Source organism: Geodermatophilus sp. SYSU D00684, assembly GCF_054050455.1.
This window is the reverse complement of the sequence record NZ_JBJGZI010000002.1, coordinates 1-57,262: the sequence shown is the minus strand read 5'-3', so window position 1 is coordinate 57,262 and position 57,262 is coordinate 1. Positions and strand designations below refer to the sequence as shown.

The 57,262-nt window shown below is 75.2% G+C and carries 50 protein-coding genes and 2 tRNA genes (1 of these 52 cut by a window edge); 31 read left to right on the top strand and 21 right to left on the bottom strand.

The annotated features are described in order from the left end of the window. Positions 1–826, bottom strand: the 5' end (the start) of a protein-coding gene (locus ACI79L_RS01660) for a prolyl oligopeptidase family serine peptidase (RefSeq protein WP_456935095.1). The gene continues 1,262 nt to the left of window position 1, outside the view; the window shows 826 of its 2,088 coding nt (coding positions 1–826); its start codon is at positions 824–826; its stop codon lies off the left edge, out of view. Between the two features lie 228 nt (positions 827–1,054). Between ACI79L_RS01660 and ACI79L_RS01655 the strand changes: the two genes are divergently transcribed. Then, positions 1,055–1,582, top strand: coding sequence for an HNH endonuclease (locus ACI79L_RS01655; protein WP_456926990.1), 528 nt, complete (start codon positions 1,055–1,057; stop codon positions 1,580–1,582). Beyond that, positions 1,579–2,442, top strand: coding sequence for an SCO6745 family protein (locus tag ACI79L_RS01650; protein WP_456935094.1), 864 nt, complete (start codon positions 1,579–1,581; stop codon positions 2,440–2,442). The genes ACI79L_RS01655 and ACI79L_RS01650 overlap by 4 nt, the downstream gene beginning before the upstream one ends. A gap of 36 nt (positions 2,443–2,478) precedes the next feature. Here the strand turns inward: ACI79L_RS01650 and kynU are convergent, their stop codons facing one another. After that, the gene (kynU, locus tag ACI79L_RS01645) at positions 2,479–3,732 is read right to left on the bottom strand and encodes a kynureninase (protein WP_456935093.1); all 1,254 of its coding nucleotides are present in this window, start codon (positions 3,730–3,732) and stop codon (positions 2,479–2,481) included. A gap of 38 nt (positions 3,733–3,770) precedes the next feature. Between kynU and ACI79L_RS01640 the strand changes: the two genes are divergently transcribed. Genes ACI79L_RS01640 through ACI79L_RS01630 form a run of 3 tightly spaced genes read left to right on the top strand, consistent with a single transcriptional unit; the run spans position 3,771 to position 6,124 of the window. Then, a complete protein-coding gene (locus tag ACI79L_RS01640) occupies positions 3,771–5,210 on the top strand; it encodes an amidase (RefSeq protein ID WP_456935092.1) in 1,440 nt (479 codons plus the stop codon). 29 nt (positions 5,211–5,239) lie between these two features. Beyond that, positions 5,240–5,623: an aa3-type cytochrome oxidase subunit CtaJ gene (gene ctaJ, locus ACI79L_RS01635; RefSeq protein ID WP_456935091.1), complete on the top strand. Its 384-nt coding sequence runs from the start codon at positions 5,240–5,242 to the stop codon at positions 5,621–5,623. 48 nt (positions 5,624–5,671) lie between these two features. Beyond that, positions 5,672–6,124 carry a DUF5130 family protein gene (locus ACI79L_RS01630; protein WP_456926983.1) on the top strand — a complete coding sequence of 151 codons (453 nt, stop codon included), beginning with the start codon at positions 5,672–5,674 and terminating at the stop codon, positions 6,122–6,124. A gap of 122 nt (positions 6,125–6,246) precedes the next feature. On the opposite strand, the gene pepN is transcribed toward ACI79L_RS01630, so the two are convergent. After that, the gene (gene pepN / locus ACI79L_RS01625; protein WP_456935090.1) at positions 6,247–8,799 is read right to left on the bottom strand and encodes an aminopeptidase N; all 2,553 of its coding nucleotides are present in this window, start codon (positions 8,797–8,799) and stop codon (positions 6,247–6,249) included. Between the two features lie 137 nt (positions 8,800–8,936). Here pepN and ACI79L_RS01620 point away from each other — a divergent pair, with 137 nt between their 5' ends. Then, positions 8,937–9,599, top strand: a complete 663-nt coding sequence (locus ACI79L_RS01620; protein ID WP_456935089.1) for a mycothiol-dependent nitroreductase Rv2466c family protein — start codon at positions 8,937–8,939, stop codon at positions 9,597–9,599. Between the two features lie 67 nt (positions 9,600–9,666). Here the strand turns inward: ACI79L_RS01620 and ACI79L_RS01615 are convergent, their stop codons facing one another. Further along, positions 9,667–10,155, bottom strand: coding sequence for an ester cyclase (locus ACI79L_RS01615; protein WP_456935088.1), 489 nt, complete (start codon positions 10,153–10,155; stop codon positions 9,667–9,669). 143 nt (positions 10,156–10,298) lie between these two features. Between ACI79L_RS01615 and ACI79L_RS01610 the strand changes: the two genes are divergently transcribed. Further along, positions 10,299–11,054, top strand: coding sequence for an SDR family oxidoreductase (locus tag ACI79L_RS01610; RefSeq protein WP_456935087.1), 756 nt, complete (start codon positions 10,299–10,301; stop codon positions 11,052–11,054). A 20-nt stretch (positions 11,055–11,074) separates the two neighbouring features. Here ACI79L_RS01610 and ACI79L_RS01605 read toward each other — a convergent pair whose 3' ends face one another. Both ACI79L_RS01605 and ACI79L_RS01600 read right to left on the bottom strand, forming a co-directional pair. Further along, complete coding sequence (locus ACI79L_RS01605; protein ID WP_456935086.1) at positions 11,075–11,836, bottom strand: MBL fold metallo-hydrolase; 762 nt, start codon at positions 11,834–11,836, stop codon at positions 11,075–11,077. Further along, complete coding sequence (locus ACI79L_RS01600) at positions 11,833–12,501, bottom strand: DUF429 domain-containing protein (protein WP_456935085.1); 669 nt, start codon at positions 12,499–12,501, stop codon at positions 11,833–11,835. Before ACI79L_RS01600 ends, ACI79L_RS01605 begins: the two co-directional genes overlap by 4 nt. 25 nt (positions 12,502–12,526) lie before the next feature. Between ACI79L_RS01600 and ACI79L_RS01595 the strand changes: the two genes are divergently transcribed. Continuing rightward, positions 12,527–13,018 (top strand): ribose-5-phosphate isomerase, encoded by a 492-nt coding sequence (locus tag ACI79L_RS01595; RefSeq protein WP_456935084.1) that lies wholly within the window; start codon positions 12,527–12,529, stop codon positions 13,016–13,018. Positions 13,019–13,132: 114 nt separating this feature from the next. On the opposite strand, the gene ACI79L_RS01590 is transcribed toward ACI79L_RS01595, so the two are convergent. The 3 genes from ACI79L_RS01590 to ACI79L_RS01580 are packed head-to-tail and all read right to left on the bottom strand — an operon-like array spanning position 13,133 to position 16,377. Beyond that, the gene (locus ACI79L_RS01590; RefSeq protein WP_456935083.1) at positions 13,133–14,374 is read right to left on the bottom strand and encodes a GNAT family N-acetyltransferase; all 1,242 of its coding nucleotides are present in this window, start codon (positions 14,372–14,374) and stop codon (positions 13,133–13,135) included. 42 nt (positions 14,375–14,416) lie between these two features. Further along, positions 14,417–15,088: a response regulator gene (locus tag ACI79L_RS01585; RefSeq protein ID WP_456935082.1), complete on the bottom strand. Its 672-nt coding sequence runs from the start codon at positions 15,086–15,088 to the stop codon at positions 14,417–14,419. Further along, on the bottom strand, positions 15,079–16,377 hold the full coding sequence (locus ACI79L_RS01580; protein WP_456935081.1) for a sensor histidine kinase: 1,299 nt from the start codon (positions 16,375–16,377) through the stop codon (positions 15,079–15,081). The genes ACI79L_RS01585 and ACI79L_RS01580 overlap by 10 nt, the downstream gene beginning before the upstream one ends. A 225-nt stretch (positions 16,378–16,602) precedes the next feature. On the opposite strand from ACI79L_RS01580, the gene ACI79L_RS01575 reads away from it, so the two are divergent. The 3 genes from ACI79L_RS01575 to ACI79L_RS01565 all read left to right on the top strand — a co-directional run bounded on the left by ACI79L_RS01575 (position 16,603) and on the right by ACI79L_RS01565 (position 21,270). Next, positions 16,603–18,240 (top strand): hypothetical protein, encoded by a 1,638-nt coding sequence (locus ACI79L_RS01575; RefSeq protein WP_456935080.1) that lies wholly within the window; start codon positions 16,603–16,605, stop codon positions 18,238–18,240. 92 nt (positions 18,241–18,332) lie between these two features. Continuing rightward, positions 18,333–20,108, top strand: coding sequence for a bifunctional metallophosphatase/5'-nucleotidase (locus ACI79L_RS01570; protein ID WP_456935079.1), 1,776 nt, complete (start codon positions 18,333–18,335; stop codon positions 20,106–20,108). Positions 20,109–20,268: 160 nt separating this feature from the next. Beyond that, on the top strand, positions 20,269–21,270 hold the full coding sequence (locus ACI79L_RS01565) for a sigma-70 family RNA polymerase sigma factor (protein WP_456935078.1): 1,002 nt from the start codon (positions 20,269–20,271) through the stop codon (positions 21,268–21,270). Positions 21,271–21,313: 43 nt separating this feature from the next. On the opposite strand, the gene ACI79L_RS01560 is transcribed toward ACI79L_RS01565, so the two are convergent. Then, positions 21,314–22,207, bottom strand: a complete 894-nt coding sequence (locus ACI79L_RS01560; protein ID WP_456935077.1) for a YhjD/YihY/BrkB family envelope integrity protein — start codon at positions 22,205–22,207, stop codon at positions 21,314–21,316. Between the two features lie 8 nt (positions 22,208–22,215). Beyond that, positions 22,216–23,838: an MFS transporter gene (locus ACI79L_RS01555; RefSeq protein ID WP_456935076.1), complete on the bottom strand. Its 1,623-nt coding sequence runs from the start codon at positions 23,836–23,838 to the stop codon at positions 22,216–22,218. A 115-nt stretch (positions 23,839–23,953) separates the two neighbouring features. Between ACI79L_RS01555 and ACI79L_RS01550 the strand changes: the two genes are divergently transcribed. Beyond that, on the top strand, positions 23,954–24,778 hold the full coding sequence (locus ACI79L_RS01550; RefSeq protein ID WP_456935075.1) for a M55 family metallopeptidase: 825 nt from the start codon (positions 23,954–23,956) through the stop codon (positions 24,776–24,778). Between the two features lie 13 nt (positions 24,779–24,791). Here ACI79L_RS01550 and ACI79L_RS01545 read toward each other — a convergent pair whose 3' ends face one another. After that, positions 24,792–25,358, bottom strand: coding sequence for a hypothetical protein (locus ACI79L_RS01545; protein WP_456935074.1), 567 nt, complete (start codon positions 25,356–25,358; stop codon positions 24,792–24,794). 184 nt (positions 25,359–25,542) lie between these two features. On the opposite strand from ACI79L_RS01545, the gene ACI79L_RS01540 reads away from it, so the two are divergent. Continuing rightward, entirely contained in the window at positions 25,543–27,003 is a 1,461-nt protein-coding gene (locus ACI79L_RS01540; RefSeq protein ID WP_456935073.1) for a serine hydrolase domain-containing protein, read from the top strand. Between the two features lie 14 nt (positions 27,004–27,017). On the opposite strand, the gene ACI79L_RS01535 is transcribed toward ACI79L_RS01540, so the two are convergent. The 5 genes from ACI79L_RS01535 to ACI79L_RS01515 all read right to left on the bottom strand — a co-directional run bounded on the left by ACI79L_RS01535 (position 27,018) and on the right by ACI79L_RS01515 (position 31,220). Then, the gene (locus ACI79L_RS01535) at positions 27,018–27,206 is read right to left on the bottom strand and encodes a hypothetical protein (RefSeq protein ID WP_456935072.1); all 189 of its coding nucleotides are present in this window, start codon (positions 27,204–27,206) and stop codon (positions 27,018–27,020) included. Positions 27,207–27,824: 618 nt separating this feature from the next. After that, the gene (locus ACI79L_RS01530; protein WP_456935071.1) at positions 27,825–28,430 is read right to left on the bottom strand and encodes a dihydrofolate reductase family protein; all 606 of its coding nucleotides are present in this window, start codon (positions 28,428–28,430) and stop codon (positions 27,825–27,827) included. A 657-nt stretch (positions 28,431–29,087) separates the two neighbouring features. Next, positions 29,088–29,690 (bottom strand): hypothetical protein, encoded by a 603-nt coding sequence (locus ACI79L_RS01525; RefSeq protein WP_456935070.1) that lies wholly within the window; start codon positions 29,688–29,690, stop codon positions 29,088–29,090. A 667-nt stretch (positions 29,691–30,357) separates the two neighbouring features. Beyond that, positions 30,358–30,431, bottom strand: a tRNA-Gly gene (locus ACI79L_RS01520). Between the two features lie 255 nt (positions 30,432–30,686). After that, a complete protein-coding gene (locus ACI79L_RS01515; RefSeq protein WP_456935069.1) occupies positions 30,687–31,220 on the bottom strand; it encodes a DUF4395 family protein in 534 nt (177 codons plus the stop codon). A 713-nt stretch (positions 31,221–31,933) separates the two neighbouring features. Here ACI79L_RS01515 and ACI79L_RS01510 point away from each other — a divergent pair. The 7 genes from ACI79L_RS01510 to ACI79L_RS01480 all read left to right on the top strand — a co-directional run bounded on the left by ACI79L_RS01510 (position 31,934) and on the right by ACI79L_RS01480 (position 39,302). Next, positions 31,934–33,385, top strand: a complete 1,452-nt coding sequence (locus ACI79L_RS01510) for an amidase (RefSeq protein WP_456935068.1) — start codon at positions 31,934–31,936, stop codon at positions 33,383–33,385. Between the two features lie 14 nt (positions 33,386–33,399). Further along, positions 33,400–33,473: transfer RNA gene (locus ACI79L_RS01505), tRNA-Pro, on the top strand. An 86-nt stretch (positions 33,474–33,559) separates the two neighbouring features. Next, positions 33,560–35,074: a trigger factor gene (tig, locus tag ACI79L_RS01500; RefSeq protein WP_456935067.1), complete on the top strand. Its 1,515-nt coding sequence runs from the start codon at positions 33,560–33,562 to the stop codon at positions 35,072–35,074. Between the two features lie 251 nt (positions 35,075–35,325). Beyond that, positions 35,326–35,961, top strand: coding sequence for an ATP-dependent Clp protease proteolytic subunit (locus ACI79L_RS01495; RefSeq protein WP_456935066.1), 636 nt, complete (start codon positions 35,326–35,328; stop codon positions 35,959–35,961). 20 nt (positions 35,962–35,981) lie between these two features. Next, positions 35,982–36,611, top strand: a complete 630-nt coding sequence (locus tag ACI79L_RS01490) for an ATP-dependent Clp protease proteolytic subunit (protein ID WP_387985431.1) — start codon at positions 35,982–35,984, stop codon at positions 36,609–36,611. A 306-nt stretch (positions 36,612–36,917) separates the two neighbouring features. Next, positions 36,918–38,192 carry an ATP-dependent Clp protease ATP-binding subunit ClpX gene (gene clpX / locus ACI79L_RS01485; protein WP_456935065.1) on the top strand — a complete coding sequence of 425 codons (1,275 nt, stop codon included), beginning with the start codon at positions 36,918–36,920 and terminating at the stop codon, positions 38,190–38,192. Positions 38,193–39,041: 849 nt separating this feature from the next. Beyond that, a complete protein-coding gene (locus tag ACI79L_RS01480; RefSeq protein ID WP_456935064.1) occupies positions 39,042–39,302 on the top strand; it encodes a DUF559 domain-containing protein in 261 nt (86 codons plus the stop codon). Positions 39,303–39,344: 42 nt separating this feature from the next. On the opposite strand, the gene valS is transcribed toward ACI79L_RS01480, so the two are convergent. Continuing rightward, the gene (valS, locus tag ACI79L_RS01475) at positions 39,345–41,930 is read right to left on the bottom strand and encodes a valine--tRNA ligase (RefSeq protein ID WP_456935063.1); all 2,586 of its coding nucleotides are present in this window, start codon (positions 41,928–41,930) and stop codon (positions 39,345–39,347) included. A gap of 41 nt (positions 41,931–41,971) precedes the next feature. On the opposite strand from valS, the gene folC reads away from it, so the two are divergent. Both folC and ACI79L_RS01465 read left to right on the top strand, forming a co-directional pair. Next, entirely contained in the window at positions 41,972–43,324 is a 1,353-nt protein-coding gene (gene folC, locus ACI79L_RS01470) for a bifunctional tetrahydrofolate synthase/dihydrofolate synthase (protein ID WP_456935062.1), read from the top strand. Positions 43,325–43,397: 73 nt separating this feature from the next. After that, entirely contained in the window at positions 43,398–43,790 is a 393-nt protein-coding gene (locus tag ACI79L_RS01465) for a DUF4233 domain-containing protein (RefSeq protein WP_456935061.1), read from the top strand. On the opposite strand, the gene ACI79L_RS01460 is transcribed toward ACI79L_RS01465, so the two are convergent. After that, positions 43,791–44,324, bottom strand: coding sequence for a Clp protease N-terminal domain-containing protein (locus ACI79L_RS01460; protein WP_456935060.1), 534 nt, complete (start codon positions 44,322–44,324; stop codon positions 43,791–43,793). Between the two features lies 1 nt (position 44,325). Further along, positions 44,326–44,565: a helix-turn-helix domain-containing protein gene (locus ACI79L_RS01455; RefSeq protein ID WP_456935059.1), complete on the bottom strand. Its 240-nt coding sequence runs from the start codon at positions 44,563–44,565 to the stop codon at positions 44,326–44,328. Positions 44,566–44,640: 75 nt separating this feature from the next. Here ACI79L_RS01455 and ndk point away from each other — a divergent pair, with 75 nt between their 5' ends. From ndk to ACI79L_RS01435, 4 genes are read left to right on the top strand one after another with little or no spacing between them, the layout of a single operon-like run. Continuing rightward, positions 44,641–45,054: a nucleoside-diphosphate kinase gene (gene ndk / locus ACI79L_RS01450; RefSeq protein ID WP_456935058.1), complete on the top strand. Its 414-nt coding sequence runs from the start codon at positions 44,641–44,643 to the stop codon at positions 45,052–45,054. A gap of 43 nt (positions 45,055–45,097) precedes the next feature. Beyond that, positions 45,098–46,051, top strand: a complete 954-nt coding sequence (locus ACI79L_RS01445) for an ABC transporter ATP-binding protein (protein WP_456935057.1) — start codon at positions 45,098–45,100, stop codon at positions 46,049–46,051. A gap of 1 nt (position 46,052) precedes the next feature. After that, positions 46,053–46,856, top strand: coding sequence for an ABC transporter permease (locus tag ACI79L_RS01440; RefSeq protein ID WP_456935056.1), 804 nt, complete (start codon positions 46,053–46,055; stop codon positions 46,854–46,856). Then, a complete protein-coding gene (locus ACI79L_RS01435) occupies positions 46,853–47,686 on the top strand; it encodes an ABC transporter permease (RefSeq protein ID WP_456935055.1) in 834 nt (277 codons plus the stop codon). The genes ACI79L_RS01440 and ACI79L_RS01435 overlap by 4 nt, the downstream gene beginning before the upstream one ends. Here the strand turns inward: ACI79L_RS01435 and ACI79L_RS01430 are convergent. Beyond that, positions 47,683–50,034, bottom strand: coding sequence for a putative bifunctional diguanylate cyclase/phosphodiesterase (locus ACI79L_RS01430; protein WP_456935054.1), 2,352 nt, complete (start codon positions 50,032–50,034; stop codon positions 47,683–47,685). The genes ACI79L_RS01435 and ACI79L_RS01430 overlap by 4 nt on opposite strands. 115 nt (positions 50,035–50,149) lie before the next feature. Between ACI79L_RS01430 and ACI79L_RS01425 the strand changes: the two genes are divergently transcribed. The 5 genes from ACI79L_RS01425 to rpmA all read left to right on the top strand — a co-directional run bounded on the left by ACI79L_RS01425 (position 50,150) and on the right by rpmA (position 57,144). Next, positions 50,150–52,078: a TIGR03960 family B12-binding radical SAM protein gene (locus ACI79L_RS01425; RefSeq protein WP_456935053.1), complete on the top strand. Its 1,929-nt coding sequence runs from the start codon at positions 50,150–50,152 to the stop codon at positions 52,076–52,078. Positions 52,079–52,080: 2 nt separating this feature from the next. Continuing rightward, entirely contained in the window at positions 52,081–52,848 is a 768-nt protein-coding gene (locus tag ACI79L_RS01420) for a TIGR03936 family radical SAM-associated protein (protein ID WP_456935052.1), read from the top strand. Positions 52,849–53,125: 277 nt separating this feature from the next. Next, entirely contained in the window at positions 53,126–56,377 is a 3,252-nt protein-coding gene (locus ACI79L_RS01415) for an Rne/Rng family ribonuclease (RefSeq protein ID WP_456935051.1), read from the top strand. Between the two features lie 190 nt (positions 56,378–56,567). Next, positions 56,568–56,879, top strand: coding sequence for a 50S ribosomal protein L21 (gene rplU, locus ACI79L_RS01410; protein WP_110007164.1), 312 nt, complete (start codon positions 56,568–56,570; stop codon positions 56,877–56,879). Between the two features lie 7 nt (positions 56,880–56,886). After that, on the top strand, positions 56,887–57,144 hold the full coding sequence (gene rpmA / locus ACI79L_RS01405) for a 50S ribosomal protein L27 (protein WP_387985394.1): 258 nt from the start codon (positions 56,887–56,889) through the stop codon (positions 57,142–57,144). Positions 57,145–57,262: the final 118 nt, after the last annotated feature.

The following is a 57,262-nucleotide window of genomic DNA, read 5'->3' as shown; positions in this document are numbered from 1 at the left end:
CGGTCTGCGCGTCGACGCCGACCTGGAGCTCCCGCAGGGCGCCGTCGCCGGCCAGGTCGGCCAGCCAGACGTCGTCGCGCGGGGCGGTGCCGGCCGACGCGGAGACGACCAGCCAGCGGCCGTCGCGGCTGGTGCGCACGCCGTAGTAATTGGTCGGGTCGAGACCCTCGCCGTGGACCAGGACGTCGCCGTCGGGGTCGGCGCCGACCCGGTGGCGCCACACGCGGCGGTGGAACTGCTCCTCGCCGGCGGGCACCTGGCCGGGGGCGAGCCGGCGGACGTAGAAGAGCTCCTCGCCGCCGGGCAGCCAGGCGACGGGGGAGTAGCGGCACCGGTCGACCGGCCCGTCCAGCTGCTCGCCGGTGGCGACGTCGAGGACGTGCAGCCGTGACTCCTCGTCGCCGCCGGTGGACAGCTGGTAGGCCAGCCGGTCGCCCTCCCACGACGGCGCCCAGGCGTCGAGCGTCGTCGTCCCCGAGGGGTCGACCGCCATCGGGTCGACCAGCACGCGGACGCTGCCGTCGGCCTCGCGCACCCGCAGGACGGCGTGCTCCTGGCCGGGGTCGCGGCGGGTGGAGAAGGCGCGCCCGCCGCGGTGCACCGGGACGCCGACCGCGCCGGCGTGCACCAGCCGCTCGAGCCGGGCGGCGAGGTCGGCCCGCAGGGGGAGGGCGCCGAGGACGTCGGCGGTGAGGCCGTCCTGGGCGGCGGTCCACGCCTGCGTCCGCGGGTCGTCGGGGTCCTCGAGCCAGCGGTAGGGGTCGGCCACGCGGTGACCGTGCAGGTCCTCGACCAGGTCGAGTCTCTCGGCGTCGGGGTAGCGCACCCGCACCACCGTAACGGCGCGGCCGACAGGAGCCCGGCACCTCCCGGGACCGGTTCCCCCGCGCGCCGGAGGCCCAGGTCAGGGCAGGATGGGCACAGCCCTGTGCGGCCGCCCCGGTACGGCGGTCCGGGGCGTCGGAGGTGATCCGTGTCGCGTTCCGCGTCCGGGTCGTCGCCGGCGGGCCACCCAGGTCCGCGGCGCGACCCCGTTCCCGTCCCCCGGCTGCCCGTGCCCTCGTCCGGCACGACGTCGGCCACGCTGCTGCTCAACGCCACCTACGAACCCCTGTGCGTGGTCTCCAGCCGCCGCGCGATCGTCCTGGTCCTGGCCGAGAAAGCGGTCCCGGTGGACGACTCCGCGGAGGTGGTCCACGCCGAGCGGGTGGCCCTCGCCGTCCCGGTGGTCGTGCGGCTCACCCGCTTCGTGCGGGTGCCCTACCCCGCGCAGGTGCCCCTGTCCCGGCGGGCGGTGTTCACCCGCGACGGGCAGACCTGCGTCTACTGCGGCGGGTCGGCCACGAGCATCGACCACGTCGTCCCGCGCAGCCGCGGCGGCACGCACACGTGGGACAACGTGGTGGCCGCCTGCCGGAAGTGCAACCACACCAAGGCCGACCGGTCGCTTGCCGAGATGGGCTGGCAGCTGCCGCACCCGCCGCGGACCCCGAGCGGCGCGGCCTGGCGGCTGCTGGGCGCGCGCGCCGTGGACCCCCGCTGGCGGGAGTGGCTGGGGATGCCGGAGAGCGTCTCCGCATGACGTCGGCGGGCACCGCCCGGCGGCTGTGGGCGCTGGGCGAGCCGTACCACGCGGTCACCTACTTCGCCGACGAGGCGCGGTCCGCGGCGGAGGAGGCCGGGCTGTCCGGCTTCTGGGCCGCCTACTTCGCGCTGCGCGCCGCGCCGCTCGGCCCGGTGGGACCGGCGGTGGTGACGGCGGTCTTCTACAACTTCGCGCCGTCGTTCGTCGCCCGCCGGGTGCCCGGCGTCTGGTCGGCGGTGTCGCCGCAGCAGGCGCTGCGGGTCCGGCTGTCCGCCGTCGACGCCGTCGTGCGCCGGGTGCTGGGGGAGTGGGCGTCCTCGGCCGATGCCGCGGAGGCCGCGGAGCTCGCGCGCATCGCCGCCGAGGCGGTCGACCTGCCGGGCCGGCCGCTGGCGGCGGCGAACGCGGCGGTGGCCGAGCCGGACGAGCCGCACCTGGCGCTGTGGCAGGCGCTCACCACCCTGCGGGAGTACCGCGGCGACGGGCACAACGCGGCGCTGCTCGGCCGCGAGGTGTCCGGTGCCGGCGCGCACGTGCTGGTGGCCGCGGCCGGTCGGGTCGACCGCGCGTGGCTGCAGAAGGCCCGCGGCTGGGACGACGACGCGTGGGCGGCCGCCGCCGAGGAGCTCACCCGGCGCGGCTGGCTGGACGGTGACGAGCTGTCCGCGGAGGGCCTGGCGATGGTGACCGCGATCGAGGCCGACACCGACCGCCTCGCGCTCGGCCCGTGGCGGCTGCTCGGCGACACGCGCTGCGACCGGCTCGCCGAGCTCCTCGTGCCGCTGCGCCGCGCCGTCGTCACCGCCGGTCTCTTCCCCGACCGCAACCCGATCGGCGTCCCACCCGACATCGAGTGAGCACTGCGGCGGAAATGGCCATTTCTGCCGCAGTGCTCAGGTGACGCGGGCGCGCTCCTCGGGGTAGGCGGCCCAGGCGCCGTCCTCGAGCAGGGCGCGGAACCGGTCGGCGGCGTCCCAGACGTCGACGAACCGCGTGTACAGCGGCGCGACGCCCAGGCGCACGCGGTCGGGCGTGCGGAAGTCCGGCACCACCCCGCGGTCGACCAGCGCCCGGGTCAGCTGCCAGGCGTGCGGGTGGGCGAGCGTGACGTGCGACCCGCGCCGCGCCGGGTCGCGCGGACTGGCCAGCGCCACGCCGTGCGGCGCCAGGTGCGCGTCGGCGAGGTCGACCAGCAGCCCGGTCAGCGCCCGCCCCTTCGCCGCCAGCCGGTCGATGCCGGCCTCGGCCACCAGCCGCGCGCCCACCTCGACCGCCGCGGCGGCGAGCACCGGCGGCGTCCCCGTGGCGAACCGCCCGACGTCGGGCACCGGGTCGTAGGCCGGTCCCATCGCGAACTGGTCGCGCTGGCCGAACCAGCCCCAGATCGGCTGGCGCAGCGTCTCCTGCAGCTCCCGCCGCACGAAGAGGAACGCCGGCGCGCCGGGCCCGCCGTTCAGGTACTTGTACGTGCACCCGACGGCGAGGTCGACACCGCTCGCGGTGAGGTCCAGCTCCACCGCGCCCACCGCGTGCGAGAGGTCCCAGACGACCAGGGCCCCGGCGTCGCGGGCCGCCGCCGTCACCGCCGCGACGTCGGCCAGCGCGCCCGAGCGGTAGGCGACCGCGGACAGCACCACGACGGCGACCCGCCCGTCCAGCGCGACCGCGAGCACCGCCGGGTCCAGGCCCTCGTCGACGTCGGCGGGCACCTCGCGCACGGTCATCCCGCGCGCGGCGGCGACCCCGGCGACGACGTACCGGTCGGTGGGGAAGTCGTCGGCGCAGCAGACCAGCACGTCCCGACCCGGGCGGGCGTCGGCCGCGGCGACCAGGAGCTTGTAGAGGTCGACGGTGGTCGAGTCGCTGAGCAGCACCTCACCGGGCCGGGCGCCGAGGACGCCGGTGCCGACCACGTCGCCGACCCGCGTGCCGACGTCGATCCAGGTCGCCCACGAGCCGACCAGCCCGCGGCCCCACTCCTGCTCGGCCACCCGCGCCAGCGCCGCCGGGGTGTCCACGGGCATCCGGCCCAGCGAGTTGCCGTCCAGGTAGAGCAGGCCGTCGTCGACGCCGGCGAAGCGGGCACGGAACCCGGCCAGCGGGTCGGCGTCGTCGAGGGCCTCGGCGTGCGCGCGGGAGAGGGGCACGGCGACGTGTCTACCGGGCGGGGCTAGCGTCGCCGCCCGTGACCGGAACGCAGGTGCACGAGCTCACCGCGCTGGAGCAGGCGGCCGCCGTCCGGGACCGGACGCTCAGCCCCGTCGAGCTGGTGGAGGCCGCCCTCGCACGCATCGAGGCCCTCGACGCCGGCCTGGGCGCCTTCGTCACCGTCACGCCCGAGCGGGCGCTGGCGGCGGCGGCCGAGGCCGAGGCCCGGGTGCTGCGCAGCGGCGACCTGCCGCCCCTGCTCGGCGTGCCGACGGCGATCAAGGACCTCAACAACACCGCCGGCGTGCGCACCACCTTCGGCTCCGCGGTGTTCGCCGACTTCGTGCCCGAGGTCGACGACGCCGTCGTCACCAAGCTCGCCGCCGCCGGGACGATCAGCCTGGGCAAGACCAACACCCCGGAGTTCGGCTACCCCTGCTACACCGACAACGACGTCGCCGGCCCCGCCCGCTGCCCGTGGGACCCCACCCGGCTGGCCGGCGGGTCCAGCGGCGGCGCGGCGGTGGCCGTGGCCGCCGGGATGGTGCCCTTCGCCCACGGCAGCGACGGCGGCGGCTCCATCCGCATCCCGGCCAGCATCAACGGGCTGTTCGGCATCAAGCCCACCCGCGGCCGGATCAGCAACGGGCCGCTGGGCAGCGACGTCACCGGGCTGGGCACCAACGGGCCGCTGGCCCGCACCGTCCGCGACGCCGCCGCGATGCTCGACGCGATGGCCGGCCCGGTCACCGGTGACTTCGCCTGGGCGCCGCCGCTGCCGCCGGGGGAGACGTTCCTCGCGGCCGCGGACCGGCCGCCGGGGCGGCTGCGGATCGGCCGGGCGCTGGAGTCGGCGATGCCCGGCGCGGTGCTGCAGCCCGAGGTCGCCGCGGCCCTCGACGACGCCACCGCGCTGCTCACCGACCTCGGGCACGAGGTGGTCGACGTCCCGCCCGGCCTGCTCGCCCCGGAGGTGCTGGGCGCCTTCGAGAGGGTGTGGTCGCTGTCGGGGACCACGCTGCCGGTGCCGCCGGGCCGGGTGGGGGAGCTGCGACCGCTCACCCGGGAGCTGCGCGCCCGCGGGCTGGCCCTGTCGGCGCAGGCGGCGATGGAGGCGCTCAACGCGCTGCGGCTGTTCGCCCGCCGCTACGTCGAGGCGACCGACGGGTTCGACGTCCTCGTCGCCCCGGTGACGACGATGACGCCGCGCCCGCTGGGCTGGTTCGACGCCGACGGCGACGGCGCCGAGGACTTCGAGCGCAACAAGCGGTACGCGGCGTTCACCGCGCTCTACAACGTCACCGGCCAGCCCGCCGTCAGCGTGCCGCTGCACTGGACCGGCGACGGCCTGCCGGTCGGGACGATGCTCGTGGGGCGGCCCGCGGACGAGGCCACGCTGATCGCCCTCGCCGCCCAGCTGGAGCAGGCCCGGCCGTGGGCGCACCGCCACCCGCCGGGCTGGGACACGCGCGCATAGGTGATCACCGTGGGCGGTAGATTCCGGGCGTGACCGTCGTCGAGACCCTGCTCGTCTTCCTCGTGGCTCCGCTGGCGGTGTTCGTCCTCCTGTGGGCGCTGACCTACCTGCCGGGCGGGCGCAAGCGCCAGGGCGTCCGGTACAAGCCGGGTCAGCCCTGGGAGCACGAGCCGGTCTGGTACGAGCCGCAGCCGAAGGACGCCCCGACGCACGCCGCCGGCCACGGCGACACGCAGGCCGTCGGGTCCTCGCTCTACGGCGAGCCCGCGGCGCTCGAGGGGGGCCACAGCGGGCACGGGACCACCACCGGCTCGCACGTGATCGCCGGCTCGCACGGCGCGACCGCCGTCTCCGCCGGTGCCCCGGCCCCGTCCGCCGGCGGCCCGCTCGGCGGCGCCCGCGGCACCTGGTGACCACCCCGTGATCCCCATCCACCTCGCGACCGCCTCAGGAGGCCGGCGATGACCCGCGTCTTGGACGCCGACGCCCACGACACCGGGACGGTCGACACCGCGCCCAACCGGGCCGACGAGGGCTACGACACGATCTTCAGCTACCGCGAGCTGGCGCGGCTCGACGAGGCGCTCACCATGTCCTCGCGCGAGACCGGCCTGCGGTTCACGCTCTGGATCGGCGACCTCGGGCCCCGGACCCGCATCCGCGCCGAGGAGCTGCACGCCCGCGGCGGCGACCCGGCCGAGTCGGTGCTGCTGGCCGTCTCGCCCGGGCAGCGGGTCATCGAGGTCGTCACCGGCGCCTCGGCCGCCCGCCGGCTGCCCGACCGGGCCTGCGCGCTGGCGGTGCTGTCGATGACGAACTCCTTCGCCTCCGGCGACCTCGTCGGCGGGATCGTCAACGGCCTGCGGCAGCTGTCCGACCAGGCCGGCCACCCGCGCAGCGCCCGCACGCACTGACGAAGGACCCCCTGCCCCCACCACTCGCAGGCCCGCGGCGGGGCCCTGCAGGGGGCCGGCACAACGGCTGAAGAGGAGAGGCCCAGGACCCGGCGGGTCCTGGGCCTCTCGCGTCCAGCGGGTCAGGCGCTCTCGGCGGCGTCCCGGGCCCGGTTGCGCAGCGCGCGGGCGATGCCGTCGCGGCCCTCGGAGACCAGCCGGCGCAGCGGCGCCGGGTGCCCCTCCTGGCCGAGCCACCGGTCGGCGGCCTGCAGCGTCCGCTCCTCGACCACCGGCGGGAACAGGTACTGCACCGCGTTCTTGGCGATCTCGCCGGGACGGCGCTCCCACATCGGCCCGATCTCCGCGAAGTACCGGTCCACGTACTCCGCGGTCAGCTCCCGCTGCGCGGGGTGCCAGAAGCCGCCGACCAGCGCCTCGTGGACGGCGTTGGGCACCGACGTGTCGTGGAACGCCTGCTGCCACGCGTCCGCCTTGGCCTCCGCGGTCGGGCGCAGCGCCCGCGCGGTGGCCGCGCGCCGGACCCCGGTGGCGGTGGCGTCCCGCTCGGCCTCGGCGTCGATCTCGGCGTCGCCGGCCGCGCCGATGGCGACCAGGCCGTTGAGGAAGGCCCAGCGGGCGTCGGCGTCGACGGCCAGCCCCTCGACGGTGCGGGAGCCGTCGAGCAGCCCGCGCAGCACCGCGGCGTGCTCCTCGGTGCGGGCGGCGGCGGCCAGCGTGCGCGACCACTGCAGCTGCTCGTCGCTGCCCGGCTCGGCCGACTCCAGCGCCTGCAGCGCCTTGTCCGCCAGCGCCGCCCAGCCGGTCTCGGCCCACGCCGGGTCGGCGTAGGAGGTGAGCGCCGACTGCACCCGCGCCAGCAGCGACTGCACGACGCTGATCTCGGTCTCGGCGTCGATGCCGGCCAGCACCAGCTGCACCCACTCGCGGGCGGGCAGCTCGGCGTCGCGGGTCATGTCCCAGGCGGCGGCCCAGCACAGTGCGCGGGCGAGGGAGTCGGGGACCGCGCCGATCGCCTCGCGCAGCGTGGCCAGCGAGCGGTCGTCCAGGCGGAGCTTGGCGTAGGTGAGGTCGTCATCGTTGACCAGCACCAGGTCGGCCACCGGGTGCCCGGCCAGCTCGGCGACCTCGGTGCGCTCGCCGTCGACGTCCAGCTCCACCCGGGTGGTGCGGGTCAGCCCGTCCGGCCCGCGGTCGTAGAGGCCCACGGCCAGCCGGTGCCGGCGCAGCACGGGGTGCTCGGGGACGGCGGTCTGCTCGATGGCGAACGAGGCGTAGCGGCCGTCGTCGGTGAGCTCGTACACCGGGCGCAGGGTGTTGACCTGGCTGGTCTCCAGCCACTGCGCCGACCACTCGGTGAGGTCGCGGCCGGTGGCCTCCGACAGCGGGTCGAGCAGGTCGGCCAGCGTGGTGTTGCCGTACTCGTGGGTGCGGAAGTAGCGGCGGATCCCGGCGAGGAACTCCTCGCGGCCGACGTAGGCCACCAGCTGCTTGAGCACCGAGGCGCCCTTGGCGTAGGTGATCCCGTCGAAGTTCACCTCGACGGCGGCCACGTCGACCATGTCCGCGGCGATCGGGTGGGTCGAGGGCAGCTGGTCCTGCGCGTAGGCCCAGGCCTTCTCGGCGTTGGCGAACGTCGTCCACGCGGTCGTGTACTCGGTGGCCTCGGCCTGGCACAGCGTGGAGATGTAGGTGGCGAAGGACTCGTTGAGCCACAGGTCGTCCCACCAGCGCATGGTCACGAGGTCGCCGAACCACATGTGCGCCAGCTCGTGCAGCAGCGTCTCGGCGCGCCGCTCGTAGCGCGCCCGGCTGGTCCGCGACCGGAAGACGTAGTCCTCCAGCACGGTGACCGCGCCGGCGTTCTCCATGGCGCCGGCGTTGAACTCCGGCACGAACACCTGGTCGTACTTGTCGAACGGGTACGGGTAGTCGAAGACCCGGTGGTAGAACTCGAAGCCCTGCTTGGTGACCCGGAACAGCTCCTCGGGGTCCAGGTGCTTCGCCAGCGACGCGCGGCAGAACAGCCCCAGCGGGATGTCCTCGTAACAGTCGGTGACCCGCGCGTAGGGCCCGGCGATCAGCGCGACCAGGTAGGTCGACAGCCGCTTGGTCGGCTCGAAGTGCACCAGCTGCGAGCCCGCGGGCCCGGCCTCGATGGTGCGGCCGCCGGTGTTGGACACGACCTGCCAGTCGAACGGCGCGACGACGTGCACCTCGTAGGTGCCCTTGAGGTCGGGCTGGTCGAAGCAGGCGAACACGCGCTTGGCCTCGGCCGGCTCGAAGTGCGTGTAGAGGTAGACCTGCCCGTCCTCGGGGTCCTCGAAGCGGTGCAGGCCCTCGCCGCTGTTGGAGTACCGGCAGTCGGCGTCGACGACCAGGGTGTTGTCGGCGGCGAGGTCGGGCAGCGGCAGGCCGCCCTCCTCGGTCCAGGTGGAGACGTCGAGCTCGACCCCGTTGAGCGTGGCGGACCGGACGGTCTCGGCGACCAGGTCGACGAACGAGGCGGCGCCGGGCTCGCGGCAGGTGAACCGCACCGTCGTCGTCGAGCGGAAGGTCCCGCTGCCCGGTCGCCCCTCACCGTCGGTGAGGTCGAAGCGGAGGTCGTAGCTGTCGACGTCGAGCAGGCGGGCGCGCGCGGCGGCGTCGTCGCGGGTCAGGTTGGGTACGGCCACGCCCGGCAGCCTGCCACGGACGGCCGACACGCCCGCAGGGCACCGGGAACAACGGGCCGGACGGGGCACTTGGCAGCGGGCAGCGGCCGGAGGTGCGCCCCCGGCCCCGAGGACGACGGACCAGAGGAGAGCGATCGATGACCGAGGCAGTGCAGAGCGCCCCGACGAAGGCCCGGGTGGACTTCTGGTTCGACCCGCTGTGTCCCTGGGCCTGGCTGACCAGCCGCTGGGTCCTGGAGGCGGCGAAGGTGCGCGACATCGACCTGCACTGGCACGTCATGTCGCTGGCGGTGCTCAACCGCGGGCGTGACCTGCCGGAGGAGTACCAGCGGATGATGGAGCAGGCGTGGGGCCCGGTGCGGGTCGCGATCGCCGCGGCCGAGAAGCACGGCGACGAGGTCCTCGGGGACCTCTACACGGCCATGGGCACGCTGCGGCACCACGAGGGCCGGGAGCTCGACGAGCTGGTCGCCCCGGCGCTCGAGCGCGTCGGCCTGCCGGCCGAGCTGGCCGAGGCGGCGACCTCCACGGAGTACGACGAGGCGCTGGAGAAGAGCCACCACGCGGGCATGGACCCGGTCGGCGACGACGTCGGCACCCCGGTCATGCACATCGACGGCGTCGCGTTCTTCGGCCCCGTCATCAGCAGGGTGCCCACGGGCGAGGACGCCGGCCGGGCCTTCGACGGCGCCGTCCTGCTGGCCAACCTGCCCGACTTCTGGGAGCTCAAGCGGACCCGCACCGCCGGCCCGGACATGGACTCGGTGCCGGCCGACGCCCTGGAGCTCCAGAACAGCTGAGCCCGCCGGTGCACTTCCGCGGACCTGCACCGTGCAGGTCCGCGGAAGTGCGCGCCCGGCGGGCGGGTCAGGTGGCCGGGGCCTCGGTCGCCTGCTCGATCCCGGCGGCGGCCCGGGGCTCCGGGACGGCCGCCGCGGCGGCCTGGCCCAGCCCGAGCTGGGCGATGATCTCCACCTGGTCGTAGTACATGCGGTGCGAGATGGCCGCGCCGTCCCGCACCGTGAGCAGGTCGCACTCCCGCAGCCGCACGCTCCGGCCGGTCGGCGGCACGTCCCCCTCCGGCAGGGCCAGCACGCCGGTGTGGGTGCCCAGGATCCAGCCCTCGTCGATGGCGGTGTCGCCGCTCTCGAACTGGGTCTTCGGTTCCCAGGTCAGGTCGGGGAACGCGCGCCGGAACGACAGCAGGTGGTCCGCGATCGCCTCGCCGCTGTCCAGGTCCCGGCCCTCCGGTGTCTCGGCGACGGCGTCGGCCGCGTAGGCCCGCAGGAGGGCGTCCCGGTCGCCGGCGACGACGGCGGCGGTGATGCGGTCCATGATCTCTCGTGCCTGTCCCATGACGACTCCTCCGGTCGTCCGGTCGCCGGCCGGTCTCACCGGCTGACGGCACCACACTGGCCTCCCTGCCCGAGCGGGGTGCAAGGGGCCAAGGGCCCCACCGCGCAGATCCGCGGACGTGCACGGCTGGCATGCTGCCGGGCGTGCCGCGACCGACCCGCCAGCGCATCCTGATCACCGGCGCCAGCTCCGGGCTGGGCATGGGCATGGCCCGCCGCTTCGCCGCCCGCGGCCGCGACCTGGCGCTGGTCGCCCGCCGCGAGCACCTCCTCGAGGAGCTGCGCGAGGAGCTGCTCGCCGCCCACCCCGGCATCCGGGTGGTCACCGCGGCCCTCGACGTCGACGACGCGACGGCCGTGGCCGAGGGCGTCCCGGCACTGGCCGCGGAGCTCGGCGGCCTCGACCGGTTCGTCGCCAACGCCGGCATCGGCAAGGGCGCGTCGGTGGGCACCGGCGCCGGCTGGGCCAACCGCGCGACGCTGTTCACCAACGTCCTCGGCACCCACGCGCAGTGCGAGGCCGCCGTCGAGCTGTTCCGCGCCCAGGGCTCGGGCCACCTCGTCGTCATCAGCTCGGTCGCCTCGGTCCGCGGGATGCGCGGCACCCGCACCGCCTACGGCGCCAGCAAGGCCGCGCTCAACGCGCTCGCCGAGGGCATCCGGTCGGACCTGCTGGGCACCGGCATCCGGGTCACCACGGTGCTGCCCGGCTACATCGAGACCGACATCAACGTCGGCCGGCGCGGCCCGTTCACCGTCGACCTCGACACCGGCGTCGACGCGCTGGTCGCCGCCATCGAGCGGGAGCCGGTGCGCGCCTACGTGCCCGAGTGGCCGTGGCGGCCGGTGTCGGCGCTGCTGCGGGCGCTGCCGCTGCCGGTGGTCCGCCGCCTCACCTGAGCGCAGGCGGGTCCGCCGCCTCACCCGGGGCGGGACGCCGCGGTCCGCATGGTCGCCGGGTCGTAGGGGCCGCGGTCGAGCCGGCCGGCCCGGACGGCGCCCAGCACCGCCAGCAGCTCCTCGCGCTGGGCGCCGACGAAGTGCGCGTCCACCACCGCGCCGTGGCCGGGGACCACCGGCCCGCGGGCCAGCGCGTGCAGCCGGCCCAGCGTCGCCGGCCACTCGGCCGGGAAGGAGTCCTCGAACGCCGGCGGGGCGCCCTCCTCGACCAGGTCGCCGGCGAAGACGGTGCCGTCCTCCACCTCCACGACCAGGTCGTGCCCGGTGTGCCCGCGGCCCAGGAAGCGCAGCACCACCTCGACGCCGCCCACGTCGAGCACCGCGACGTCGTCGACCAGCGCGTCGGGCGGGTCCAGCGGCGCCCGCCGCACCTGCTCCGCGGCCGCGTCGTCCTCGGCGGCCAGCAGCTCGGCCACCCGGGCCGCGCGCTGCGCCTCGCCGGTGGCGAGCAGGTCCGCGGCGCAGCCGCGCGTGCCCCACACCGTCGCCGGGCGGAACGCGGCGTTGCCGAAGCAGTGGTCGTAGTGGGCGTGCGTGTTGACGACCGTCCACGGGTGGGGGGTCACCCGGCGGACGGCGGCCGCGAGGTCGGCGGCCTCGGCGGGGGAGGAGCGGGTGTCGACGACGAGGCACGCGCCGTCGCCGACGACGAGCCCGCAGTTGAGGTCCAGCGACCGGTGCCGGCGGACGAGGACGCCGTCGGCGACCTCGGTGAAGGTCACCAGCAGATCCGCATCGGCCGGCCGCGGGCGTCGAGCGAGCCGTCGCCCACGCACTCCGCGGCGCCGTCGGCGACCCGCCGGGCCGACCACGCGGCGGCGCAGGCGTCGAGCGCGTCGACCGCCGGCACCCGCGGCGGCGCGGCGAGCAGCGCGGCCTCGACGTCCACGACGGACCGGAGCGCCGCCAGCCGCTGGGCCAGTCCCCGGGCGGTGACCTTCGGGTCGGTGACGGCCGGGTCCAGGGCCCGGAAGGCGAGCTCCGGGTGCACCTCGACGACGTGGCCGGGCGGCGGGTCGCCCAGCCCGTCGTCGAGCGCCCGGATGGACGCCGTCAGCCGGAAGGCCTGCGCCGACAGCGAGCGCCCGCCGGTGGCCGCGATCGAGAGCTCGCGGGCCTGCGCGTAGCCGCGGGCGCCGAGGACCGCGCGGACCGGGGCGGGGAAGACCGAGCTGCCGGCCCGGCCGAGCAGGCGGCGGGCGGCCTCGTCACAGGCGCGGGGGCCGGCGTCGGACAGGCCGATCGGCATGTCGATGCCGACCACCTCGACGTCCGGCACCGCGAGGACCGCCGCGACGTCGCGGAGGTGGAGCAACCGCACCGTGCGGGCCTCCAGGAGCGCGCCGACCCAGGCCCCGCGCCAGCCGTCCACCCCGAGCACCGCCACCACCCGACCCTGACAGACTCGGCGCATGCGCGTCTTCGTCGGCACAGACCACGCCGGGCTGGACTTCAAGGAGCACCTCCAGCAGGCGCTCACCGAGGCCGGGCACGAGCCGGTCGACTGCGGCGCCTTCGAGTACGACCCGCAGGACGACTACCCGCCGTTCTGCTTCGAGGTCGGCGAGCGCGTGGTCACCGAGCCGGGCACCCTCGGCGTGGTCATCGGCGGCTCGGGCAACGGCGAGCAGATCGCGGCCAACAAGGTGCCCGGCGTGCGCGCGGCGCTGGTGTGGAACACCGAGACCGCCCGGCTCGCCCGGCAGCACAACGACGCCAACGTCGTCTCGATCGGCGCCCGCCAGCACTCGATCGAGGAGGCCACCGCGCTGGTGCTCGAGTTCCTCCGGACGCCGTTCAGCCACGACGAGCGGCACGTCCGCCGGATCGGGCTCATCCACGACTACGAGCAGAACCGGCACCGCCCGGCCGGCGGCCTGCCCACGCGCGGCGACGTGGTGTAGCTGCTGGAACGGCCCCGCTGCAGGGGCCTGCCGCGAGCAGGTGACCTGCTGGAACGGTCCCCTCGCAGGGGCCCGCGCCGAGCGGAGCGAGGCGTGGGGGGCGAGGGGGTCCTTCTAGAACTGGTCCGGGCAGTGGGGGCTGACCGGCCAGGAGAACGCCGTCGCGGCCTGGGTGACCGCGCCCGGGCTCACCTCGGTGACCCGGCCGGCCGCCTGCAGCGTGCCCAGCGAGACGCCGCCGAGGTAGGCCGCGGCCAGCGCCTCGACGTCGACGGCCAGGTCGGGGTCCCCGTCGGTGGGGGCGCAGAAGGCCCCGGCCGGGTGCCCCCGCAGCCACCAACGGCCGTCGTTCCACGGGCAGAACCGGTCGCGCACCTCGAGGACCATGTCGATCGGCGCCGGGTAGCGGCGCGCGGCCAGCGCCCGGCCGACGTCGACCAGCCGCAGCCACAGCCCGTCCAGCGGGCGCACCTGCAGCGCGCGCGGGTCGGCCAGCAGGTGGCGCAGCGGGTCGTCGGCGGAGGCGTAGCCGGCCTCCACCGTCCGCACCAGGTCCAGGTCGAGCAGGTACCGCCATAGCACCGCGTACGCGGGGGTGCTGCGGGCGCGCAGGTCGTCGACGACGACGGTGCCGTCGGGCAGGCCGTCGTCGGTCCACCGGGAGCGCACGCGGAAGGACGCGAAGCCGGTGACCTCGCCGTCGGCCTCGGTGTGCAGCACGTACCGGCGGGCGCTCGCGCCCTTGCGGCGCTCGGCCGGGTCGCGCAGCTCCCGCTCCCACCAGCGCTCGTCGCGCTCGAACGTGCCGGGCACCCAGCGGCGCAGCGCCTCGTGCACCCGCGCGGCGCCGGCCCGCCACGCCTCGGGGTCGGCCGGGGCCACCGTGCCGGTGCCCAGGTCGACGCCGGGGCGGAAGGCCGTGTCCCGGGTGGCGCCGCGCAGGTTCCCGCGCTGCGTCGCGGGCGCGTAGCCGAAGCGGCCGTAGATCGAGCCCTCGGAGGCCCACAGCGCGGCCAGCGGCTCGCCCTGCCGCTCGTGCAGCTCGGTGAGCTGGCGGCGCATCATCGCGGTCAGCACGCCCCGGCGGCGGTGGGTGGGGGAGACGGTCACCCAGGTGACGCCCGCGCACGGGACGACGGCACCGGGCACCGTCACCTGCCGGCTGTAGATGCCGCCGGTGGCGGCCACCCGCCCGTCAGCGGCCCACAGCGACAGCGACCGGTCCAGCTCCGCCGTCGCCGGGACCCGCTCGGTGAAGTCGCCGTTCGGCTCGTCGCCGAAGACGTCGAGCATCGCCCGGCTGAAGGCGGGCCACTCCTCGGCGGTGACGGGGCGGAGGTCAGCGGGATCGGTCACCCCTGGTGTCTACCGGGCGGGGACGACGACCCGCGACCGCGGTCAGCCGCGGAGGTAGGCCAGCGTCGCCATCACCCGGCTGTTGCGGTCCTCGTCGGGCGCGAGGCCCAGCTTGGCGAAGATCCGCTGGGTGTGCTTCTCCACCGCGCCCGGGGTGACCACCAGCTGCCGGGCGATCGCGGTGTTGGAGTGGCCCTCGGCGATCAGCCCGAGCACCTCCCGCTCGCGCGGGGTGAGCCGGCGCACCGGGTCGTCGGCGCGGCGGCGGGCGAACAGCTGGGCGACCACCTGCGGGTCGAGCACGGTGCCGCCGGCGACCACCTCGGCGAGCGCGGCGAGCAGCTGGTCGAGGTCGGTCACCCGGTCCTTGAGCAGGTAGCCGACGCCGCCGCGGCCGTCGGCCAGCAGCTCGTCGGCGTAGGCCACCTCGACGTACTGCGACAGCACCAGCACCGCCGTCCCGGGCACCACCCGCCGCACCTCGACGGCGGCGCGCAGCCCCTCGTCGGTGTGCGTGGGCGGCATCCGCACGTCGACGACGGCCACGTCCGGCCGCTCGGCCACCACCGCGCGGACCAGCGACGGGCCGTCGCCGACGGCGGCCGCCACGGTGGTGCCCGCCTCCTCGAGGAGCCGGACCAGCCCCTCGCGGAGCAGGACCGAGTCCTCGCCGAGCACCACGCGCAGCGGCCGGTCGCCGGGGCTCACGCCCACGGCAGCTCCGCCGTCGTCCGGGTCGGGCCGCCGCGCGGGCTGTCGACCACCAGGACGCCGTCGACCGCGCGCAGCCGGTCGGCGAGCCCGGCCAGGCCGTGCCCGGGCACCAGCAGCGCCCCGCCCTCGCCGTCGTCCTCGACCACGACGCGCAGCACGTCGCCGGCCCGCCGAACCTCGACCCGGCACACGCCGGCCCCGCTGTGCTTGGCCACGTTGGCCAGCGCCTCGCTGACGACGAAGTACGCGGTGTTCTCGGTGACCGGCGCCGGCCGCTCGTCGGGCAGGTCGACGGCCAGCTCCACCGGCACCGGGGAGCGGGCGGCCAGCGCGGCCAGCGCCGCGGGCAGGCCGCGGTCGGCGAGGACCGGCGGGGCGATGCCGCGGGACAGCGCGCGCAGTTCCTCCAGCGCCTCCTTGGCGAGGACGCCGGCCTGGGCGAGCGTCGTGCGGGCGGCGGCGGGGTCGCGCTCGAGCTGGCGCTGGGCGCGGGAGAGGTCCATGCCGAGGCGGACCAGGTGCTGCTGCGGGCCGTCGTGGATGTCGCGCTCCAGCCGGCGCAGCGCCACCGCCTCGGCGGCGACGGCGGCGTCGCGGCCGCGGGAGAGCCGGCCGATCTCGGCCTGGGTGGCCGCGCGGGAGGTCAGCACCACCCGGCCCAGCCGGGCCTGCAGCAGCGCGACCGCCCGGACGGCGAACGGCAGCAGCACCGCGAAGACGGCGCCGATCAGCGTGTAGAGCAGGACGCGCCGGCCGGCGGTGCTCTCGAGGCCGAGCAGCTCCAGCAGGTCGGTGTTCCCCGGGTCCCCGGAGGCGTCGGGCAGCGCCCAGTCCCACAGCCCGTAGGTGAGCCCGCCGAGCGCCCCCGCCCAGAACGTCACCGTGACGACGAAGGCCAGGACCGCCAGCGGGAACCGGACGACGGCGTGCAGTACGTCGAGCCAGGACTGCGGGTCGCGCAGCGGGGTCAGCAGCCGGCGCACCCGGCCCCCGTCGGGGGTCAGGTAGGCCGGGCGGGGGACCGGGCGGCCGAGCACCGCGGGCAGCTGCGCCCGCTCGAGCGCGGCGAACCCGCGGGCGGCGAGCAGGGTGAGCGCCAGGACGGCGAGGCCGACCCAGATCACCAGTGTGCCGACGCCGACGGCCACGCCGGTCACGGCGACGACGAAGGCGGCGATCCCGACCGGCAGCGACAGCAGCGCGTAGCCGGAGTCGACGAGCAGCCGGCGCAGCAGGCCGGCGTGCGGCGGGGCGGTCGTGGAGGGCATCACCAGGGTGTCGGTGGTCATGCAGCGAGCCTGCTGGCGCGGGGCCGGCCGGCCGATCCCGTCAGCCGGTCGATCCGCTGTCGGGCTGGCCCGACACCCGCTGCGCTCCTCATGTCGCCGGCGATGCTCCCGGTCGCGCCGGGCCGGTGTCCAGCGCCCTGGCTAGTGTCGGGCGCGATCCCCGTGCACGCCCGACGGCGCCGCGCTCCCGCGCGGCCGCGTGCCCGGTGGGACGGAGGTCTGCCCGTGCGCCCGAGGTCGGTGCCCGTCGCGCTCAGCGCGCTCCTCCTGGCCGCCGGGTGCACGGCCTCGACGGCGGCGGAGGGGGACGGGGGCGGCACCGCCTCGGTCGCGACCTCCGCGCCCGACCAGCGGCTGACCGTCGTCGCCGACGCCGAGCCCGCCGCCTCGGCCGTCAGCGCCAGCCGCGCGCTGTTCGACGAGGCCGGCGTGGTCGTCGTCGCCCCCGAGGGCGACCGGGCGGCCACCCTGCTCGGCGCCTCGGCCGCGGTCGGCCTGGGCGTGCCGCTGCTGCTGGACCCCGAGGGCGAGGACGGCGACGGCGCCGTCGCCGAGGAGATCGGCCGGCTGGGCGCGCGGACGGTCCTCGCCGTGGGCGCCGACACCGCGCCCGGGGACGCCGACGTCGTCGCCGCGCCGGCGAGCGCCGAGGCGGTCGCCGCCGCCACCGGCCTCGACCTCGCCGACGCCGACCCGGTGCCCGCCGACGGCGAGGCGGCCGCCGTCGCCGCACTCGAGGCCGAGGCGCCGGCCGCGCTGCGCCCCGAGGACGACGGCGCCGCAGCCGAGGGCGAGGCCGACGGCGAGCTGCCCGCGGTCACCCGTGCCGAGCCGCTCGAGGGCACCGTCGTCCTGGCCGACGCCGCGCCGGAGTCGCTGGCCGGCGTCGCCACCGCCCGGGCAGCCGGTGCGCGCGTGCAGGTGACCGGCGGGCAGACCGACCCGCGGGCGTCGGCCGACGCGGTCGAGGCGGTGTCCGGCGCGGAGACCGTCGTCGCCCTGGGTGCGGGCTTCGGCGCCGAGGACGGCCTGGACTGGAAGCTGGAGACCGCGGCCACCGGCACCCAGCTGCCCGGCGGCGGGCAGACGCTGTTCCCGCAGCACTTCATGGTGGCGCTCTACGGCCACCCGGGCACCGGCGCGCTCGGCGTGCTCGGCGAGCAGGACGTCGACGCGGCGGTCCAGCGGGCCCGCGACCACGCGGCGCCCTACGAGTCGCTGGTCCCCGACGCCACCGTCGTCCCCGCCTTCGAGATCATCGCCACGGTGGCCTCGGAGTTCCCGACCGACGGCAACGACTACTCCTACGAGGCGCCGCTGGAGCAGATCCGCCCGTGGGTGGAGGCCGCGGGGGAGGCCGGCCTCTACGTCGTCCTGGACCTGCAGCCCGGCCGCACCGACTTCGTCACCCAGGCCGAGCTGTACCGGCCGCTGCTGGAGCTGCCGCACGTCGGCCTGGCGCTGGACCCCGAGTGGCGGCTGGCGCCGAACCAGGTGCACCTCACCCAGATCGGCTCGGTCGGCGTGGACGAGGTGAACCGGGTCGTGACCTGGCTGGCCGACCTCACCCGCGAGAACCGGCTGCCGCAGAAGCTGCTCGTGCTGCACCAGTTCCGGGTGGACATGATCCCCGGCCGCGAGCAGGTCGACCTGTCCCGCGACGAGGTCGCCGTGATGGTGCACGCCGACGGGCAGGGCCCGCAGGGCAGCAAGCAGGACACGTGGCGGGTGCTGCACGGCACCGGCCCCGAGGGGCTGGCCTGGGGCTGGAAGAACTTCTACGACGAGGACACGCCGATGCTCACGCCCGAGGAGACGATCGCGCAGGTCTCCCCGCGGCCCCAGCTGATCAGCTACCAGTAGTCGCCCCTGTGCGACCGAGTAGTCACCCTCGGGAGTTAGCGTCGCCCCGCGCCCGGGACGCACGGGCGGCACACCGAGGGGAATCCGCACACATGCAGCGACGCAGGTACTGGGCCGCGGTCGCGGCCGCACTCGCGGTGACCACCGGGGCGGCGACGCCCGCGGCGGCCGCGCCCGCGGCAGCGGCCACCGACGAGCTCGACATCACCCTGCTGGCCACCACCGACCTGCACGGCCGGGTGCAGGACTGGGACTACTTCAAGGACGCGCCCTACAGCGAGAGGGACGGCCACGCCACGGGCCTGGCCCGGGTCGGCTCGGTCGTCGACAGCGTGCGCGACGCGCGCGGCGAGGAGAACGTGCTGGTCGTCGACAACGGCGACTTCCTGCAGGGCACGCCGCTGAGCTACTACTACGCGCGGCAGGAGCCGGTCACCGAGACCGGCGCCGAGCACCCGATGGCCGCCGCCTACGACGCCATCGGCTACGACGCCCAGGTGGTCGGCAACCACGAGTTCAACTACGGCCTGGACCTGCTGCAGGCCTACGCCGACGACGTCGACCACCCGGTGCTCGGCGCCAACGTGGTCGACGCCGCCACGGGCGAGCCGTACCTGCCGCCGTACACCCTCCGGAAGATGGAGGTGCCCGGCCACAAGCCGGTCACCGTGGGCATCCTCGGGCTGACCACGCCGGGGTCGGCGATCTGGGACCGCGGCAACGTCGAGGGCCGGGTCGAGTTCCAGGACATGGTCGAGGCGGCGGAGCGCTGGGTGCCGATCGTCGACGAGCAGGCCGACGTCGTCGTGGTGCTCTCCCACGCCGGCGTGGGCGGTGGTTCGTCCTACGACGCGTCGCAGGCCCCGACGGAGAACCCGACCGACGTCATCGCGCGGACGGTGCCCGGCATCGACGCCATGGTGGTCGGCCACACCCACCGCAACGCCCCGAGCCAGTTCGTCCGCAACGAGGACACCGGTGAGCAGGTGCTGCTGACCCAGCCCTACCGCTGGGGCGCCACGGTGTCCCAGGTGGACATCGGGCTGGAGAAGGTCCGCGGCCAGTGGGACGTCGTCAGCACCGCGGCCACGGCGCTGCGCACCGACGCGTACCCCCAGGACCCGGAGGTGCTCGCCGCGACCGACGAGGCGCACGAGACGACGGTCGCGTACGTCGGCCAGGTGGTCGCCACCTCCACCGAGCAGCTGACCACGGAGACCAGTCGCTACGAGGACACGCCGATCCTCGACTTCATCCAGCAGGTGCAGACCGAGACCGTCGAGGCCGCGATGGAGGGCACGTCGCGGGCCGACCTGCCGGTGCTGTCCATCGCGGCACCCTTCAGCCGTGAGGCGGTCTTCCCCCAGGGCGACGTCACGGTCCGCGACATCGCCGGGCTCTACGTCTACGACAACACGCTGGAGGCGGTCGAGCTCACCGGCGCCCAGGTCCGGGCCTACCTGGAGAAGTCGGCGGGCTACTTCGCCCAGGTGCCGGCCACCGGGGACGTCGACCTGGGGACCCTCACCAACGCGAAGGGCACGCCGGACTACAACTACGACGTCCTCTCCGGGGTCGACTACGACCTCGACGTGTCCAGGCCGGAAGGCCAGCGGGTCACCCGGCTGGAGTTCGACGGCGAGCCGGTGGCCGATGACGCGCGCTTCGTCGTCGCGGTGAACAACTACCGGCGTTCCGGCGGCGGTGGCTTCCCGGGCATCTCGACGGCGCCGGTCGTCTACGACGAGCAGCAGGAGATCCGCCAGCTGCTCATCGACTGGGCCCAGGACCGCCAGGTGATCGACCCGGCGGACTTCTACGACCTGAACTGGCAGCTCGTCCGCAACGGCGAGCCGCTGGTGCCCTGACGCACCCGTCCTCCCGCACACCCGACCGCCCCGCCGGAGCCCTCCGGCGGGGCGGTCGGCGTCCGGGGGCGTCAGCCCGCCGGGGGCTCCCGTTCCGTCGGTCCTCCGTGGTGGACTACCGCCCGTCGACGGGGATGGCGACCGAGGAGAGGTGGTCCGCGTGACCAGCGTGCTGAGCGGGGTGTCCGACGAGCTCGACCCGCGGCTGCTCGAGCACCGGCGGGAGCTGACCGGCTACTGCTACCGGATGCTGGGGTCGTCCTTCGACGCCGACGACGCCGTGCAGGAGACGCTGGTCCGCGCGTGGAAGAGCTTCGGCTCCTTCGAGGGCCGCTCCTCGCTGCGGTCCTGGCTGTACCGGATCGCCACCAACGTCTGCCTCGACCAGCTCTCCGGGCGGCAGCGCCGGGCCCTGCCCATGGACCTCTCCGGCTCGCCGTGGTCGCCGGTGGAGGCGTCCCTGGCCGCCAAGCGGCCGGCCGAGGCGTGGGTCGAGCCGGTCCTCGACCGCGCGGTCCTGCCCGAGGACGGCGACCCGGCCGAGCGCGCGGTGGCCCGCGAGTCGGTGCGGCTGGCCTTCGTCGCGGCGCTGCAGCACCTGCCGCCGCGGCAGCGCGCCGTCCTCCTGCTGCGCGACGTGCTGCGCTGGCACGCCGACGAGGTCGCCGCCCTGCTCGAGACCACCGTCGCCTCGGTCAACAGCGCGCTGCAGCGGGCCCGCGCCACGCTGGCGGCGATGGGCGGCACCCCGGAGCAGCGGCCGCTGGACCCCGACCACCGCGAGCTGCTCGACCGCTACCTCGACGCCTTCGAGCGCTACGACATCGACGCCTTCGTCGCCCTGCTGCACGAGGACGCCACCCAGCACATGCCGCCGTTCGAGATGTGGCTGGGCAGCGCCGCCGACATCGGCACCTGGATGCTCGGCCCGGGCAGCGGCTGCCGGAACTCCCGGCTGCTGCTCACCGAGGCCAACGGCAGCCCGGCGGTCGCGCAGTGGCGCCCCACCGGCGACGGCGGCCACACGCCGTGGGCGCTGCACGTCCTGGAGATCGAGGACGGCCGGATCCGGCACATCACGAGCTTCCTCGACCTGGACAACGACCTGTTCGCCCGGCTCGGCCTGCCGCCGACCCCGGACGCGGCGCCCGCCGCCGGCTGACCGCCCGGGACCGTCCGGTCCCCGGTGGAGGGCGGGCGCGCGGTCACCGCCGGCCGGCGGGCGTCTCGCCGTCCACCGCGCCGGGCGGTCGCGCGGCGGCGGCGTCCGTCGCCAGACCGAGCCGGGCGCGGAGCCGCCGGGCCCCCGGTTCCGGTGCGCGGTCGAACTCGGCGGCGACGATCGTCGTGACCACGACGATCACCGAGACGCAGAGGAGCCAGCCGACCAGCGCCAGCGTCACGCCGAAGAGGCCGTACCGGCGGCTGTAGGACTCCACGAGCAGAGGCATGTAGACCGCGGTGGCCAGGCCGTAGACCGCCGTGCCGAGGGCCATCAGCGCGCCCGTGGGCAGCAGCCGCCGCCAGGCCAGGCGGCGGCCGAGCAGCAGCCAGGGGATCGCGGTCCACAGCAGCCAGCTCGCCAGCAGGTGGCCGGTCCAGCCCAGCGCGCGGGGGACGGCCCCGGGGGCCGCGAGTCCGTGCAGGAACGACAGCAGCACGATCACGAGCACCAGGGCGGCGATCCCCAGCAGCGCGTCGGCCGATCCGCGCAGGCCGGCGCGCGGGGGCAGCCGCCAGGACTGCTCGTACATCCGCTGGAGCCGGCGGGCCAGCGAGACGCAGGAGAAGACGAGCAGGACGACGCTCAGCACGCCGGTGCCGGCGTCCCCGGTCACCGCGAACAGCTGCTCCACGTCCGCGGCGGCCGTACCGGTCAGCCGGAACCGGTCGATCACGACGTCGGCCACCAGCGACGCGTCGCCCGCGGGGGTCAGCAGGGACACGAGCAGGAGCAGGGGGATCAGCGCGGTGAGTGCCTGGGCGGAGACGGCCATGGCCCGGTCGATGCCGCGCTGCACCAGGAAGGCGGCGACGCAGCGGCCCGTGAACGTCGTCCCCAACCGCCGGGCGACGCCCCCGACCCCGTGGGCGGCCATCGCGGACCTCATCCCCGGACGGCGACGGGCGCGGGCTCCGCGGGCGCGGCGGGCGGTGCGAGGCACGCGGTGGGGAGGGAGCGGGTCAGGAAGAGGCTCAGCAGCGCGACGGCGGCCGCCGCGAGCAGGGCCGCCTTCAGGCCGAGCAGTTGCGCGTCGGAGTACGTCGCCACCAGGGCGTCGACCTCCGTCGCGGAGATGCCCGCCCGCTCGAGGGCGGTCTGCACCTGGTCGGCCGGGACGAAGCTGACGCCGCCGCTGATCGCCACGCCCACCTGCTCGGCGACGGCATCGCTGACCTGGGGGTCGTCCGAGATCCCGCGGGTGGCGGCGGCGGTCAGCGTGCCGATGAGGACCGAGCCGATGAACGCCGTCCCCAGCGACGATCCGAGGTTCTGCGCCGTGTACTGGAGGCCCCCGACCTCGCTGCGGTCGGCCTCCCCGACGCTGGACTGGGCGACGTTGCCGAGCTGGGCGGCCAGCAGGCCCATCCCGATCCCCAGCAGTGCCATCGCCAGCCCGAAGGACAGGTCGTCGAGCTCCGGCCGGACCGTCGCGAGCAGCCACAGCGACGCCGCGACCAGCACGGCGAACCCGACCTGCACCACCGTGCGCGGGCTGGCGACCCGGTTCAGCAGCGGCGCGCTCATCGCGGTGACCAGCATGAGCACCGAGACCGGGAGCAGCCGCAGGCCGGTCTGGAAGGCGTCGAGCCCCAGCACGACCTGCAGGTACAGCGGCACGGTGAAGAAGACCCCGAGCAGGACGAGGTTCTGCGCGAGGAGCGTCTGCACGGCCGCGCGCAGCGGGGGGACGGAGAACAGCCGCCAGTGCAGCAGCGGCTCCTCGCCGCGGGCCTCCCGGTGGCGCAGCCACGCCCGCAGCAGGCCCAGCACCACCAGGCCGCCGGCGATGACGAACGGCGTCAGCGAGAAGCCGAGGACGGTGACCGGCGAGTTGCGCGGCCGCAGCCAGCCCCAGGCGGTGCTCTGCAGCACCCCGAGGACGACCATCGCCAGCCCGAGCGCGGAGAGCGCCGCTCCGACGCCGTCGATCCGGGGGGCGGACGCCTGCGTCGGTGGGGTGTCCTCGATCCAGCGCAGCACCGCGAGGATCAGCAGCACGACGACGACCTCGCTGGCGAACACCAGCCGCCAGCTGAGGTACGTCGTCACCCAGCCGCCGAGCAGCGGGCCGACGGCGATCCCCGCCCCGGCCAGCCCCCCGATGACCCCGTAGGCCATCGCCCGGTCCCGCCCCCGGTAGTTGGCGGCCACCAGGGCGGCGAGCGCGGGCAGGACGAGCGCCGCGCCCAGTCCCTCCACCACCGACCACCCCAGGGCGAGGACCAGCACGGTGGGGGCCAGCGCAGTGGTCAGGGACCCCACCGCGTAGACGGTGAGCCCCACGGCGAAGGCCCGCCGCCGGCCGATCCGGTCGCCGACCTTCCCCCCGGTGAGCATGAACGCGGCCATGACGAGGGTGTAGAGGGTGATCACCGCCTGGATGGCGGTGACGGTCGTGTCGAAGTCCTCGACCAGCTGGCTGATCGACACGTTCATCACCGCGGTGTCGAGGACGGCGAGGAACTGCGCGGCCCCCAGGGCGACGAGCGGCTTCCAACGCGTCACCGCTCGACGCTGACCGCTGCCGCGGGGCCGGCGCATCGTCCCGGCGGCATGAAACCGGAGCGCCGGCGGCCACCTCGCCCGCGGGTCCCCCGGGAGCACCACCGAGGATGGGCGCGTGAAGGTCTACGTGTCGTCGGACATGGAGGGCACCGCGGGTGTCGTCGACTGGGCGCAGTGCCGCGGCCCCGGCGGGGAGTACGAGCACTACCGGCGGCTGCTGCAGGACGAGGTGAACGCCGCGATCGCGGGCGCGATGGACGCCGGCGCCACCGGGTTCCTCGTCAACGACTCGCACTCGACGATGCAGAACCTGCGGCCCGGCGAGCTGCTCGGCAACGCCCGCTACCTCGCCGGCCGGCACAAGCCGATGTACATGATGGAGGGGCTGGACGGCTCCTTCGACGCCGTCTTCCTCGTCAGCTACCACGGCTCGATGGGCGGGCCGTCCTCGGTGCTCTCGCACACCTACAACCCGGCGGCCATCGCCCGCGTGCGGCTCAACGGGGTGGAGGTGGGGGAGTCGGGCATCAACGCGCTGGTCGCCCTCGGCCACGGTGTGCCGGTCGTGCTGGTCACCGGCGACGAGACGACGGCCGAGGAGGCCCGCGCGGTGTGCCCGGGGATCGAGGCCGCCGTCGTCAAGCGGTCGGTGACCCGGTTCGCGGCCGAGAGCCTGCACCCGGCCGAGGCGTGCGCGCTCATCCGCGAGCGGGCCGCCGCCGCCGTGCGCGGCCTGCCCTCCGCCGGCCTCCCGGCGATCGACCTGCCGGCGACGCTGGAGGTCACCTTCCGCAACGCGGACCTCGCCGAGCTGGCCACCCGGGTCGTCGGGGTCGAGCGCGCCGGGACCCTCGACGTCCGGATCGCCGACGACGACCCGGTCGCCCTCTACCGGACGTTCGTGACCGTCGTGCTGCTCAGCCGCGGGTTCACCGACTGAGCCCGGGCCCCCGTCAGGTGACCCAGACCCCGCTGACGACGACCCAGATCCCGCCCTCGCCCTCCCGGGCCGGCTGACGCAGCTGCAGGGTGACGATGCGCCCGCTCGCCGGGTCGGTCACCTCGGCGGTGTGCGGGTCGGCGAGGGCGACCTCGGCGTCGTCCCAGCCGAGATCGCTCGCCACGAAGGCCGCGGCCACCGCCGCGACGTCGGTGCGCCACGGCTGGTGCCCGCCGTCGACCTGCGCCTGCAGCTCGGCGGCCTGCTCGGCGGTGAGGTCCTCGCCGGGGATCGCCGTGCCCGGTGCCGGCGCGGACCCGTCGCCCGGCTCCTCGCCATCGGGTGTCTGGCCGTCGGGTGTCTCGCCGTCGGGTGTCCCGTCGTCGGGCGGCTCGTCCGTCGGCGAGGGCCCGGGGCTCGGACCGGAGGGGGACGCAGTCGTCGAGGACGTCGCCGCCGGCGGGGTGGTGTCGTCGCTCCCGCCGCCGCAGCCGCCGAGGAGCGCCGCCAGCAGGACGGCGAGGACCGGGAGCACCCGGGCCGGCCGGAGGCGGTCCCACGCGGTGCCGGGTACGTCCATGGCGTCCTCCTCCGCCGCAGGCCCGGGGGCAGCGTGGGCCCGCGGGGCGGGCGGTGGCCAGGGCCGTGCGGCCGTGGGCGGCGGGGTCCCTGGCCCTGTCCGGGGGAGGCCGGACGGACGCGTCCCCCCGGCCCCGGGCGGGTCAGCCTGGACACGGGTCGCCGTCCGTCCGCCGGGAGGGGTCATGACCGCCGTGGAGGAGCTCCGGCTCGAGACGCGGGTCGCCGAGATCCGCGGCCGGCAGCCGTGCGTCGGGCTGGCGGTGGGTGTGGTGCGCGGGGGTGGCCTGGAGTCCTTCGCCGCGCACGGGCTCGCCGACATCGCGTCGCGGACCCCCGTCACCGAGGACACCGTCTTCCGCATCGGCTCCATCACCAAGACCGTCACCGCGATCGCGGTCCTCCAGCTGGTCGAGCAGGGGCGGGTCGACCTGGACGCGCCGGTCGACGACTCCCTGCGCGCCTACCGGCTCGTACCGCGGAGGTCCGGCTGGCGCCCGGCGACGGTGCGTCACCTGCTCACCCACACCGCCGGCGTCCCCGAGGAGGTGCCGCGCTCCGCCGCCCTCCGCCGGGACTTCGGGATCGGCTTCCCTCCCGGGCGGGTGCCGACGCCGGCCGAGTACTACCGCGGGCGGGTGCCGCTGGACGTCGAGCCGGGCACCCGGTTCCGCTACACCGACCACGGGCCGACGGCGGTCGGGCAGGTCGTCGAGGACGTCAGCGGCCTGCCGTTCGACCGGTACGTGCGCGAGCGGGTGTTCGCACCCCTCGGCATGACCGACTCCGATCTGGTCCTCACCGAGCGGCTGCGGCCGCGGCTCGCCACCGGCTACCGGCTCTCCGCGGCCGGGCCGCGCCCGGTGCCGCGGCGCGACGCGGTGACCGCCGCGGCCGGCAACGTCTACTCCACGCCGCGCGACATGGCCCGCTACCTGGCGGCGCTGACCGGCGGCGGCGCCAACGAGCACGGCCGGGTGCTCGAGCCCGCGACGCTGGACACGGTGTTCGAGCCGCACTACCGGCCCGATCCGCGGCTGCCCGGCATGGGGCTGGCGTTCTGGCGCGTCGACGGCCGTGGGCACCGCGTCGTCGAGCACCAGGGCACGCTGCCCGGCTTCGACGCGCAGGTCTTCGTCGCCCCGGACGACGGCGTCGGCGTCATGGCGTTCACCAACGGCACCCACCGGGGGCCGTTCTGGCTGCCCGGCGAGATCGGCGGCCTGCTCGAGGACCTGCTCGGCATCCCGCACCGCCGGATCCGCACCGACGTGCCGCAGCACCCGGAGGTCTGGGGCGAGCTGGTCGGCCGCTACCGGGTCCCCGGTCCGGTCACCGACGTGCGGGCCACCGCGTTCCTCGGTGCGGGCCTGGACGTCTCCGTCCGCGGCGGCCGGCTCTGGCTGCGCATCCTGTCCCCGGTGCCCGTCCTGGCGAAGGGCGTCGAGCTGCACCCGGACGACGAGGCCGACCCCTACGCCTTCCGGCTCGACCTCGGCCTCCCCGGCACCGGCGGCATCCGTGCCGTGTTCAGCCGCGACGCCGGCGGGCGCACCACGGCGCTGGCGCTGGAGATGCAGCCGGTCCGGGCCGAGCGGCAGCGGGGGACCGTCCGCGGGCGCCTCACCCGCGGGTCCACCGGCTGAGCGGCGTCGGCGGGCTAGATGCGGGTCAGCCAGACCACCGGCGGTCTGGCGCGCCGCGCCGCGAAGGCCTCCAGTTGCGCCGCGCCCGGGCGGCAGCCGCCCGGGCAGTCGAACTCCACGGCCTGCCCGTCGACCCACCCGACGGCCGCCGGCCGCCGGCAGATCGGGCAGTCCTCCCACGTGACCCGCTCGCTGGCTTCCATCGTGTCGCCTCCCGGTCCCGGGGACCTGCCCGGGCAACGGGAGAGGACCTGGGCACGCTGTTCGATCCAGGGCCCCTCTGCGGGACGACCGTAACCCCGCGTGTTCGGCACGAAACGGCCGCGGAACGGACGGCCTGTTCCGGTTCGCCGGGGTGCCGGTCGGGTGGCAGCAGGTGCCGGGGACCGACCCCGGCACGACCGGCTCCGATCCCGCTGACGACACGGCGCTCCCGTGCGGAGCAGCGGTCCGTGCCGTGGGGACTGCACCCGGTCCGGGCGCACCGCCTCCGGCGCCGCCGCGTCGCCGGAGCCCGGTGCGCCGCCGGGCTGCTGGTGCGATCGGGCGGCGCAACGACTCGGGACGAGGTGGTCGGGATGCCGAAGTTCGTCGTCTTCTCGTACACCCCGGAGGCGTGGAGCCGGATGATCGACCGACCGGGCGATCGCACCGCTGCCGCGAGTGCGTCGGCCGAGGCGGTCGGCGCCTGGCTGGAGGCGCTGTACTGGAGAGGTCTCGACGGCGCGCTCAAGAGCGTCCTGGGGACAGCACGGGCAGTAATGCCGCTTTGTGGCGCGGCGGGCTGTGGGGGCGTTCGACACCGGGCGGACGAGGCGACATCACGCAGGGGCGCCGAGCGGTGGGTGCTCGAGCACGCGTGGCTTGTACTCGACCATCAGGATGCGGCCGTCGAAAGTCCGGTGCTCGATCATCTCGAGGGCGACGTCCGGGTAGCCGTCGTAGATGCGTTCTGCGCCCGTGGCCCCGGTGATCACCGGAAACATCCCGACCCGGAAGCGGTCGACGAGTCCAGCTTGCAGCAGGGACCGGCACAGGCTGAGGCTGCCGATCGTGCTGAGGAGCTCCGAGCCACTCGCCTTCATGGCGCGGACCGCTTCGACGGCGTCGTCGCGGACGAGCGTGGAGTTGGCCCACGCCAGTGGCTCCTCCAGTGAGGTGGAGAACACCACCTTGGACGCTTGCGTGAGCTGGTCGACGGACGCCTCTTCTTCGGGCCTGAACTCGTCTTGGCCATGCGGGACCTCGCCGGCGGCGAAGCCCGACATCAGCCGGTAGGTGTTCGCTCCCATCAGGTAGGTGACCTCGGGCTGCTCGCCGAGCCATGCGAGGTACTCCGGACCCTCGAGGCCCCAGAACCCGGGCCATCCCTCTCCCGATGCACAGCCGTCGAGGGAGGTGATGAAGTCGACGAGAAGCTCCGACATGGTGGTGTCCTTTCTTCGCGTGTCAGAGCTTGGACCGGCCGGGAGGCACGAAGTGATCGACCGCGCGTCCGCACGACACCTGAGCTGGCACCGCTGGTGTCCCTGGGTGGGCCGCTCGGGGCACCGTCGCCCGGCTCGCCGTGAGGCCGCCTGGGGGACATCGGACCTTTCTGCTCCACGTGTGACGTCGGCTGGCACGTCAGGGCGATTCGGGGAGCTGGGATGCTCTGCGGTGCCTGTGAGCATCCGTGGGATGACGACATCCAGCGGCCGTGAAGCGCAGCGACCCAACCCCGCCCTCGCATCGCTCGCGCGGTTACTGAGCACCTAGCGCACGACCGCGACACCGCATGTGCCAGGGACGACCTTCCACGGCCGTACGTCGTTTGCACGGCACGAGGGGGGCGCCTTCGTCCTGATGAGCTACGAGATCGACGAGCCGGAGATCCCCAGCGCCGTGGCGGTGAGCTGACCCCCGGCTGGCCTCCCGGCGGGCCAACGTTGCCCCGTCGGGCGTAGCGCCCGGCAAGGGTCGTCGGCCGGAGATATCTGCGCAGGCCGAGGGCGGCGCGGGGCGCACAGCCCCGAGGAGTCGTTGCCTCGGGCTGTCAGGAGAAGCCGCCGGATTCGCGGCGGGGAGGATGAGCCAGCCAGGGCTCAGGCGGTGGCCGGCGGCCGAACGGCGATGATCACGGCGGCGATGGCGAGGGCCAGCAGCAGGAGCAACAGCAGCAGCGGCGCAAGCAGGGCGATCAGCACCAGCCCCGCGATCACCAGGATCTTCGTCGGGGTGCTCAGCGCGGTGAACCAGGCTTTGATCGCCGCGAGCACGGGGTTGTGGCCGGTCAGGACTGCGCGCAGGGCGGCCCACGCGGCCCGCCGGGTTCCGCCGCCGCGGCCGGCGAGGCCGTCCAGGGCCGCGGCGATCCGGGATGACCACCGACGGACCATGCGCCGGACTGCTCGCGCCGGACGAGCGCCGAGCCCGTCCAGCGCGGCACGGGCGCGGCGCAGCTCCGCCGAGAGGATCGTGCCGATGCCGCGAGACTGCCGAGTGGTGCCCGTGCGACGGGGGGCGGGGCGGGGGTGCGGCTGTGGCCGGCCGGAGCTCGGCGTGCGGCCGTCGGTGCGGCCACCGTCGTGGGTGGAAGCCGGTCCGCCGGATGCCCTGGCCTCGCGGCTCGCCTCGGGCCTGCCGCCGGTCAGATGGTCCTCGGCGCTCGCCGGGCGCCGTCGGCGCTCGGTGGGCGGCTGCGCCACGCGGGCGCCGGCGCCGGCATGTCGTTCGGTGACCGCACGAGCGTCCCGACCGTGTTCGGTATCACGACGGTTCGGCCCAGCCCGATCAGCACTGGTGGTCGGCCGCGTGGCTGCGGCCGTGCCGGTCCGCGACGAGCTGGCGGTCCGCGTGGCACGAGTGGGGCTGCGCTGTGAACTGGTGGCCCGCGACGCCGCACGACGCTCCGGCGCCGCACGACGCTCCTGAGCCATACCGCGACTCCTCCGCTGTGAAGCGAGAACCTGACCCGTCGCTGGTCCTCAGGGGTACCCACCCGCGGGGCCACGGCAATCCTCGTAGTGCGGGCCTGGAGGCTCTGCCCCGTCCGGCGCCGCTCCGCCCCGGGGTCGGCCACGGGCGCCAACGCGAAGACCTGCTGCTCCCGCTGCTGAGCGCTCGGCGCGCCCAGCTGAAGACAACGAGCAGTGCGCACGCACAAACGCCAGCGGCTCGTGACCCAAGTGGGTCATGGGCTCGGATCGCGGTCTGGTAGGCCGTTCCGCCACCCGGTTCAAGCGGACGGCGTGACCCGTTCATGACCCACGCAGCGGAGAACAGGGGTCCTGAAAGGGTCCGAACGGGCCCTCCCCAGGGTCCTCCAGACCTTCTTCAGGGAGCCTGACAGGCCGGTTGACCTGCGGAAACGCGTGGAGCGGGTGACCGGGATCGAACCGGCATGGCCAGCTTGGAAGGCTGGGGCTCTGCCATTGAGCTACACCCGCGGGACTGTGGGAGAGAACCTGCCCCCTCGCCGTGAGGAAACCCAGCCGACCAAGATCGACCGAGGTTCCAGTCCGAGTTGAGGGTAGCGCGCGCTGGATCCAGGGGGCGCGGCGGCGCGGGATCGCGCACTGGGCAGGCCCCGGCGTGGCTGGGAGGGTCAGGTCCGGGGAGCGGAGCCAGGCGGCGTCGGTCAGCTCGGAGCCGTCGGCGTGTCCCGCCCGCCCCGGCCGCCGTCCGCAAGTGGGAGAGGCCGGCTATCTGACGGGAGTCCGGCCAAGGGCGGTGGATCGGGGCTCGCCTGGAGAATGCTCGCGGAGCCACTGGCCGAAGACCATCCGGTAGATCCACGATCCGAGACACCAGAGCGTCGTGGTGAGGATCGTGGCACCGATGACCACCATCCCTCCCAGGATGTATCCCAGCGCCGGCAGCCCGTACGCGAAGGACAAGGCGGCACCCGCCAGCGAACCGGCGGAGAGGAAGTAGGAGAACCGTCTCGGTCTCGGTGTCGGCGGCAGCGGTGGCGCACCGAACAGATGGCGAACGCCGAGGTTGTAGACCAGATCGATGATCATCGCCCTGGGGAACAGGGCCCCACTGAGGGCGACGAGAGCCATCGACCCGAGCCAGACGGGCGACTGCAGGACCAGCCCGATGACGATCAACGTGGTGGCCACCGCCGGTGTGAACCGCAATGGCCACGCATAGCGGGACTTGGCCTCCCGGCCCAGGTATCCGAAACCCTGCCCGTTCAGGTTGTTGTCCGTGAAAGCACCGACCGTGGCCATCCGAGGCTCCTCCCGTCACCTGCCGTCGGACGCCGATGACGAGGCGGACGCTAGGTGTGAGGGGTGCTGTCGGGCAGAGCCGATGCGCTCGAACGGCCGGGGGCTTCGGGCAGTGGGTCCAGGGTCGAGTGGCGCAGGGGCGGATGAGCTCTGGAGTCGATTCGGCCGTGGCCCCACCGGGTGACCTGCGGACCGGCGGCCCTCGACGTGGGGGCGTTCGGCCCTGTCGACCCCGGCAGGGCGAGGGCGGTGCGTGCGGCCGACCCGTGCGGGTGGCGGACTCGTATCGGGTGCCGGTCCGGCCGGTGACGGCGCGACGTCGCTCTCCTCGGTCGGCGCGCTGGCCGTCCTCGCCGCCCTCTTCGGGGCCGGGCAGGAGGCCGTCACCCGGTTCGCCGACCACGAGGCGAGCGGGCTTCGGTCCTGACGGTCGAGCGCTCACGCGGAGCGCCGAAGGCGGATCCACGGCCCGCGTCACGGCTTCCTCACAGGTCGGTCGCGGGTGTGGTCGGCGCCGTGAGCGGGACGGCCCGATCGGGCCGACCCGGATGGAGGAGCTGCTGATCGCCGGCTGCGGCGACGCGCCCCGTCCGTGGCCGGTGACGAGGTGCAGGGGAGCGCAGTGCGGGCGCGGGTCCCCGGGTTCTCCGACCGCACGGTCCGCCCGCGAGGTGCCCGCCCGGCGCGGCGGACCGGGCCGATAGCGTCCGGGCGTGACCGAGCCCACAGAGCTGGACGCCACCGCGCAGGCCGACCTGGTGCGCCAGGGGGAGGTGAGCCCCGCCGAGCTCGTCGACGCCGCCATCTCGCGGATCGAGGCGACGAACGAGCAGTTCGCCGCCGTCATCCGGGAGCGGTTCGACGCCGCCCGCGCCGAGGCCGCCGGCACCCTGCCCGACGGGCCGTTCCGCGGCGTGCCGCTGCTGCTCAAGGACATGGGCGCGCACATGGCGGGGGAGGAGACCTGCTACGGCCTGGCCGCGCTGCGCGACGCGCAGGTCCGCTGGCGGCGCGACAGCCACCTGGCCGAGGCCTTCCGCGCCGCCGGGTTCGTCGTCCTCGGCCGCACCAACGTCCCCGAGCTCGGCACGACGGTCACCACCGAGCCTGCCGCGAACGCCCCGGCCCGCAACCCGTGGGACCCCACCCGCTCCACCGGCGGCTCCAGCGGCGGGTCGGCCGCGGCCGTGGCGGCGGGGTACGTGCCGGTCGCGCACGCCAGCGACGGCGGCGGGTCGATCCGCGTCCCCGCCAGCGAGTGCGGGCTGGTCGGGCTCAAGCCCAGCCGGGCGCGGGTCAGCCAGGGCCCCGACGTCGGCGAGGGCTGGGCCGGCGCCACCATCGACGGCGTCGTCACCCGCAGCGTCCGCGACACCGCAGCCGTCCTCGACGCGATCGGCGGCCCGATGCCCGGCGACCCCTACGCCGCGCCGCCGCTGCCGCGCCCGCTGGTCGAGGAGGTCGGCGCCCCGGTCGGCCGGCTGCGGGTCGGCCTGGTCGACGCCCCGCCGCACGAGCGCTGGCTCGACAGCCCCGAGTGCCGGGCCGCCGTCGCCCGCGCCGGCCGGCTGCTGGAGGACCTCGGCTGCGACGTCGAGCCCGCCGCGCCCGCCGCCTTCTTCGACGACGCCTTCTCCCGGCACTTCAACGCCACCATCGCCGCCGACACCGCCCGCATGCTCGCCGACCTCGAGCGGGTCCTCGGCCGGGAGATCGCCGACGACGAGCTCGAGCCGCGCAACGCCCACTACCGGGCCGCGGGCCACCGCACCACCGCGGCCGAGTACCTCGCCGCCCGCGCCTGGCTGGGCTCCTGGTGCCGCCGGATGGCCCGCTTCTGGACGCCGGCCGCGGACGGCGGGCAGGGCTTCGACCTGCTGGTCACCCCGACCGTGGGCGCACCCCCGCCGGAGCTCGGCTGGTTCACCGCCGCGGGCCCCCGCGAGGAGGGCCGCCGGATCGGGGCGTTCATCCCCTACACCGCCCAGGCCAACGTCACCGGCCAGCCGGCGGTCAGCCTGCCGCTGCACACCACCGACGCCGGGCTGCCGGTCGGCGTGCAGCTGGTCGCGGGCGCCGGGCGGGAGGACCTGCTCGTGCGCGTCGCCGCCGCGCTGGAGGAGGCCGCCCCGTGGGCGGCACGCCGTCCACCGGTGCCCGCCTAGACTCGCAGCCGCCACGGGGTGTGGCGCAGCTTGGTAGCGCACCCGCTTTGGGAGCGGGGGGCCGTGGGTTCGAATCCCGCCACCCCGACCCCGCCCCCGGCGTCTCTAGACTCGGGGGTCGACCCGGCGCCGGTCCCGGCGTCCCCTTCCGTCGTACCGAGGAGCACTGCCGCTGTGAAGAGCACCATCGAGGAACTGGGCCCCACGCGGGTCCGGATGGCGATCGAGGTGCCGTGGGGAGACCTGGACCACGCCTTCGGTGAGGTCTACAAGGAGCTCAAGCGGCAGGTGCGCGTCCCCGGGTTCCGCCCGGGCAAGGTGCCCAACCGCATCCTCGACCAGCGCATCGGCCGCCCGGTCGTCCTCGAGCAGGTCGTCCAGCACGCCATCCCGGAGGTCTACTCCGAGGTCGTCCGCGACAACCAGGTCCGCGTCATCGGCCAGCCCGACATCGAGGTCACCCGCCTCGACGACAACGACACCCTGGCGTTCACCGCCGAGGTCGACGTCGCGCCGAAGATCGAGCTGCCGGCCCTCGAGGACCTGAACGTCACCGTCGACGACGTCGAGGTCACCGACGAGGAGATCGACCAGCAGGTCTCGGTCATGCGCGAGCGCTTCGCCATGCTGACCGGCGTCGAGCGCGCCGCCCAGGACGGCGACTACGTCTCCATCGACCTGGAGGCCCGCGTCGGCGACGAGGTGCTCGAGGACGGCACCACCAGCGGCATGTCCTACGAGGTCGGCTCCGGCTCGCTCATGGAGGGCCTCGACGACGCCGTCCGCGGGCTGTCCGCCGACGAGTCGGCCACCTTCGAGACCCCGCTGCAGCAGGGCCCGCACGCCGGCGAGCAGGCGCAGGTCACCGTCACCGTCCGCTCGGTGAAGGCCAAGGAGCTGCCCGAGCTCGACGACGAGTTCGCCTCCACCGCCAGCGAGTTCGACACCCTCGAGGAACTGCGCGACGACGTCCGCACCCGGCTGTCGCGGGTGAAGGTCATGCAGCAGGGCGCGCAGGCCCGCGACAAGCTGGTCGAGCACCTGCTCGAGGCCACCGAGGTCCCGATCCCCGAGGGCCTGGTCGACCGGGAGCTCGAGTTCCGCAACAACGCGCTGACCAACGAGCTCAACGGCGCCGGCATGGACTGGGACACCTTCCTGTCCATGTCGGGCAGCGAGGACCGCGAGGCCTACGACGCCGAGCAGCGGAAGAACATCGAGGAGGCGGTCCGCACCCAGTTCGTCCTCGACGCGATCGCCGACGCCCGCGAGATCACCGTCGACAACGACGACCTGTCGGCGCAGATCATGGCGCAGGCCTCGCGCAACCGGATGAGCCCCGAGCAGTACGCCCAGCAGCTCCAGCAGAGCGGCAACATCGCCGAGTTCGTCGCCGACGTGCGCCGCACCAAGGCGCTGGCCCAGCTGCTCGAGCAGACGACGATCACCGACGCCTCGGGCAACGTCGTCGACCTCGAGGCCGCCCGCCCGCAGACCGTGCGCGCCGCCGAGGCCGCCCCCGCGGCTGACGACACCGCCGCTGACGCCACCGCCGCTGACGCCACCGCCGCTGACGACACCGCCGCCGAGGAGGCCGACGAGGCCCCCGACGCGGAGGTCGCCGACGCGGCCGCCGTCGAGGCGACCGAGGGTGCCACCGAGGACAGCGGAGACGTCGCCAAGGGCTGAGCCCCGGACGCTTCCTGCGGACGCCGTCCTGCCCCGCGCACGCGGGGGAGGGCGGCGTCCGTCGTCTTCCCGGGGGCGCGCTGCGCCGTCGGCGAACAGGCCCCCGCGCCGGGACTCCGGGCCCGGGGGTGCGCGTTAGGGTCGACGTGACTCGGGGCGGACGCCGGGGGTACGGCCCGCCAGGGCCGCCGGCCCCGCCTCCCGCCCACCGAGACCGACTCGATCCACCGCCAACGGAGGTCACACCACCCGTGAGCACCCACCCGAACCCGGCGAACAGCCCGCTCATGCGGGGCGGCGCCGGGGGGATGAACCTCAACGACTCGGTCTACGAGCGCCTGCTGCGCGAGCGCATCATCTTCCTGGGCACCCAGGTCGACGACGTCATCGCCAACCAGCTGGCCGCACAGATGCTGCTGCTGTCCGCCGAGGACCCCAAGCAGGACATCCACCTGTACATCAACTCGCCGGGCGGCTCGGTCAGCGCCGGCATGGCCATCTACGACACGATGCAGTTCATCGACTGCGACGTCGCCACCTACGGCATGGGCCTGGCCGCCTCGATGGGCCAGTTCCTGCTGACCGCGGGCACCAAGGGCAAGCGCTACGCCCTGCCGCACGCGCGGATCATGATGCACCAGCCCTCGGCCGGCGTCGGCGGCACCGCCGCGGACATCGCCATCCAGGCCGATCTGTTCCGCCGCACCAAGCGCGAGCTCAACGAGCTGCAGTCGCTCCACACCGGCCAGTCCATCGAGCAGATCGAGCGGGACTCCGACCGCGACCGCTGGTTCACCGCGCAGGAGGCCCTCGAGTACGGCTTCGTCGACCACGTCGTCAGCCGCGCCGCGATGACCGACAGCGCCAACCCGGTCTCCGACAACTGAGCAGCGAGGACTGACAGACGATGAGCGACTTCCAGCTGCCCTCCAGCCGGTACGTGCTGCCCTCCTTCGTGGAGCGGACCAGCTACGGCATGAAGGAGAGCAACCCGTACAACAAGCTCTTCGAGGAGCGGATCATCTTCCTCGGGGTACAGATCGACGACGCGTCGGCCAACGACGTGATGGCCCAGCTGATCACGCTGGAGTCGGCCGACCCCGACCGCGACATCACGATCTACATCAACTCGCCCGGTGGCTCGTTCACGTCGCTGATGGCCATCTACGACACGATGATGTTCGTCCGCCCGGACATCCAGACCGTCTGCATGGGCCAGGCCGCCTCGGCCGCCGCCGTCCTGCTCGCGGCCGGCACCCCGGGCAAGCGGCTGGCGCTGCCGTACTCGCGCGTGCTGATCCACCAGCCCTCCGGCGAGGCCGGCGGCCAGGTCTCGGACCTCGAGATCCACGCCGCCGAGATCGCCCGCGTGCGGGCCCAGATGGAGGAGATCCTGGCCCGCCACACCGGCCGCTCGGTGGAGCAGGTCCGCGCCGACATCGACCGCGACAAGATCCTGACGGCCCCCGAGGCCAAGGAGTACGGGATCGTCGACCAGGTCATCCAGAGCCGCAAGCTCAACGCACTGCCGGTCTGATCGCCGTGATCGCCCGATCGGTACGGGTCGAGTCCGCGCGTGTCGCGCTCTCGGCCCGTACCGTTCGGGGTGCAGTGCCGGGAGTGACGCGCGAGTCGGACGCCCCCGGCGCACCGGGGCGTCGAACCCCCGCGGCGTCGGCGGCGACAGGTACCGTCGGCGAGCGCCCGATCCCCGGCCGGCAGCGCCGGGAGGACACCCTCGCGGCACCCGCTCCCGCGGGGCCGAGCACGGGCAGCAAGCGACACACGATCCGCAGGTCCGAACCCCCGGGACCTGCCAACCCCCTGAGGTGGAGGTCACCAGGTGGCACGAATCGGTGAGAGCGGTGACCTGCTCAAGTGCTCGTTCTGCGGGAAGAGCCAGAAGCAGGTCAAGAAGCTCATCGCGGGCCCCGGCGTCTACATCTGCGACGAGTGCATCGACCTCTGCAACGAGATCATCGAGGAGGAGCTCTCGGAGTCGTCGGACCTGAAGTTCGACGAGCTGCCGAAGCCCCGCGAGATCCACGACTTCCTCGAGCAGTACGTCATCGGCCAGGAGAAGGCCAAGCGCACCCTCGCCGTCGCGGTCTACAACCACTACAAGCGGGTGCAGGCCGGCGGTGAACGCTCCAGCCGGGACGACTCGGTCGAGCTCGCCAAGTCCAACATCCTGCTGATGGGCCCCACCGGCTGCGGCAAGACGCACCTCGCGCAGACCCTGGCCCGGATGCTCAACGTCCCGTTCGCGATCGCCGACGCCACGGCGCTGACCGAGGCCGGCTACGTCGGCGAGGACGTCGAGAACATCCTGCTCAAGCTCATCCAGGCCGCCGACTACGACGTCAAGCGGGCCGAGACCGGGATCATCTACATCGACGAGGTCGACAAGATCGCCCGCAAGAGCGAGAACCCGTCGATCACCCGCGACGTCTCCGGCGAGGGTGTGCAGCAGGCGCTGCTGAAGATCCTCGAGGGCACGACGGCGTCGGTGCCCCCGCAGGGCGGCCGCAAGCACCCGCACCAGGAGTTCATCCAGATCGACACGACGAACGTGCTGTTCATCGTGGGCGGCGCGTTCGCCGGCCTGGAGAAGGTCATCGAGCAGCGGGTCGGCAAGCAGGGGATCGGCTTCGGCGCGGAGATCCGCGGCAAGAAGGAGATCGAGGAGGCCAACGCCTTCGCCGAGGTCATGCCCGAGGACCTGCTGAAGTTCGGGATGATCCCCGAGTTCATCGGCCGGCTCCCGGTGATCACCAGCGTGCAGGCCCTCGACCGGGACGCGCTGATCCAGATCCTCACCGAGCCGAAGAACGCCCTGGTGCGCCAGTACCGGCGGCTGTTCGAGCTCGACGGCGTGGAGCTGGAGTTCACCGACGACGCCCTCGAGGCGATCGCCGACCAGGCCATCCTCCGCGGCACCGGGGCCCGCGGGCTCCGGGCGATCATGGAGGAGGTGCTGCAGTCGGTGATGTACGAGGTGCCCAGCCGCGAGGACGTCGCCTCGGTGGTGATCACCAAGGAGGTCGTCCTGGAGCACGTCAACCCGACGATCGTGCCGCGCAAGCCCACCCGCGAGCGCCGCGAGAAGAGCGCGTAGCACCGCGACAGCGTCGACGAGCCCGTCCCCGATCCCGGGGGCGGGCTCGTTCGCGTTCGGGGACCCGAACGTGTGCGCCAGAGCCGCGTTCCGGGCCCCGGGATGCGGTCCCGGCGCACACACTCACCGAGCCACCGTCCACAGATCCCCGGACGGCGGAAGCAGGCGGTCCCCGGTCGGTCACCGTCGCCGGATGACCCACGACCCCGCCGCGCTCGTCGGCCCCGACGGCTGGACGACCTGGGAGGCGCTGACCGCCCGGGTGGACCGCGGGACCGTCGCCCGCTGGGTGGCCGCCGGGCGGCTCTCGCGGCTGCAGCCCGGCGTCTACGCCCTGCCCGGGCCGGCCGGCGAGTGGCGGCTGCGCGTGGAGGCCGCCGTCCGCAGCTGTCGCGGGGTGGCCAGCCACCGGTCCGCGCTGGCGCTGTGGGAGCTCGCCCCGCCTGGCGGGCCGGTGCACCTCACCGTGGGCCACACCCGCAGCGGGCGGGGGACGCCGGGTGTCGTCCTGCACCGCACCCGGGCCCTCGACGACAGCATCCGCCGGGTCGAGGGGCTGCCGGTGTCCTGTCCCGAGCGGGCCGTCGTCGACGCGTGGGGGAGTCCGGGCGGCCTCTCCCGGGCGGAGGTCCGCGCCGCGGCGATCGACGCCGTCCGCCGCCGGCTGTGCCGGCCGCAGGACCTGCTGGCCGAGATCGACCGCCGTCCGTGCCTGCCCGGCCGGGCCGCGCTGGTCGACCTCGTGCGCCTGGTGGCCGAGGGCTGCCGCAGCGAGCTGGAGATCTGGGGCTGCCTCGCCGTGCGGCGCGGGCCCGGCATGCCGCCGTTCACCCAGCAGCGGCGGATCGAGTGGCGGGGGAGGTGTTCGTCCTCGACGCGGCCTACGAGGAGGTGCGGTTGGCGGTGGAGATGGACGGTGCCGCCTGGCACGGCTCCCGGGCGCAGCGCGAGCGGGACATCCGGCGCGACGCCCTGCTCGCCACGCGGGGCTGGCAGACGCTGCGGTTCGGCTTCCGGCGGCTCACGGCCGAGCCGGTGGCCTGCCGCCGGGAGATCCTCGCCGTCCACGGGGCGCGCCGACGGCTGTTCGGCGCCGACCGTGTGCGCTGACGCCGCGTTCCGGTCGCCCGGATGCGGCGTCAGCGCACACGCTCACCCCTCCGCGGGGGCGGCGAGGACGACGTCGACGGTCAGCGGGCCCTCGCCGGCGACCACGGTCAGCGAGGCGATCCGCCCGGCCGACACCAGGTCGTCCCGCGCGGCCTCCACCTGCGGCACCTGCGCCTCCGGCGCGGTCACCGTCGCGGACTCGACGTCGGCCCGCATCGACTGCTTGGCCTCCGACTTGGCCTTGCGCACCGCGGCCAGCGCCTCGGCGGCCACCTCGACCACCGCCGGGTCCCCGCCGGTCGGCAGCTCGGCGGCGGCCGGCCACGCCGCGCGGTGCACCGAGCCGGCCTGCCACCAGGACCAGACCTCCTCGGTGACGAACGGCAGCACCGGCGCGAACAGCCGCAGCTGCACCGACAGCGCGAGGGCCAGCGCGGCCTGCGCGGAGCGGGCGGCGTCGTCCGAGCCGTAGGCGCGGGACTTCACCAGCTCCACGTAGTCGTCGCAGAACGACCAGAAGAACGCCTCGGACACCTCGAGCGCCCGGGTGTAGTTGTAGGCCTCCATCGCCGCGGTGGCCTCGTCGACGACGTCGGCCAGCCGGCGCAGCAGCCCGAGGTCGATCGGCTCGGTGACCTGCCCGGCGGAGAGGTCCGCTGTGACGCCGAGCCCCAGCACGAACTTGCCGACGTTGAGGATCTTCATGGCCAGCCGGCGGCCGACCTTCATCTGCGCCTCGTCGAACGGCGAGTCCGCGCCCGGCCGGGCGCCGGCGGCGCGCCAGCGGACCGCGTCGGTGCCGTAGCGCTCGAGGACGTCGATCGGCGTGACGACGTTGCCCTTGGACTTCGACATCTTCTTGCGGTCGGGGTCGACGACGAAGCCGGAGATGGTGGCGTGCGTCCACGGCACCGCGCCGAACTCGAAGTGCGAGCGGACGACGGTGGAGAACAGCCAGGTGCGGATGATGTCGTGCGCCTGCGGCCGCTGGTCCATCGGGAAGACGTGCGTGAACAGCTCGGGGTCGGTGTCCCAGCCCGAGGCCACCTGCGGCGACAGCGACGACGTCGCCCAGGTGTCCATGACGTCGGGGTCGGCCATGAACCCGCCCGGGACGCCGCGCTGCGACTCGTCGAAGCCCGGCGGCACGTCGGAGGACGGGTCGACCGGCAGCGACGCCTCGTCGGCGAGGATCGGCTCGTCGTACACCGGCTCGCCGGCCTCGTCGAGCCGGTACCAGACCGGGAACGGGACGCCGAAGAACCGCTGCCGGCTGATCAGCCAGTCGCCGTTGAGGCCCTCGACCCAGTTCTCGTAGCGGTGCCGCATGTGGTCGGGCACCCAGGTGATCTCCCGGCCGCGGGCGATCAGCGCGTCGCGCAGCTCGGGGGAGCGCCCGCCGTTGCGGATGTACCACTGCCGCGTGGTGACGATCTCCAGCGGCCGGTCGCCCTTCTCGAAGAACTTGACCGGGTGGGTGATCGTCTTCGGCTCGCCGTGCAGGTCGCCGGACTCGCGCAGCATCTCCACGATCCGCTGCTGGGCGCTGAACGGCGTCTTGCCGGCCAGCTCGGCGTACACCGCGGCGGGCACGCCGTCCGGGGCGTCGGCGACGAAGCGGCCGTCCCAGCCGACCACCGCGCGGGTGGGCAGCTGCAGCTCGCGCCACCAGGTGACGTCGTTGAGGTCGCCGAAGGTGCAGATCATCGCGATGCCCGAGCCCTTGTCCGGCTCGGCCAGGCGGTGGGCGACCACCGGCACCTCGACGTCGAACAGCGGCGTGCGCACCGTCTGCCCGAACAGCGCCTGGTAGCGCTCGTCGTCGGGGTGGGCGACCAGCGCGACGCACGCGGGCAGCAGCTCCGGCCGGGTGGTCTCGATGAAGACCGGGCCGTCGGCGGAGTGGAACGAGACCCGGTGGTAGGCGCCGGGGCGCTCGCGGTCCTCGAGCTCGGCCTGGGCGACGGCGGTGCGGAAGCTGACGTCCCAGAGGGTCGGCGCCTCCTGCGCGTAGGCCTCACCGCGGGCCAGGTTGTGCAGGAACATCCGCTGCGCGGTGGCCCGCGAGGTCTCCGAGATGGTCCGGTAGACGTTCGACCAGTCCACCGACAGCCCGACCCGGCGCCACAGCTGCTCGTAGGCGTGCTCGTCCTCCTCCGTCAGCTGCATGCACAGCTCGACGAAGTTGCGCCGGCTGATCGGCACCTGGTCCTTGCCGGGCTTGGCCGGCGGGGTGAAGCCCGGGTCGTAGGGGAGCGAGGGGTCGCAGCGGACGCCGTAGTAGTTCTGCACCCGCCGCTCGGTCGGCAGCCCGTTGTCGTCCCAGCCCATCGGGTAGAAGACGTGCCTGCCGCGCATCCGCTGGTAGCGGGCGACGATGTCGGTGTGGGTGTAGCTGAACACGTGACCCACGTGCAGCGACCCGCTGGCGGTCGGCGGCGGGGTGTCGATCGAGTACACCTGCTCGCGCGGCGCGGCGAGGGCGGCGGCGCGGTCGAAGGCGTAGGTGTCCTGCTCGGCCCAGCGGGCGACCCAGGTGTCCTCGAGTCCGTCGAGGCTCGGCTTCTCGGGTACCCCGGCCCCGGCTCCCGGGGTGGTGCTGACCGGGGGAAGGGGATCGGCGACCATGCCCCCATCCTAGGAAGTGCGCGGCTGGCATCCTGGGGAGGATGAGCAGCAGTCCCGAGGCCGAGCTGGCCCACGTCGAGAAGGAGCTGCTGGCGCGCTGGCCGGAGTCCCGGCTGGAGCCCTCGCTGGGTCGCATCGCCGCCCTGGTCGACCTGCTGGGCAACCCGCACCGGGCCTACCCGGTCGTGCAGGTCGCCGGCACCAACGGCAAGACGACGACGTCGCGGATGGTCGACGAGCTGCTGCGCGGCTTCGGCCTGCGGGTGGGCCGGTTCACCAGCCCGCACCTGCAGTCGGTGCGCGAGCGGATCGTGCTCGACGGCGAGCCGGTGAGCGCCGAGCGGTTCGTGGAGACCTACGACGACATCGCGCCCTACGTGCAGATGGTCGACGCCGCCGGCGAGCACCCGATGAGCTTCTTCGAGGTGATGGTCGGCATGGCGTACGCGCTGTTCGCCGAGGCGCCGGTCGACGTCGCGGTCATCGAGGTCGGCATGGGCGGCACGTGGGACGCCACGAACGTCGCCGACGCGCGGGTCGCCGTCGTCACGCCGGTGGCGCTGGACCACGCCGAGTACCTCGGCCCCGACGTCGCCACGATCGCCGGCGAGAAGGCCGGGATCATCAAGCCCGACGCGATCGCCGTCCTCGCCCACCAGCAGCCCGGCGCGCTGGACGCGCTGGTCCGCCGCGCGGTCGAGGTCGAGGCCGTGGTGGCGCGCGAGGGCACCGAGTTCGGCGTGCTGGACCGGCGGGTCGCCGTCGGCGGGCAGCAGCTGCGGCTGCAGGGCCTGGGCGGGGAGTACGACGACGTCTACCTGCCGCTGTTCGGCGCGCACCAGGCGCAGAACGCGGCCACCGCGCTGGCGGCGGTCGAGGCGTTCCTCGGCGCCGGCGCGGCCACCGGGACCGTCGACGTCGAGACGGTGCGCGCGGCCTTCGCCGCCGTGCGCTCGCCCGGCCGGCTCGAGCGGGTGCGCACCAGCCCGACGGTGCTGGTCGACGCCGCGCACAACCCGGCCGGGATGGCCGCGACCGTCGAGGCCATCCGGGAGTCCTTCGACTTCACCCGGCTGGTCGGGGTGGTCGGCGCGGTGCACGGCAAGGACGTCGAGGGGATGCTGCGCGAGCTGGAGACCGTCTGCGCCGAGCTGGTGGTGACGCAGAACAGCTCCCCGCGGGCGATCCCCGCCGACGAGCTCGGCGCGCTCGCCGTGGACGTGTTCGGCGCCGACCGGGTGAGCGTCTCCCCGCGGCTGCCCGAGGCGCTCACCGAGGCGATCGAGCTGGCCGAGGCCGGTCCCGACGACGCCCTCGGCGGTTCGGGCGTGCTGGTCACCGGCAGCGTGATCACCGCCGGCGAGGCGCGGACCGTCCTGGGCGGGCGGTCGTGACCGAGCTCGCGAGGTCACGCACGGGCAGGGCGCCGGGCGGCACGGTGCCGACGAGCGCCGGCGAGGAGACGCCGTGACCGCGCCGGACCCGGTCCGGGCCGCGAAGGCGCTGCGCGGGGCGGCCGCCGCCGTGCTGCTGCTCGAGGGCATCGCGGTGCTGTTCGTCCCGCGGGCGATCGCGCAGACCGAGGCCGGCCTCGGCGCCACCCGGCTGACGATCCTGCTCGTGCTCGCCGTCGTCCTGGTGCTGGCCAGCGGCGTCCAGCGGCGGCCGCGCGGCCTGGAGATCGGCACCGCGCTGCAGGTCCCGCTGCTGCTCACCGGGCTCATCGACTCGTCGATGTGGTTCGTCGGCGGCGTGTTCCTGCTGATCTGGCTGTACCTGCTGCAGATCCGCAAGGAGCTGCTCGGCGCGCCGTTCCGCGAGCCGGCCGCTCCCTCCGGGGACGACGCCCCGCCCGCCTGATCAGGCCGCGTCGGCCCGCCCGTCGAGCCGCCGCCGCAGGCCGGCGACGTCGGCGCCGGCGCGGGCCAGCGCCGCGGACACCGCGGGGTCGCCGACCTCGAGCACCCCGGCGAGCAGGTGTCGGCCGTCGATGACCCGGTCGCCCCGCGCGACCGCCGCGCGCAGCGCCTCCTGCAGCGCCGTGCGGCTGCTGCGGGCGAAGCGCAGGTGTCCCCGCCGGCGGCCCCTCGTCCCGCGGTCGAGCGCGCCCGGGCCGAACGCCGCCTCGGCGGCCGCCCGCACCCGGTCCAGGTCGATGCCGAGCGCGGCCAGCGCCTCCGCGTCGAACGCGCCGCCCCCGGCGGGGGACAGGCCCGCGCGGAGGTCGGTCACGTGCACGCCCGCGGCGGCCAGCAGCGGGGCGGCGGGGCCCGGCGCCGCGGCGAGGGCGACCAGCAGGTGCACCGGGTCGACGCTGTCCGACCCGGCGGTGCGGGCCTCCTCCTGCGCCAGGACCACGACCGTGCGCGCCTCGGCGGCGAACCGTTCGAACACCTCAGGACTCCCTCCACGTCGTCCCGGACGACCGGGCGTGCTTCTTGTGCACCGCCTGCCGCGTGACGCCGAGCGCGTCGGCGACCTGCTGCCACGACCAGCCGCGCCGGCGGGCGGCGGCGACCTGCAGGGCCTCCAGCCGGTCGGCCAGGTCCCGCAGCGCGCGGACCCCGCGCAGGCCGACGGCGGGGTCGTCGCTGGTGGCGGCGGTGAGCGTCTGGTCCGCGGTCCGGGCGGTCATGGTGCCAACCGTGGTTGACGATCGCCCGGATGTCAACCCCGGTTGACATCCCGGCGCCCCGTAGGCTGCCGTCCCGTGACTGATCGCACCCTGGTCCTCGTCAAGCCCGACGGCGTCGCCCGCGGCCTCATCGGAGAGGTCGTCTCGCGGCTGGAGGCCAAGGGCCTGCGCCTGGTCGCCGCCGAGCTGCGCACCCTGACCCGCGAGGTCGCCGAGGAGCACTACGGCGAGCACCGCGAGAAGCCGTTCTTCGGCTCGCTGGTCGAGTTCATCACCGGCGGCCCGCTGCTCGCCCTCGTCGTCGAGGGGCCGCGCGCGGTCGAGGCGTTCCGCGCGCTGGCCGGCGCCACCGACCCGGTGAAGGCCGCCCCCGGCACCATCCGCGGCGACTTCGCCCTCGAGGTGCAGTCGAACATCGTGCACGGCTCGGACTCCGACGAGTCCGCCGCCCGCGAGATTGGGCTGTTCTTCCCGGACCTCAAGGCCTAGTCGGCTCGACCCGGCCCCGGGGACCGGGGGCAGCATGGGGGACGTGGTGGAGTCGCTGGTCCGGGCCCGGGGCCTGGTGAAGCGCTTCGGGGAGCACACCGCCGTCGACGGCATCGACGTCGACATCGCGCCCGGGGAGGCCTTCGGCTTCCTCGGGCCCAACGGTGCCGGCAAGAGCACGACCATGCGGATGGTCGGCGCGGTGTCGCCGCCGACGGCGGGGGAGCTGCGGATCCTCGGCATGGACCCCGCCGTCGACGGCCCGGCCATCCGTGCCCGCCTCGGCGTCGTCCCGCAGACCGACAACCTCGACCTCGAGCTGACGGTCGAGGAGAACCTGCTGGTCTACGGCCGGTACTTCGGGCTGCCGCGGGCGGTCGTGCGGGAGCGGGCCGCCGAGCTGCTGGACTTCGTGCAGCTCAGCGACCGGGCGCGGGACCGGGTCGAGCCGCTGTCGGGCGGGATGAAGCGGCGGGTCACCATCGCCCGTGCGCTGGTCAACGACCCCGACGTCGTGCTGCTCGACGAGCCCACCACCGGGCTGGACCCGCAGGCCCGGCACGTGCTGTGGGAGCGGCTGTACCGGCTCAAGCAGCGCGGGGTCACCCTCGTGCTCACCACGCACTACATGGACGAGGCCGAGCAGCTGTGCGACCGGCTGGTGGTCATGGACCGCGGCCGGATCGCCGCCGAGGGCTCCCCGGCGCAGCTGATCGCCACCTGGTCCACCCGCGAGGTGTGCGAGCTCCGCTTCCCGCTGGCCGAGGGCGGCGGCGGGCCGGCCGCGCACGCCGACGCGCTGGCGCCGCTGGTGTCCCGCGGCGCCGTCGAGCGGGTGGAGGTGCTGCCCGACCGGCTGCTGCTCTACACCGCCGACGGCGACGCCGCGCTGACCGAGGTGCTCGCGCTCGGGCTGCGGCCGCTGTCGTCGCTGGTCCGGCGCAGCTCGCTGGAGGACGTGTTCCTGCGGCTCACCGGCCGGACGCTGGTCGACTGACGTGGTCCCGTCCCCGGCCGCCCGCTCCTCCCTCCGTGGGGGCGCGGCGTGGTCCTTCTTCCTCCAGCGGCTGACCGCGCACCGGCACTTCTGGCGCAGCAGCGCGATCGGCAGCGTGCTGGAGCCGGTGCTGTTCCTCGCCGCGATGGGCCTGACGCTCGGCACCCTCGTCGACCGCGGGCCCGGCGTCCCCGGCGGGGTGGGCTACCTGGCCTTCCTCGCCCCGGGCCTGTTGGTGGCCGCGGCCATGCAGACGGCGACCGGCGAGTCGACCTACCCGGTGCTCGGGGCGCTCAAGTGGGACCGGCTGTACGAGGCGGTGCTCGCCACGCCCGCCCGCCCGGCCGACGTCCTCACCGGCCACCTGCTCTACGTCGCCTTCCGCGTGACGACGTCGGCGGCGGCGTTCCTGGTCGTGCTCGTGCTGTTCGGCGCCGCGGAGAGCCCGCTGGTGGTGCTCGCGCTGCCGGTCGCGCTGCTCACCGGCCTGGCCTTCGCCGCGCCGGTCACCGCGATGGCCGCCCGGCTGGAGGAGGACGCCGCGTTCGCCGCGCTGCAGCGTTTCCTCATCGTGCCGATGTTCCTGTTCAGCGGGACGTTCTTCCCGGTCACGCAGCTGCCGGCGGCGCTGGAGTGGTTCGCCTACGCCACCCCGCTGTGGCACGGCGTCGCCCTGGCCCGCGACCTCGCCCTCGGGACGGCGGAGGCGGGGTCCGCGCTGCTGCACGTCGGCTACCTGGCGCTGTGGGTCGCCGCCGGCGCGTGGCCGGCCGCCCGGGCGCTGCACCGGCGGCTGGTCCGGTGACCGGCGTCCCCGCGCCGGTGCGCCCGGCGTCGCTGCTGCTGCGGGTCGTGCCGCTGTACCCGCTGTCCGCGCGGCGGGCCGGGCAACTGGTCTACCGGAACCTGCTGGTGGCCCGGCGCAGCTGGCTGGTGTTCGTCTCCGGGTTCGCCGAGCCGTTCTTCTACCTGTTCTCGATCGGCGTCGGCATCGGCGGGCTGGTCGGCGACGTCGTCACCGACACCGGCACCGCGCTGACCTACCAGGAGTTCGTCGCCCCGGCGCTGCTCGCCTCGGCCGCGATGAACGGCGCGGTCTACGACGCCGTGTTCAACCTGTTCTTCAAGCTGCGCTACGCCAAGCTCTACGACGCCGTGCTCGCCACCCCGGTCTCGGCCGCCGACGCCGCGGTGGGCGAGACGGTGTGGGCGCTGCTGCGCGGCGCCGTCTACTCCACGGCGTTCCTGCTGGTCATGCTCGCCATGGGCCTGGTCGGCTCCTGGTGGGCGGTGCTCGCCCTGCCCGCGGCGGTGCTCATCGGGTTCGCGTTCGCCGCCGTCGGGCTGGCCGCGAGCACGTTCCTGCGCGGCTGGCAGGACTTCGAGTTCGTGCAGGTCGTGATCCTGCCGCTGTTCCTGTTCTCCACGACCTTCTACCCGCTGTCGACCTACCCGCGGCCGCTGCAGGTCGTCGTCGAGTGCACCCCGCTCTACCACGGCATCGAACTGGTCCGCGGGCTGGTGACCGGCGACGTGCGGTGGGGGCTGCTGGTCTCGGTCGCCTACCTCGCCGTGCTGGGCGTGGCGGGCCTCGCGGTGGGCGCCCGCCGGCTCGAGGGCCTGCTCCTGCGTTAGGCGGCACCCAGCAGCGGGCGGCCGGCGCGGACCAGCAGCTCGACGGTCTCGGCCGGCACCGGGGAGCCGAACAGGTGGCCCTGCGCGGCGTCGCAGCCCAGCGACCGCAGCGCGGCCAGCTGCGCGGGCTGCTCGACGCCCTCGGCCACCACCTGCAGGCCCAGGCTGTTGCCCAGCGCGATGACCGCGTCGGCGACCGACCCGGCCGCGGCGCCGGCGGCCAGCAGCGCCACCGACGACGGGTCGATCTTCAGCCGGTCCAGCGGCAGGTCCTGCAGCCGGGACAGCGACGACGCGCCGGTGCCGAAGTCGTCGATCGCCACGTGCACGCCCAGCGCCCGCACCTCGCGGATGCCGGCCGCGGCGTCGGGACCGGCGGCCACGGCCTCGGGCACCTCGATCTCCAGCCGGCCGGGGTCGACGCCGGCGTCCCGGGCGGCCGCGGCGATGCTGACGGCGAGGTCGCCGGTGGCCAGCCGGCGCGGGGAGACGTTGACCGCCACCCGCAACGGGGGCAGGCCGGCGTCGTCCCACGCGCGCAGCTGGGCGCACGCCTGGCCGATCACCCAGTCGTCGATCGCGTCGATGACGCCGCTGGCCTCGGCGACCGGGATGAAGCCGGCCGGCTCCACCAGCCCGCGGGTGTGCGACTGCCAGCGGGCCAGCGCCTCCACGCCGGTGACCGCGCCGCTGCGCAGGTCCACCTGCGGCTGGTAGAGCACCCGCAGCTCGCCGGAGCCGACGGCGGCGCGCAGGTCGCGGACCAGCTCGTCCTGCGCGGCGACCTCCTCGCGCATGCCGCGCTCGAACACCCGCACCCGGTTCTTGCCGCCGGACTTGGCCACGTACATGGCGAGGTCGGCGTCGCGGAGCAGGTCGTCCATGCCGCGCCGGTCGGCGGCGTCGGTGAAGGTGACGCCGACGCTGCCGCCGACGGTGAACTCCTCGCCGTTCCAGCCGACCGGCCGGCGCAGCGCGCCCAGCAGCCGCTCGGCCACGGTGACGACGTCGCGGCGGCCCTCGACGTCCTCCATGAGCACCACGAACTCGTCGCCGCCGAGGCGGGCCACGGTGTCGGCCGGCCGCACGGACGTCTCCAGCCGGCGGGCGACGGCGACGAGCACGGCGTCCCCGGCCTCGTGCCCGGCGACGTCGTTGACCGCCTTGAAGTCGTCGAGGTCCAGCAGCAGGACCGCGTGCCGGCGGGCGCGGCGGTCGGCGAGGGCGTGCTCGAGCCGGTCCTGCATGAGCGCCCGGTTCGCCAGGCCGGTGAGCGGGTCGTGCAGCGCCATCCGGGCCAGCTCGCCGGCCTGCCGCTCCAGCTGGCGGGCGGCGGCCCGGGCCTCGGCCTCGTCGCGCTTGCGGCCGGTGATGTCCCGGGTGATCCCGGCGATGCCGGCGGGGGTGCCGTCCTCGTCGCGGATGAGGGAGAAGGTGACCAGGGCGTCGAAGGCCGAGCCGTCCTTCCGGCGGTGCCGCCGCTCGTGGCTGCCGGGCGGCAGCCGGGTCAGGTCCGCGGGGAGCGGGGCGCCGGCGGACAGCATCGACGCGTGCCGGCCGAGCGCCTCGGCGGCGGTCCAGCCGTAGAGCCGCTCCGCGCCGGGGTTCCAGCTGGTGATCCGGCCGTCGGGGGTCGTCGTCACGACGGCGTCGTCGGTGGTCTGGACGACGGCGGCCAGCCGGGCCAGCTCGTCGCGCTGGGCGCGCAGCTCGGCGGTGCGCTCGGCGACCAGCTGCTCGACGCGCTCGCGCCGGTCGTCGAACCGCCGCCAGGCCACCAGGCACGCCCAGCTCTCCAGCAGCACCAGCCCCGCGTGCAGGGCGGCCATCGGCAGCGCCGCGACCGAGTGCCCGAACACCGCGTGCGGCCACAGCGTGCCCAGCACGAGGTGGTGGACGGCGACGAACCCGACCGCGAGCAGGAACGGCGCCCGCGCGGCGTAGAGCGCAGCGAGCGGGAGCAGTGCGAAGAACAGGAAGTGCGCCTCGGTGGCGCCGCCGGACAGCCACACGCCCAGGGCCGCGGCGGTCATCAGCCCGAGGGCGGCGGCCGCGGCGCGGGTGTTGCGGCCCAGCCCCGGCGCCCAGGCCAGCGCGGTCAGCAGGGCCAGGGGCGCGGCGTGCAGCACGGCGGAGACGACGCCGCCCCCGCGGGCCAGCGCGTAGACCGGGACCGCGGCGAGCAGGACCAGCAGCGTCCGGAGGACGAGGAGGTGGTGGGCGGCCCACTGCTCGGCGGGCATCGCGCGGCCCCTCGGCAGCGGCAGCACGAGCCGGGCGGAGGGTCGGGTCGGGGAGACGCCGTCGGCGTCGCGCAGTGCACCGGTGCTCCCGGCCGGCGGGACCATGCTCCTCCTCGGAGGCCGTCCTGCTGGTCACCGTCAGTTTAGTCGTGATCACGCTGCGCCGCTGGTCGAGAACCGGGCCGGGGGCGCCGGGAGAGCCGTCTACCCTGGACGGATCATGAGCGGAGAGAGCCTGTACCCCCGTCTCGAGCCCCTGCTGGCCCAGGTGCAGAAGCCCATCCAGTACGTGGGCGGTGAGCTGAACGCCCAGGTCAAGGCCTGGGACGACGTCGCCGTGCACTGGGCGCTGATGTACCCGGACGCCTACGAGGTGGGGCTGCCCAACCAGGGCCTCATGATCCTGTACGAGGTGCTCAACGAGCGCCCCGACGCCCTCGCCGAGCGCACCTACGCCGTCTGGCCCGACCTCGCCGCCCTCATGCGCGAGCACGGCGTCGGGCAGTTCACCGTCGACGCCCACCGCCCGGTGCGCGACTTCGACGTCCTCGGGGTCAGCTTCGCCACCGAGCTCGGCTACACGAACCTGCTCGAGGCCCTCGACCTGGCCGGGATCCCGCTGAACGCGGCCGACCGCGACGAGACGCACCCGGTCGTCGTCGCCGGCGGGCACGCCGCGTTCAACCCCGAGCCGATCGCCGACTTCGTCGACTGCGCCGTCCTCGGCGACGGCGAGCAGGTGGTCGGCGACGTCACCGACGTCGTCGGGGCGTGGAAGGAGCAGGGCCGCCCCGGCGGCCGCGAGGAGCTGCTGGCCCGGCTGGCCCGCGTCGACGGCGTCTACGTGCCGCGCTTCTACGCCGTCTCCTACGGCCCCGACGGCGCGATCGCCGCGGTGACCCGGACCCGCGACGACGTCCCGGCCCGGGTCGGCAAGCGCACCGTCATGGACCTCGACGAGTGGCCCTACCCGAAGACGCCGCTGGTGCCGCTGGCCGAGAGCGTGCACGAGCGGATGAGCGTCGAGATCTTCCGCGGCTGCACCCGCGGCTGCCGGTTCTGCCAGGCCGGGATGATCACCCGCCCGGTGCGCGAGCGGACGATCACCGGGATCGGCTCGATGGTCGACCAGGGGCTGCGCGCGACCGGCTACGAGGAGGTCGGGCTGCTGTCGCTGTCGTCCGCCGACCACTCCGAGATCGGCCAGGTCGCCAAGGAGCTCGCCGACCGCTACGAGGGCACCAACACCGGGCTGTCGCTGCCGAGCACCCGCGTCGACGCCTTCAACGTCACCCTCGCCAACGAGCTGTCCCGCAACGGCCGCCGGTCGGGGCTGACCTTCGCGCCGGAGGGCGGCAGCGAGCGGATCCGCCGGGTGATCAACAAGACCGTGTCCAAGGAGGACCTGGTCGCCACGGTCACCACCGCCTACGCCAACGGCTGGCAGCAGGTGAAGCTCTACTTCATGTGCGGGCTCCCCACGGAGACCGACGAGGACGTCCTGGAGATCGCCGAGCTCGCCGTGGAGGTCATCCGCGCCGGCCGCGAGGCCAGCGGCCGCAAGGACATCCGCTGCACCGTGTCCATCGGCGGGTTCGTGCCCAAGCCGCACACCCCGTTCCAGTGGGCCGGGCAGGCCAGCGCCGAGACCATCGACCACCGCCTGCGGGTCCTGCGGCAGGCGATCAACGCCGACCGCCGGATCGGCCGCTCCATCGGCCTGCGCTACCACGACGGCAAGCCCGGCGTGATCGAGGGCCTGCTGTCCCGCGGCGACCGCCGGGTCGGCCGGGTCGTCGAGCGGGTGTGGCGCGAGGGCGGCCGCTTCGACGGCTGGAGCGAGCACTTCTCCTTCGAGCGCTGGACGGCCGCGGCCGCCGCGGAGCTCGCCCCGCTCGGCGTGGACCTGGACTGGTTCACCACCCGCGAGCGCACCCAGGACGAGGTCCTGCCCTGGGACCACCTGGACTCCGGGCTGGACAAGGAGTGGCTCTGGGACGACTGGCAGGACGCGCTGTCGGAGGAGGAGGTCGCCGACTGCCGGTGGACGCCCTGCTACGACTGCGGCGTCTGCCCGACCAACGGCACCGAGATCCAGATCGGTCCCACCGGGCGCAGCCTGCTGCCGCTCACCGTCGTCGGCCGCTGACCGTGGCCCGCACCCCGGACGGCCCGCCCCCGCCGCCGACCGTCCAGCGCCTGCGGCTGCGCTACACCAAGCGCGGTCCGCTGCGCTTCGCCTCCCACCGCGACCTCGCCCGCGCGCTGGAGCGGGCGCTGCGCCGCGCGCGGGTGCCGATGGCCTACTCCGCCGGCTTCACCCCGCACCCGAAGATCAGCTACGTGGGCGCGGCGCCGACCGGGGCGGCCAGCGAGGCCGAGTACCTGGAGATCGGCCTGGCCGAGCGGCGCGACCCCGAGGAGGTCCGGGCCGCGCTGGACGGGTCGCTGCCCCCGGGCATCGACGTCCTCGAGTGCGTGGAGGCCGCCGAGGGCGGCGGCTCGCTGGCCGACCGGATCGACGCCGCGCGGTGGCGGATCGAGCTCTCCGGCGTCGAGCCCGCCACCCTCGCTGCGGCGGTCGACGCCTTCCTCGCCCGGGAGGAGGTGCTCGTCGCCAAGCGCACCAAGAACGGCCTCCGCGACGTCGATGCGCGCGGCCCCGTGGCCTCCGCGTCCGCGGGCGGGGAGGCAGGTTGTGCCATACTGCACCTGGTTGTCCGGCAGGTGACGCCCGCCGTTCGACCCGACGACGTGGTGGCCGCTCTCACCGCCGTCGCCGACCTGCGCCCGCCGTCGCCCCCCAGGGCCGTGCGTGAGGCGCAGGGCCGGCTCGACGACAGTGGGACCGTGGCCGATCCGCTCGGTCCCGACCGAGCGGCGCGCACCCGCTGCCAGGGGGAGCACGCCGCCGTCTGACCGGGCGACCCGGGAGCCACCGCGACGTCGAGCGACACGGCTGCCAGACGTGCCGCCCCGGACCGGCACCACCCGAGACCATCGGTACCACCGCTCCACCAGCAGTGCGGCCCCGGCCGCGGCGACCGCCGCGCGGGACCGACCACAGACTTCGCGAGCCGGGCTCGCCGCCGCACCCCGAGCGGCCACCCGGCCCGCCCAACCCGTGCTCCTGCGCGGCCGCCCGTCCCCGGTGGGGGACCGGCGCCCGGGAGCACCACACAGGAGGCGAGCCCTCGTGGCCGACCAGGACAGCGACACCCCGACCACCGACACCAGCAGCGGGTCCGCGCCCGCCCTCCCGCCCGGCGACGCGCCGGTCGCGGAGGTGCTGAGCGGGGAGGCGGCGACCGGGGAGACCCCCGACGAGGAGCCGGCGGAGACCGCCGCGGCCGAGCCACCCGCGGAGGCCGGGCCCACCCCGGAGCCCGAGGAGGACCCGGAGGACGAGCCGGACCGGTCGCCGTTCGGCGCCCAGTTCAGCTCGCCCGAGCCGACCGCGGTCATCGCCCGGCCCCGCCGCCGCGCCACCCGCCCGGCGGCCGCCCCCGAGCCCGCCGCGTGGACGCCGCCCCCGCCGGCCGCCGCCCCGGTGGCGCCGGCCTTCGTGAGCTTCGTGGCCCCCGAGGCCGAGGCGGCACCGGCCCCGCGCCGGCGCAGCCGCCGGCCGCTGCCCGAGTCGCCCGACGTCGAGGACGTCGCGGCGCCGGCCGAGGACGACGAGGAGACCCCGGCGCCGCGCTCGCGCCGCAGCCGCTCGCGCCGCCGCGGCGGGGCCGCCGAGGAGCAGCCCGCCGACGAGCGGGCCGTGGTCGAGACCGCCGAGGACACCGACGCGGACGCGGCCGAGGCCGAGGCCGACCGGGACGAGGCCGACCGCGACGAGGCCGACCGCGAGGACGCCGACCGCGACGAGACGGCCGGCGGCAGCCGGCGCCGCCGCCGGGGCCGCCGCGGCCGCGGCCGGGGCCGCAGCGGGGACGACTCCGCGGACGCCGACGCCGACGAGGACGCTCCCGAGCGCGCCTCCGACGACGAGGACGCCGAGGACGAGGACACCGACGCCGAGGCCGCCGAGGACGCCGAGGACGCCGAGGACGCCGAGGACGCCGACGGCGAGGGCGCCGAGGGCACCTCGACCACGCGGCGCCGCCGCCGGCGCCGTCGCCGCGGCGGGGACGGCGAGGCGTCCGCGGCCGAGGACGACGACGACCGCCCCGAGCGCGCCGGCCGCAACGGCCGCAGCACCAGCGACGACGACGTCCGCGGCGTCACCGGCTCCACCCGGCTGGAGGCCAAGCGCCAGCGCCGCCGCGAGGGCCGGGACAGCGGCCGCCGCCGCGCGCCGATCCTCACCGAGGCCGAGTTCCTCGCCCGCCGCGAGGCGGTGGAGCGCCGGATGGTGATCCGCCAGCGCGGCGAGCGCACCCAGATCGCCGTCCTCGAGGACGGCGTGCTGGTCGAGCACTACGTCACCCAGGCGCAGGCGACGTCGTTCGCCGGGAACGTCTACCTCGGCCGGGTGCAGAACGTGCTGCCCAGCATGGAGGCGGCGTTCGTCGACATCGGCAAGGGCCGCAACGCCGTCCTGTACGCGGGCGAGGTCAACTGGGACGCCGCCGGGCTCAGCGGCAAGCAGCGCTCGATCGAGCAGGCGCTCAAGTCCGGCGACAAGGTGCTGGTGCAGGTCACCAAGGACCCGATCGGCCACAAGGGCGCCCGGCTGACCCAGCAGGTCAACCTGCCCGGCCGGTTCCTGGTCTACGTGCCCGGCGGGTCGATGACCGGCATCAGCCGCAAGCTGCCCGACACCGAGCGGCAGCGCCTCAAGGACATCCTCAAGAAGATCGTCCCCGACGACGCCGGCGTGATCATCCGGACCGCCGCGGAGGGCGCCTCGGAGGAGGAGCTCACCCGCGACGTCGCCCGGCTGCAGGCGCAGTGGGAGGTCATCAGGCAGAAGTCCGAGTCCTCGAACAACGCCCCGACGCTGCTCTACGGCGAGCCCGACCTCGCCATCCGGGTCATCCGCGACGTCTTCAACGAGGACTTCAGCGAGCTCGTCGTCCAGGGCGACGACGCGTGGGACACCGTCGAGGCCTACGTCGCGCACGTCTCCCCGGAGCTCACCGGTCGGCTGACCCGGCACACCGGCGAGGGCGACGTCTTCCGCGACCTGCGCATCGACGAGCAGCTGGCCAAGGCGCTGGACCGCAAGGTGTGGCTGCCCTCCGGCGGCTCGCTGGTCATCGACCGCACCGAGGCGATGACGGTCATCGACGTCAACACCGGCAAGTTCACCGGGTCCGGCGGCAACCTCGAGCAGACCGTCACGCGCAACAACATGGAGGCGGCCGAGGAGATCGTCCGCCAGCTCCGGCTGCGCGACGTCGGCGGCATCATCGTCATCGACTTCATCGACATGGTGCTGGAGAGCAACCGGGACCTGGTGCTGCGGCGGCTGACCGAGTGCCTGGGCCGCGACCGCACCAAGCACCAGGTCGCCGAGGTGACCTCCCTCGGCCTGGTGCAGATGACCCGCAAGCGGGTGGGCCAGGGCCTGCTCGAGGTGTTCTCCGAGCCGTGCGAGCACTGCCGCGGCCGCGGCGTCCTCGTGCACACCGACCCGGTCGACGACCGCCGTCGCGGCGGCAACGGCTCCGGCGGGCACGGCCCGGGCTCCGGCAACGGCGGCCGGCGCGACCAGGGCGGCCGCAAGGACGCCGAGCGCACCGAGCGCAAGGAGACCGAGCGCAAGGAGACCGAGCGGACCGAGGCCGAGGCCACGGCGCCCGAGACCGGGCCCGACGCCGCCGAGAACGGCGAGGGCCAGCGGTCCGGCGGCGGGCGGCGCAACCGGGGACGGCGCAACCGCGGCCAGGCCGGTGAGGAGCGCGCCGCCGAGGACGCCGCGGTGCTCGCCGCCGCCTCCGCCGACGACCCGTCCGGCGCCGGGACCTCCGACGCCGGGACCTCCGACGCCGGGACCTCCGGGGAGGCGGTCGTGGAGGAGGCCCCCGAGGTCGAGGTCACGGCCGCCGTCGGCGCCGAGGTCCCGGGCGCCGAGGTGACCGAGCCGGAGGAGACGGCCCGGCCCGAGGCCGCCGAGCCCGGGACCGCCGAGCCCGGGACCGCCGAGCCCGGGACCGCCGAGCCCGGGACCGCGGAGCCGGAGGACGCGGAGGAGGCCCCGCAGGCCGACCCCGCGCTGCTGGTCACCGACGCCGCCGTCCCGGCGGACGCCGCCTCGGCGGAGCCGCAGGGCGCCGCCGAGGAGGAGGCGGTCCCCGCGGGCGCCGGCCCCGACGACCCGGCCCCGGCCCCGGCCGCGGACCCGCAGGCCCCCGGCAGCCCGGACCCGGCCGGGGAGACCCCCGCGGCCGAGGCCCAGCCGCCGGTGGCCGACGACGGCACCGGTGCCGCGGTGGGCGGGGCCCGCCCGCGCCGCCGCCGCGCCGCCAGCCGCCCGGCCGGCCCGCCGGCCAGCTAGACCCTCCGGGCAGCCGGGGCCGCGTTCGACCCGGTCCCGGCTGCTCGGGTACGCTGGTCGGGTTGCACCGCCCCGGACCGGGTCTCCCGGTCCCGCGCAGGCGGAGCGGCCCGTCCAGCACCCGGCGCCCGCGCCGGGGTGTGCGCAGGACGCAGCGCGGGACAGACAGCAGCGATCGAGGAGTTCAGTGGTGTACGCAGTCGTGAAGGCCGGGGGCCGGCAGCACAAGGTGGCCGTGGGCGACCGGTTCACGGTCAACCGTCTCGCGGGTGAGGCGGGCGACACCGTCACCCTCCCGGCCCTGCTCCTGGTCGACGGCGAGACCGTCACCAGTGACGCGCAGGCGCTGGCCGGCGTGACCGTGACCGGCGAGATCGTCGGCCACGGCAAGGGCCCGAAGATCCGCATCCACAAGTTCAAGAACAAGACGGGCTACCACAAGCGTCAGGGCCACCGTCAGCCGCTGACCGACGTGGTCGTCCGCGACATCACGAAGGGCTGACGACGACATGGCACACAAGAAGGGCGCCTCGTCCTCCCGCAACGGCCGCGACTCGAACGCCCAGCGCCTCGGCGTCAAGCGCTTCGGCGGCCAGGTCGTCAAGGCCGGCGAGATCATCGTGCGCCAGCGCGGCACCCACTTCCACCCGGGCCTGGGCGTCGGCCGCGGCGGCGACGACACGCTGTTCGCGCTGACCCCCGGTGCGGTCACCTTCGGCACCAGCCGGGGCCGCAAGACCGTCTCGATCACGACGGTCGAGGCCTGAACCCGTCGGGTTCGAGAGACAGCACGCGACGAGGGGGCGGGGGGGGGGGGGGGGGGGGGGGGGGGGGGGGGGGGGGGGGGGGGGGGGGGGTGGGGTATACGGGGCGTGGTGTGTCCCG

Excerpts from the sequence above, each read along its gene's own strand:
- ACI79L_RS01570 (WP_456935079.1), top strand. The coding sequence starts at position 18,333 with ATGCAGCGACGCAGGTACTGGGCCGCGGTCGCGGCCGCACTCGCGGTG.
- ACI79L_RS01630 (WP_456926983.1), top strand. The coding sequence starts at position 5,672 with ATGACCCGCGTCTTGGACGCCGACGCCCACGACACCGGGACGGTCGAC.
- ACI79L_RS01540 (WP_456935073.1), top strand. The coding sequence starts at position 25,543 with ATGACCGCCGTGGAGGAGCTCCGGCTCGAGACGCGGGTCGCCGAGATC.
- ACI79L_RS01620 (WP_456935089.1), top strand. The coding sequence starts at position 8,937 with ATGACCGAGGCAGTGCAGAGCGCCCCGACGAAGGCCCGGGTGGACTTC.
- ACI79L_RS01515 (WP_456935069.1), bottom strand. The coding sequence starts at position 31,220 with ATGGCCACGGTCGGTGCTTTCACGGACAACAACCTGAACGGGCAGGGT.
- folC (WP_456935062.1), top strand. The coding sequence starts at position 41,972 with ATGAGCAGCAGTCCCGAGGCCGAGCTGGCCCACGTCGAGAAGGAGCTG.
- ACI79L_RS01615 (WP_456935088.1), bottom strand. The coding sequence starts at position 10,155 with ATGGGACAGGCACGAGAGATCATGGACCGCATCACCGCCGCCGTCGTC.
- ACI79L_RS01430 (WP_456935054.1), bottom strand. The coding sequence starts at position 50,034 with ATGGTCCCGCCGGCCGGGAGCACCGGTGCACTGCGCGACGCCGACGGC.
- ACI79L_RS01650 (WP_456935094.1), top strand. The coding sequence starts at position 1,579 with ATGACGTCGGCGGGCACCGCCCGGCGGCTGTGGGCGCTGGGCGAGCCG.
- ACI79L_RS01530 (WP_456935071.1), bottom strand. The coding sequence starts at position 28,430 with ATGTCGGAGCTTCTCGTCGACTTCATCACCTCCCTCGACGGCTGTGCA.
- rpmA (WP_387985394.1), top strand. The coding sequence starts at position 56,887 with ATGGCACACAAGAAGGGCGCCTCGTCCTCCCGCAACGGCCGCGACTCG.
- ACI79L_RS01490 (WP_387985431.1), top strand. The coding sequence starts at position 35,982 with ATGAGCGACTTCCAGCTGCCCTCCAGCCGGTACGTGCTGCCCTCCTTC.
- ACI79L_RS01425 (WP_456935053.1), top strand. The coding sequence starts at position 50,150 with ATGAGCGGAGAGAGCCTGTACCCCCGTCTCGAGCCCCTGCTGGCCCAG.
- ACI79L_RS01560 (WP_456935077.1), bottom strand. The coding sequence starts at position 22,207 with ATGGCCGCCCACGGGGTCGGGGGCGTCGCCCGGCGGTTGGGGACGACG.
- ACI79L_RS01580 (WP_456935081.1), bottom strand. The coding sequence starts at position 16,377 with ATGACCACCGACACCCTGGTGATGCCCTCCACGACCGCCCCGCCGCAC.
- ACI79L_RS01535 (WP_456935072.1), bottom strand. The coding sequence starts at position 27,206 with ATGGAAGCCAGCGAGCGGGTCACGTGGGAGGACTGCCCGATCTGCCGG.
- ACI79L_RS01455 (WP_456935059.1), bottom strand. The coding sequence starts at position 44,565 with ATGACCGCCCGGACCGCGGACCAGACGCTCACCGCCGCCACCAGCGAC.
- ACI79L_RS01545 (WP_456935074.1), bottom strand. The coding sequence starts at position 25,358 with ATGGACGTACCCGGCACCGCGTGGGACCGCCTCCGGCCGGCCCGGGTG.
- ACI79L_RS01595 (WP_456935084.1), top strand. The coding sequence starts at position 12,527 with ATGCGCGTCTTCGTCGGCACAGACCACGCCGGGCTGGACTTCAAGGAG.
- valS (WP_456935063.1), bottom strand. The coding sequence starts at position 41,930 with ATGGTCGCCGATCCCCTTCCCCCGGTCAGCACCACCCCGGGAGCCGGG.